We start from the raw sequence: 46,254 nt of genomic DNA on the forward strand, positions 1-46,254 counted from the left end.
GGCCGCGCCGTCACCGGGCTCACCACCGAGCAGGACCGGGTGACCGGGGTGCGCCTGGAGACCGACGAGGTGCTGCCCGCCGACGTGGTGCGCCGCCCCGCCCTGCGCGCCGGCCCGTCCTAGGCTGGCGGGGACCGTACGCAGACGAAAAGGGAGACCATGAGCCAGACACCGCCCCCGGTCCGCACCCTCCACGACGGCAGCACCATCCCCGCGGTGGGCCTCGGCACCTGGCCGCTCGACGACGAGGCGGCGGAGAAGGCCGTCTCCGACGCGCTGCGGCTCGGCTACCGGCTCGTGGACACCGCACTGAACTACGGGAACGAGACCGGAACGGGCCGCGGCATCGCCCGTTCCGGGGTACCGCGGCAGGATCTCTTCGTCACGACCAAGGTGCCCGGCCGCCACCAGGGGTACGAGGAGACGCTGGCCTCGTTCGAGGTGTCACGGAGCAACCTGGGCCTCGACTACGTCGACCTGTACCTCATCCACTGGCCGCTGCCCCGGGTGGACCGGTACGTCGACACCTGGAAGGCGATGATCAAGCTGCGTGAGGACGGCCTCGTGCGCGCCATCGGGGTCTCCAACTTCACCGCGGAGCACCTGGAGCGGCTGGAGCGGGAGACGGGGGTACTGCCCGTGGTGAACCAGATCGAGATGCACCCGCTGCTCCCCCAGGAGGAGCTGCGCGCGGTGCACCGCGCCAAGGGCATCGTCACGGAGAGCTGGAGTCCGCTGGCCAGGGGGCGTCAGGTCCTGGAGTCGCCGGACGTGATCGCGGCGGCCGGGGCCCACGACGTGACGCCGGGCCAGGTGGTCCTGCGCTGGCACACCCAGCTGGGTGCGGTGCCGATCCCGAAGTCCGCCGATCCGGAGCGGCAGCGGCAGAACCTGGACCTGTTCGGCTTCGAGCTGACGCAGCAGGAGCTGGACCGGATCGGCTCCAGGCCGCCGCACCGGTTCGGCGGGGACCCCGAGACGCACGAGGAGTTCTGAGCCGGACGGCCGCGCGGGGCGGCCCCGGGCACGGGGTGCGGACAGCCTGGCCGGGGCGTGCGCGGGCGGGCGGGCCGGGGGCACGGCCCGCGGCCCCCGGCGGCGGTCACCCGCCGCGCGAGGCCGGGATCAGCGGTTGCGCGAGGCGGGTCAGCGGTTGCGCGGGGTGACCTCGGACATCCGGGACCAGTCGTCCCCGGGCACCTCGACGTTGACGATCTCCGGGACCTCGCTGACGAGCTCCGACATGGTGTCGATCGCGGCCTTGAAGTGCTCGGAGTTCACGTGCGCCACACCCGCTTCCTGCGAGGCGAAGGCCTCCAGCAGGACGAACTGGTCGGGGTTCTCCACGCTGTAGGACCAGTCGAAGAAGAGGTTGCCCGGCTCCTGACGCGTGGCGAGGGTGAACTCCTCGACGGCCGGGAGCCAGTTGTCCCGCTCGGCGCTGCGCACGGTGAACTTGACGGCGATGAAGATCATGGCGACTCCTGGTCGGGACGACGACGTGCCGACCAGGGTCCCACACGCCTGCGGACCGGACGTGAACCGGCGCCACGCGAACCCGGCGGCACCCGAAGCCGACGCCACGTGAACCCGGCACCGCCCGGCCACGGCACAACCTGGACCGGGCACCCCAGGGGCCCGGCGCCACACGAACCCGGCGCGACGTGAACACGGCACCCCAGGGGCCCGAGGCCGCGCGGACGCGGCGCCACGGCGGCACCCGGCCGCGGCGCCGGGTGAACCGGTCGGACCCGCCGGACCGGGTGAACCGGAACCGAGGTTCCTATCCGCCGAGTTGCTCGTGGCGGGCGGCCAGCCGCGCCGCCCCCTGCGCGGTCAGGGAACCGAGGAGCCGCAGCCGGGAGATCCCGCCGTCCGGGAAGATGTCGATCCGGGCGTGGGTGCCGCGCACGGGCTCCGGCAGGACGAACCGGTGGTTCGTGTCGGGCTGGAGGCGGGTGCGTGGCAGGAGGTCCGTCCACGCACCGCCCTCACCGTCGCCGACGGACACCGCCGCCCATCCCGCCGCGTTGCCCTTGAGGCAGGCGGTGTCGATCTCGACCGCCCGGATCTCCGCCTGCCCGGCCAGCCGGTAGCTGATCCAGTCGTTGCCCCTGTCCCGTCGGCGCCGGGTCTCCCAGCCGTCGTCCATCTGGCGGGACCTGCCCGGTGCGATGGTGTTGGTCGCCGGTGAGTAGAAGCGGTCGGAGGCGTCCTCGACCCCGCCACCGTTCTCCAGGGCCACCAGGTCGAACGTGCCGAGGGCGGTCAGCCAGGCGGGGTCGGGTGCCACCTCGCCGTGGACGCGCAGCCGGGCGATGCCGCCGTCGGGGTGCTGGTTGACCCGGAGATGGGTGAAGCGCCGCTCCGCGTGGACGGTGAAACCGTTGGCCGCGTGGCCGCCGACGGCCGTACGGGGGACGAGGGTTGTCCACTGCACACCGGGAGCGAGGAGGTCCTCGGGGGACGGCGAACCCGGCAGCGAGGTCGCCTCGACGGAGACCGCCCGGGGGTGGTTGCCGCGGAAGTGCGCCGTGTCGACGATCAGCCCGCGCACCACTCCGGGAGCACCGAGGCGTACGAGGGCCCAGTCGTGGTCCTCGTCGGCGGGGTGCGGTTCGGCGGCACTCGTGCCGCGCCGGCGGCGGGTCTCCCAGCCGTCCATGATCTTGCCCTTGTGGCCGAAGCGCTCGGGGTCGAACGCGGCGGGCTCCGGCTTCAGCAGGTTCTCGCGCTCGGCGAAGAACTCGTCGTTGGCCGCGATGACGCCCGCGCCGAGACGCCGGTCGGCCAGGTCCACGAGGTGGGTGAAGGGGAAGTCGGCGCTGCGGTAGTCGGCGTACGGGTCGCCGCCCCCGTAGGGGTTCGCGTCGCCGGTGAAGTGCGGTGTCGCCGACATGGTCAGTGGTTCCTCTCCAGCAGGCGGCCGGTGGGTGGAGTGAGTACGCCGTCGGCCGCGATCCGCTTCCCGCGCAGCCAGGTGGACCTGACGACGCCGTACAGGGTCTTCCCGGCGTAGGCGGTGACCTGGTTGCGGTGGAAGAGCCCGGCCGGATCGACGGTGAAGGTCTCGTCGGGGGCGAGGACCGCGAAGTCGGCGTCCCTTCCGGCCTCGACGGCCCCCTTGCGGGTGAGTCCGGCGAGGCCGGCCGGGGCGGCGGACATCCAGCGGACCACGTCGTCGAGGGTGTGGCCGCGCCGCCGGGCCTCGGTCCAGATCGCGGGCAGGCCGAGCTGGAGGGAGGAGATGCCACCCCAGGCGGAGGCGAAGTCGGGGGTCTTGAGGTCCGTGGTGCAGGGCGAGTGGTCGGAGACGATGCAGTCGATCGTGCCGTCCGCGAGCCCCGCCCACAGGACGTCCTGGTTGACGGCCTCGCGGATCGGCGGACAGCACTTGAACTCCGTCGCGCCGTCCGGGACCTCCTCGGCGGTCAGGGTGAGGAAGTGCGGGCACGACTCGACGGTCACGCGCAGGCCCTCGCGCTTCGCGGCGGCGATCTGCGGCAGCGCGTCGCCGGAGGAGAGGTGCAGCACGTGGACGCGGGCGTCCAGACGCCTGGCCTGGGCGATGAGGCCCTCGATCGCGGCGTTCTCGGCGTCACGCGGACGGGACGCCAGGAAGTCGGCGTACTTCCCGCCGCTCCTCTGCGGGGCCTCGGCCAGCTGGTGCGGATCCTCGGCATGCACGATCAGCAGGCCGCCGAAGCCGGCGATCTCCGCCATGGAACGGGCCAGTTGCTCCTGGTCCAGCTCGGGGAACTCCTCGACGCCGGAGGGCGAGAGGAAGCACTTGAAGCCGAAGACCCCGGCCTCGTACAGCGGGTGCAGGTCCTTCGTGTTCGAGGGGATCGCGCCGCCCCAGAAGCCGGTGTCGATGTGCGCCTTGGGGCCGGCCACCTGCCGCTTGACGCCCAGGTTCTCGACGGTGGTGGTCGGCGGGAGCGAGTTGAGCGGCATGTCGAGGAGCGTGGTGATGCCGCCGGCCGCGGCCGCCCGGGTGGCGGTCCAGAAGCCCTCCCACTCGGTACGGCCGGGGTCGTTCACGTGGACATGGGTGTCGACGAGCCCCGGCATCAGGACGTCGTCGCCGAAGTCCTCGACGCGGGCGCCGGCCGGCACTCCGGCGTCGTACGGCAGTACCGCCTCGATCTCCTCACCGGCGACGAGGACCGCAGCGGCGCGGGTTCCCTCGGGGGTGACGACGCGCGTCGAGCGGAGTACCAGCTTCACGTCCACCTCGGGCACCTGTGCTCCTCACTCAAGTTCAACGATTTGTTGAAGGAGTCTTCACTCGACGAGACGGCCCGTCAAGACCCCTCCTCCCCCACCGGACGCTCCGTGGACCACGCGTCACACTCTTTGGCTATTTCCACAAAGTAAAAACTCATTTTCGACAGGCGGAACGTAGAATGGGCCAGCAGCGGCGTCACCGCGCCTCGGCCCGAACACGGGCCTGATCGCCGACACCAGGACAAAACAGGTGCTGACCGGCGAGGACGCCGCACCGGGAGCAGTGGGCCGATCGGGAGCAGCCCGGTAGGCTGCTGCCTTGCCTCCGCTTCGAAAGGACCGTTGACGTGCCGCCGTCCCACGCCAGCACTTCCGACTCCAAGCCCACCGGTCCCAGCGGCGGTGTGCAGTCCCTGGAGCGCGCCTTCGATCTGTTGGAGCGCATGGCGGACGCCGGGGGCGAGGTCGGGCTCAGCGAACTCTCCGCGAGCAGCGGACTCCCGCTCCCCACCATTCACCGGCTGATGCGCACCCTGGTGGTGTGCGGCTACGTCCGCCAGCAGCCCAACCGGCGTTACGCCCTCGGCCCCCGGCTGATCCGTCTCGGCGAGTCCGCGTCGCGTCTGCTGGGCACCTGGGCGCGCCCGTACCTCCAGCGCCTGGTGGAGGAGACCGGCGAGACGGCGAACATGGCGCTGCTCGACGGCGACGAGATCGTCTACGTCGCCCAGGTGCCGTCCAAGCACTCGATGCGGATGTTCACCGAGGTCGGCCGGCGGGTCCTCCCCCATTCGACCGGTGTCGGCAAGGCCCTCCTCGCGCACACCCCGGCGGACGAGGTGCGCGCGCTGCTGGCCCGCACGGGCATGCCGGCGGCCACCGAGAAGACGATCACCACCCCGGACGGCTTCCTCGACGCGCTGGAACAGGTGCGGAGGGCCGGGTACGCGGTGGACGACAACGAGCAGGAGATCGGGGTCCGCTGCCTGGCGGTCTCGGTGCCGGACTCCCCCACCTCCGCCGCCCTCTCCATCTCCGGGCCCGCGGGCCGGGTGACGGAGACGGCGACCGAGCGGATCGTACCGATCCTCCAGCAGGTCGCGAAGGAGCTCTCCGAGGCGCTGGCGAGCAGCGGCCCGGCCGCCTGACACCGCGCCCCGGAGCCCCACGGCGGCCCGGCTGGGCGGCCCGGCCCGGCGGCCCCGCGGAGGGGTCAGGCGGCCCGGGCCGGCGCCGGGGCGCAGGACTCGCACCGGACGGACGGGAAGGCACGGCCCGGGCGGTTCGGACAGGGACGGGACCTTCGGACGGCGACGGGGCGGTCAGGCCGTGGCGGGGGCGGTCAGGCGGCCGTCCTGCATGGTCACCGTCCGGTCCACCCGGTCCAGGTGCGCGCGGTCGTGGGTGACCAGGACCGTGGCCGTCGACCGTTCACGGGTCAGTCCGGCCAGCAGGTCCAGGACCGCGGCGCCCCGTTCGTGGTCGAGTGCGCTGGTCGGTTCGTCGACGAGCAGCACCGCGGGCTCGTTCATCAGGGCCCGTGCGAAGGTGATCCGCTGGCGCTGCCCGCCCGAGAGCTGGTGCGGCCTGCGGTCGGCCCGGTCGGCAAGACCGACCGCGTCCAGGAGCTCCCGGGCGCGGGCCCGGGCGGTGCGCACCGGTCTGCCGGACAGATGCGCCATCACCAGGAGCTGCTCCACCGCGGTCAGCGACGGCAGCAGATTCGGCTGCTGGAAGACGATGCCGACGTGCTCGCGGCGCAGGGCCGCCTTCTCCGCACGGCCGAGTCCGGCGGTGTCCGTCCCCGCGACGACGACCCGCCCGCGGTCCGGGGTGACCAGTGTCGCCGCGACGGCGAGCAGGCTGGACTTCCCGGAACCGGAGGGTCCGACGACGGCGGCGAGCGTGCCCGGGGCCACCTCCAGGGAGACCCGGTCCAGCGCGGTCAGTCGGGTGTCACCGTCGGGGTAGGTGAGGGTGACGTCGGTGAGGGTGAGGGTCATCGGACGCTCCCGAGTGCGGTGAGGGGGTCGACGGCGGTGATCCGCCGGATGGACAGGGCGGCGCCGAGCACACCGAGGGCGATCATGACGGCGGCGGGCAGCAGGACGGTCGACGGGTCGAGGACGAACGGCACGGCGCCGTCCCCGCCGCCGACCAGGGCCCCGACGCCCACGGCGAGCGCGGTGCCGACGCCGGTACCGGCCGTCAGCATCACGACGGCCTGGCCGAGCGCGTCCCTCAGCAGATACGGGGTGGAGGCGCCCAGGGCCTTGAGCACGGCGACGTCCGCGCTGCGCTGGATGGTCCAGACGGTGAAGAAGGCCCCGACGACCAGGGCGGAGAGGGCGAAGAGGAAACCCCGCATCAGCTGGAGCGAGCCGTTCTCGGCCCGATAGGAGCCGATGGCGGTGAGCGAGGCGTCGAGGGTGAGCGTGCGGGTGCCGGCGGCCTCGTCGCCGGCCGCGAGGTCGGCGCCGTGCGTGGTCAGCGCGATCACGGTGGCCCGGTCCGCGCCCGGACCGGCCCGACCGCCCTCCCGTCCCCCGCCGCCCTCACCGTCTCCGCCGCGCTCCGTGTTTCCGCCGCCGAGGCCCTGCCAGTCGTCGAGCGAGGTCCACACCACCGGGGTGTGGCTGTACGAGGCGTCGCCCGCGACCGCGTCGACGGTCAGCGCGGTGCCGCCCAGCCGGACGGTGTCCCCGGCGCCGGCGCCCAGGCCGTCGGCGGCCTGCCGGGAGAGCACCACCCGGCCCGCCGCCACGGTGCCGGGTGCGAGGCCGCCGTCCGGCCTGACCCCGAACGCCGAGACCGCGGCGGTGCGGCGCCCGTCGCCGGCGGCGGCGTCCAGCGTGCGGATGCCGAGGGGCTCGGCGGCGGTGACGCCGGGCCGCCCGGCCCAGGCACGCCACGCGCGCTCCTCGACGGCCGAGTCGGCGAACGACACCGCCCGGCCGTCCGGCGGAGCGGCGAAAGCGAGCCGGTCGGCGTCCAGTCCGGTGACGGCCGAGGTGTTCTCCCTGGCCAGCCCGGCCGTCAGACCGGACAGCAGGCCCACGAGCAGTGTGATCAGCACCACGACGGTGCCCATGAGTGCGAACCGGCCCCTGGCGAACCGGAGATCTCTCGATGCGACGAACATGACTCCAGGCTCCGGCCCCGGGCCCGGACGGACATCGCGCGCGGGACGGGCCGGACATCAATCTTTCGGTTGACCGGCGGCGCGCCCGGCGGCCCTACGCTGGACGAACCATGGATTCGCGTACGCACACCCCCGTCACCACCGCGCTGCGGCTCTGCCTGCACGCCCTGCTGGTGGGGCTGCTCGTCCTCACCGCGGCCCGTTCGACGAGCGGGACCGCGGTCGTCGTCGTGGCGGGGGTGATGGCCGCGCTCTACGGTGCGGGCGCGGTGGCCCCCTTCGTGCGGCCCCGCACCCGGGCCGCCGCGGTCTGGCTCGCCGCGCTGGGCGCGGTGTGGCTGGTCCTGCTGGTCCTGTCGCCCGACGCCGTCTGGGTGGCCTTCCCGCTGTACTTCCTCCAGCTGCACCTGCTCCCGGTGCGGTGGGGCCTGCCGGCCGTGGCGGTCACCGCGGCCGCAGCCGTCGCCTGCTTCGTGCTGCACCACCGTGCGGTGACCCCGGGCACGTTCATCGGTCCGCTGCTCGGGGCGGCGGTCGCCGTCGCGACCGTGCTCGGTTACGACGCCCTGTTCCGCGAGAGCGAGCGGCGCCGTGAGCTCATCGAGGAGCTGGTGTCCACCCGCGCGGAGCTGGCCGAGGCGGAACGTGCCGCGGGCACCCTGGCCGAGCGGGAGCGGCTGGCGCGCGAGATCCACGACACCCTCGCGCAAGGGCTGTCCAGCATCCAGCTGCTGCTGCGGGCCGCCGAGCACGCGCTGCCGCCGGACGCGCCCGCCGGCGCCCATGTGCGCCGGGCCCGGGAGGCCGCCCAGGACAACCTCGCCGAGGCCCGCCGCTTCGTACGGGCGCTGAGTCCGCCCGATCTGGAGCACGGTTCGCTGGCCGCGGCCCTGTCCCGGCTGGCGGCCCGCACCTCGACGCCGGACCTCGCCGTGCAGTGCGCGGTCAGCGGTCCGCCGGTGGCGCTGCCCACCCCGTACGAGGTGGCGCTGCTCCGCACCGCCCAGTCCGCGCTGTCCAACGCGGTGCGGCACTCGGGGGCCCGGCGGGCGGAGATCACCCTCAGCTTCATGGAGACCTCGGTGTCCCTGGACGTCGTGGACGACGGGTGCGGTTTCGACCCGGACGCCGCGCGGGAGGCGCGACGGGACGCGGGGAGCGGCGGCTTCGGCCTGCCCGCGATGCGCGCACGGGCCCGTGCGCTGGGCGGCACCCTCAGCGTGGAGACCGCGCCGGGGCAGGGCACGGCGCTGGCCGCCACCCTGCCGCTCCCGCTCACCCGGGAGGGGCGCTCCGGCGCCGCCGCCACCGGCGGGAAGGCCTTCGCGGGCGGGGAGGCCGCCGCATGACCGGCCCCGTCAGGCTGCTGCTCGCCGACGACCACCCGGTGGTACGGGCGGGACTGCGGGCGGTCCTGGACACCGAACCGGACTTCGAGATCGTCGCCGAGGCCGCCACCGCGGAGCGGGCCGTGGCCCTCGCGGCGACCGGCTCCTTCGACGTGGTGCTGATGGACCTCCAGTTCGGCGGGGGGATGCACGGGTCGGAGGCCACCGCCGCCATCACCGCGGCGGCGGACGCGCCCCGCGTCCTGATCCTGACCACGTACGAGTCGGACGCGGACATCCTGGCCGCGGTCGAGGCGGGGGCGGCCGGTTACCTGCTCAAGGACGCCCCTCCGGAGGAGCTCGCGGCGGCGGTGCGGACGGCGGCCGCGGGCCGGTCCGCGCTCGCCCCCGCGGTCGCCCACCGTCTGATGGACCGGATGCGCGCGCCCGCCCGGGCCCTGACCGGACGCGAGCTGGAGGTGCTCCGCCTGGTCGGTGAGGGCCTGTCGAACCAGCAGGTCAGCAAGCGGCTGTTCCTGAGCCAGGCCACGGTGAAGTCCCATCTGGTGCACATCTACGCCAAGCTGGGTGTCGACTCACGCACCTCCGCCGTCGCCGTCGCCACCGCCCGCCGGCTGATCCGCCGCTGATCCGGCGGGCGGCCCCGTCCCACCGGACGCCACCGGCCGTGCCGACGGGCGGCACCGGTCGATCCGACGGGCGGCGCCCGCCGTCCCACCGGACTCCACCGGCTCGCCCGCCGCCGGTCTCACCGGCGGCGCGTCGGCTCCGCGAACAGGTCCACGGCGATACGCACGTCCCGCAGGCCGGACGCGAGCGCGCTGACCGAGCCGATCGCCCCCGCCACCAGCAGCAGCGAACGGCGGAGCCGGGGGACCTCGGGCCGCCCGCCGGCCGCCATGGCGTCGAGTGCGGCCAGCTCGTCCTCGGCGATGCCTCGGTCCGGGAACTCGGCCGGGTGCACGGCGAGTTCGCGGCGCAGCCGGGACACGGCCGTGCGCAGCTCCGTGACCCTCGGGTCGTCGCCGTTTCCCGTCGACCGCTCCCGCCCCACGCTTCGCAACAAAGCACTCCCCTCGCACGCCGTCGTGCCGGTACCGGCCTCACCCCGGGCGGTGGTCACGCGCCCGGCGAGATCCGCAGGCCGGTGCTGTCGGAGGTGGCGTGCGCCACGGTGCGGACAAGGGGCGAGGCTACCCGTGAGGGAGCACGGTCAATCCGCCGTCGTGGTGGCGCAGTGGTATCCAGGGCACATGGCTCACACTCAACGGATCCCCGTGGTCGCCGGGGTACTGCTCGCCGCGGGCGGCGGCCGTCGCCTCGGCGGCCGGCCGAAGGCGCTCCTGGAACACCGCGGCCGTCCGCTCGTCGAACACGCGGTCCGGGTGCTGCGCAACGGCGGCTGCGGTCCCGTCCACGTCGTGCTGGGCGCGGCGGCCGAGGAGGTGCGCGACCTGGCGGACCTCTCGGGGTGCGTGGTGACGGTCAACCCGGCGTGGGAGGAGGGCATGGGTTCCTCGCTCCGGGCGGGGCTGGCCGCCCTCTCCGGTTCGGACGCGGACGCGGCGCTCGTGCTCCTGGTCGACCAGCCGGGCATCGGGGCGGAGGCGGTGGCCCGGGTGCGTTCCGCCTACCGGTCCCGGCAGAGCCTGGCGGCGGCCGCGTACGACGGGGAGCGCGGGCACCCCGTGCTGTTCGGTGCCGACCGGTGGGCGGACATCGCGGCGGGCGCGGTCGGGGACCAGGGGGCGCGGGCCTATCTGCGCGCGCATCGCGACGCGGTGACGCTCGTCGAGTGCGCGGACGTCGCCCGGGCACACGACATCGATAAGGCGGCGGACCTGCGGCACCTGGAGTGAACGGAACGTGTCGCCCCTGGCACGCCGCGCCACCGCGACACCGCGTCTGTCGACCCGGAGAATCTCGACATCAACAAACCATTGAACTTCCACCATGAGGAAACTAATATCCACTGATCAGAAGCCCATGGTTCCGCTTCCGGTCCTCGGCGGTACCCATGGCCGTATCTCGGAGCCCTGGCACGCCGTGCCGTGCCGGGCGACCCGGCGGCCGTGGGATGCCGCCGCACCACCCGCTGAAGGAGTGACAGCTCATGTCCGCACCAGCGCCGTCCCCGCTGGCCATCGTCGATGCCGAGCCCCTGCCGAGGCAGGACGAGGTCCTGACCGATGCCGCCCTCGCGTTCGTGGCCGAGCTGCACCGGCGGTTCACGCCCCGGCGTGACGAGCTGCTCGCCCGCCGCGCGGAGCGCCGCGACGGGATCGCCCGCACCTCCACCCTGGACTTCCTGCCGGAGACGGCGGCGATCCGCGCGGACGACACCTGGAAGGTCGCCCCGGCCCCGGCCGCGCTGGACGACCGCCGGGTGGAGATCACGGGCCCGACCGACCGGAAGATGACCATCAACGCCCTGAACTCGGGCGCGAAGGTCTGGCTCGCCGACTTCGAGGACGCGTCCGCCCCCACCTGGGAGAACGTCGTCACCGGTCAGCTCAACCTGATCGACGCCTACACCCGGAACATCGACTTCACCGACCCGAAGTCGGGCAAGTCGTACGCCCTGAAGCCCGCCGAGGAGCTCGCGACGGTCGTCACGCGCCCGCGTGGCTGGCACCTGGACGAGCGCCACCTCCAGCTCGACGGCACCCCGGTGCCGGGGGCGCTGGTCGACTTCGGCCTCTACTTCTTCCACAACGCGCAGCGCCTGATCGACCTCGGCAAGGGCCCGTACTTCTACCTGCCGAAGACCGAGTCGCACCTGGAGGCCCGCCTCTGGAACGACATCTTCGTCTTCGCCCAGGACCACGTCGGCATCCCGCAGGGCACGGTCCGCGCGACCGTCCTGATCGAGACGATCACCGCCGCCTACGAGATGGAGGAGATCCTCTACGAGCTCCGCGACCACGCCTCCGGGCTGAACGCGGGCCGCTGGGACTACCTCTTCTCCATCGTCAAGAACTTCCGTGACGGCGGCTCGAAGTTCGTCCTGCCGGACCGCAACCTGGTCACGATGACCGCCCCGTTCATGCGGGCGTACACCGAACTGCTGGTCCGCACCTGCCACAAGCGCGGCGCGCACGCCATCGGCGGGATGGCGGCCTTCATCCCCTCGCGCCGCGACGCCGAGGTCAACAAGGTCGCCTTCGAGAAGGTCAAGGCCGACAAGGACCGCGAGGCGGGCGACGGCTTCGACGGCTCGTGGGTGGCCCACCCGGACCTCGTCCCGATCGCGATGGCCTCCTTCGACGCGGTCCTCGGCGACCGGCCGAACCAGAAGGACCGGCTGCGCGAGGACGTCTCGGTGGCGGCGGGCGACCTGATCGCCATCGACACCCTGGACGCGAAGCCGTCGTACGACGGCCTGCGCAACGCCGTCGCGGTCGGCATCCGCTACATCGAGGCGTGGCTGCGGGGCATGGGCGCGGTCGCCATCTTCAACCTGATGGAGGACGCCGCCACCGCCGAGATCTCGCGCTCGCAGATCTGGCAGTGGATCAACGCGGACGTGGTCTTCGAGAACGGCGAGCACGCCACCGCCGACCTCGCCCGCAAGGTCGCGGCCGAGGAACTGGCCGCGATCCGTGCGGAGACCGGCGAGGAGGCCTTCGCGGCCGGCAAGTGGCAGCAGGCCCACGACCTGCTGCTCCAGGTCTCCCTGGACCAGGACTACGCCGACTTCCTGACGCTGCCGGCGTACGAGCAGCTGCGCTGACACCTCGCGCGTCCGCGCACGCCCCCGGTGCCACCGGCGCCGGGGGCGTGCGCGTGCCGCAGGGCGACCGGCTCCGGACCGGCTTCGTCCGGGAGGACGGCGGGCCGGCACCTCTCACCGGCTCCTCCGGGACGGCCCGGAACGCCGCTCCCACCGGGCGGGGTGCGGCGCTCCCCGCGTGCGGCGGCCCTTCCCTCCGGCCGGCCCTCGCCATGGTCGACCCGACCCGCACCACCCCCTCCGCCGTCGACGGGCCGCCGGACAGGGGAAGATGAGTGCGGCTACTCAGGCTCCGGGCGCTCCCCCGGCCGACGATGGGTACGTCATCCGATCGAGCTCAGGAGCCCGGACATGCTCAGCCGTCTCGCCGACGCCCTGGTACCCGCCTTCGGCCGCCTCACGGTCACGGCGGACGCGGGCGCCGTACTCGCCCCCGGCAGCATCGTCGCCGCGAACCACACCTCACTGGCCGATCCCGCCGTCGTCCTCGCCGCGCTGCACCGCCTCGGGGCCCGTCCGGTCGTGATGGCGGCGGCCGGGCTGTGGCGGGTGCCGGTGCTCGGCCGGGCGCTCGCCCGGGAGGGGCACATCGCCGTCCACCGCGGTGACCGCCGCGCGGCGAACGCCCTGGACGAGGCCGCCGAGGCCCTCGGGCGGGGCCGACTGGTCCTCATCTACGCCGAGGGCGGCATCCCGCGCCGGACGGACGCCGCGGAGGCGGCGCCCGAGGCCTTCCGCAGCGGCCTGTCCCGGCTCGCCCGGCTGACCGGGGCGCCGGTGGTCCCGGTAGGCCAGGCCGGTGCCCGCCGGGTGACCTCGGGAAGCGTGCCCAAGCAGCTCGCGGGCCTGTTCACCGCGCCGCTGCGCCGCCCGGACCTGCACGTGCACATCGGCGAACCGCTCGACCTCTCACCGCACGGAGCCGACCGGACCGAGCGGGCCCGCACCGCGGTGACGGCCGCCTGGCGGACGGCCGCCACCCGGCTCGGGGAGCCCGCCGCCCTCGCCGCCTGAGGAGCGTTGCCGAGGAGCTCCCCCGGGACAGCCTCCGCCGCGGGCGCCGCCGCCCGTCGAGCCCTCGCCCCTGCGGGAGCGCGCAGGGGAGCCGGGAGTGCTCAGGGCACCAGGAGCCCGACGGCGACGGTCAGCCGGTCGAGGTAGGCCTCCCGTGACGCGACCTGGTGCTTGAGGCCGATCGACGCGCTGATCATCGTCTGTGCGACGGGCACCGCCGCCTCGCGGCCCGAGTCGGCGGCGATCGCCTCGGTGATCAGCTCCTCGAAACGCCGCGGCGCGGTCACGACGATCTCGCCGAGCAGGGCGGGACCGTCCTCGGCGACGGCCGCGACATCGCGCGACAACGGGCCGATGGTGCGGCCCGCCCACCGGTCGAACGCCTCGACGAGCCGCTCCGGGAGGGGGCGCCCGCGGTCGGCCAGGGCCTGCTCGGCCGCGGCGAGGTCGCGCTCCAGGGTCTGGGTGACCGCGGCCCGGAACAGGGCCTCCTTCGACGAGAAGAGGAAGTAGAGCCCGGGCCGGGAGATGTGCGCCGCCCGCGCCACCTCCTCCATCGAGGTCTTCCGGTAACCGAAGCGGGTGAACACCGTCATGGCCGACTCCAGGACCATGGCCCGACGGTCGTTCCCGGCGGCTGCGGACGGCGGGTGGCCGGGGTCAGGACTGCTCATGGGGCGAGCATACGAGGCAGAACGCACTATACAACTTCCGTCTTGTGCGTATAGTCGGAGCATGGACACCCCCCCTTGTCACCACGCCCTTCACGTCCTCCAGCACCGCGGACGACGTGCTGCGGGGCGTCGACCTCACCGGCGTCCGCGCGATCGTGACCGGAGCCTCCTCCGGCCTCGGCAGGGAGACGGCCCGCGCACTGGCCTCCGCCGGGGCGGAGGTGACGCTCGCCGTCCGGAACACCACCGCGGGCGAGGCTGCCGCCGGGACGATCGAGGAGTCGGCCGGAGGGGTCCGACCCCGCGTCGTCCGGCTCGATCTCGCCGACAGGGCCTCCGTCGCGGGATTCGCCGACGCGTGGCACGGACCGCTCCACCTCCTGGTCAACAACGCGGGCGTGGTCACCGGTGGCCTCGAACGGACCGCCGAGGGCTGGGAGCTGCAGTTCGCGACGAACCATCTCGGCCACTTCGCGCTGGCCACCGGCCTTCACCACGCCCTGGCCCGGGGAGCGGCCGAGCGTGCGGGAGCACGGATCGTCGCGGTCAGCTCGACGGCGCACATGCGGTCCGGCGTCGATTTCGACGATCTCCATTTCGAGCGCCGCGCGTACGATCCGCAGATCGCCTACGCCCGGTCGAAGACGGCGAACTCGCTCTTCGCCGTCGAGGCGACCCGCCGGTGGGCGTCCGACGGCATCGTCGCCAACGCGGTGAATCCCGGCGGGGTCGCCACGGGTCTGCAGCGCCACTTCACTCCGGAGCAGCGGGCTTCGCTCGACGCGGCCGAGGCCGCCGGAGTCTTCACGTACAAGACGGTCCAGCAGGGGGCCGCCACCGGTGTCGTCGCGGCCGTCGCCCCCGAGTTCGCCCGCTCCGGGGGCCACTACCTGGACGACGCGCAGGAGGCCTGCACCGTGCCGGACGACGTCGACCTCGCGCAGCACCCGCACGGGGTGAAGGAATGGGCCCTCGACCCCGCGTCCGCCCGGCGCCTCTGGACCGTCTCGACCGGCCTGCTCAGCGGCTGACCCGTCGGCCCCGGCGGTGCCGGAGCCTCCCCCGCGACCCCGGCACCCGGGGGCCGTCAGTCGCCGAGCACCACCGTGCGCTGGGCCGAGAAGTCGCCCCAGGTCCCGTCGGGCAGCTTGGGCCGGATCTTCAGCGAGTAGCGGGTGCCGGGCGGGTCGGTCAGGGTGAGCCGGTACGTGGCGCGGCCCCGGGGCGGTGTGCCGCCCCAGACGATCGTGGTGGTCGGTTCGCCGTTCAGGAAGAGCTGGTACGCGGGGATCGTGCCACCGGTGTCCGGCTGGTCCCAGGAGAGGTCGAGCAGGTGCTCCCGGCCCTGCGCCGTCGTCTCCGTCCGGAGGCCGGTGGGCGCCGTGCTGTCGGGGTCGCCCGGTGCGGACGGCGTGGTGAGGTCGAGGGGGGCGCTGTCCGGCGAGGAGCGGTCGGCGGCGTCACGGGCGCGGACGGTGAAGGTGTAGACCGTGCCGGGCCGCAGCCCGGTGAGGCGGGCCGTGGTGCGCGTGCCGGGGACGCTGTGGATCCGGGAGTCCTCCTGGTAGACGTCGTACGAGGTGACGCCCACGTCGTCGGTCGAGCCGCCCCAGGACAGGGAGACCGTCCGGCCGCTGTCCGCCTTCCCCCGCAGCCGCGTCGGCGTGGTCGGCGGTTCGTCGTCGGCGGGGGCATCCGCGGGGGTGGTGACGGGGACGGCGGCACTCGGCGCGGACCGGTTCCCGGCGGCGTCGCGGGCGCGGACGGTGAAGGTGTACGCCGTGGACGCGGTGAGGCCGTCGACGTCGGTCATCAGCTTGCCCGCGTCCACCGATGCGGCTTTCTCGCCCGCGCGGTAGACGTCGTAGCCGGTGATGCCCTCGTTGTCCGAGGACCGCTCCCACATCACGTGGACGGAGGTGGCGCTGCCGGCCTGTGCCGTCACCCCCTCGGGGGCCGTGGGCTTCACGGTGTCCGCTTCGGCGGAGCCGCCGCAGGCGGTGAGCGTGGCGAGGAGCAGCGCGGCGGAGCAGGCCAACGCGGTGCGTGCGTGGGGGCGTTGCACGGTGATGCCTTCCATCCGACAGCAATGGTCCAGACCTATATCCCATGCGGGTGGGGTCGCCGACAAGAGGGCGGATCGGAACGTTCCGCAATGTCCGCGATGAGTTCCGGGCCCCGGAACGGTCTGAAGGGTATGGACACTCCTGACGGAACCGCGCCCGGTCTCGACCTGGAACCGGCGGCACGGCAGATCCGTGAACTCGTCCGCGCCGTCGACGACCGGCAGCTGACCGGTCCGACCCCCTGCCCGGACTACGCGGTGCGCGAACTGCTCGGGCACCTCCTGGGGCTGACCGTGGCCTTCCGGGACGCGGCGCACAAGAGATCCGGCCCGACGACCGACACCCCTCCGACGGCGGCCCTGCCGGTGCTGCCCGACGACTGGCGCACGGCGCTGCCGCCCCTGCTGGACGAGCTGGTCGAGGCCTGGCGCTCCCCGGAGGCACTGGAGGGCATGACCCGGGCCGGCGGGGTCGACCTGCCCGGAGCGGTCGCCGGTGCGGTCGCACGGAACGAACTGCTCGTGCACGGCTGGGACCTGGCCCGGTCCACGGGACAGGAGTTCCGGGCGGACGCGGCGAGCCTGCGCGCGTCGGAGGCGATGCTGGCGCCCGGGGACGACGACCGGTCCGGCCCCGGCGCGATCTTCGGTCCCCCGGTCGCCGTACCGGCCGGCGCACCACAGATCGACCGGGTGATCGCCCTCAGCGGCCGCCGCCCGGACTGGCGGCCGGGCGACTGACGGCGGGGCGGTAGACGGCCGGGCGGCTGACGGCGGGGCCGCGGACCTCCTCGGGCCGGCGCCCGCCCGCGCGGCCCGGACCGCACGGAAGGGAGGGCGGGCAGGGGATCGCGGCCGCCGCCGCCGACCGCCCCCGCCGGGTGCTCCGGGCCTCAGCTCGTGAAGAACTCGCTGATCTGCTGGGCCACCTGGTCCGCGTGCTTCGTGTGGACCTGGTGGCCGCCGCCCAGGGTGATCAGCCGGCAGTCGGGGATGAGCGAGGCCATGTCGGACAGCCTTCCCTGCGGCATGTCGCTCTCGGGGCCTCCCGCGATCATCAGCGTCGGGGCGACGATCTGCCCCAGCTCCTCGCGCCAGCGCGGGTCGGGACCGGCGATCTGCGCCCGGACCTCCTCCAGGGCGTTCTCGTCGTAGTCGACCGGGCCCGCGGGACGGCCGTCGGCGAACGGCTGTCCAGGGAAGGGCGGCGGGGTCTCGACCAGCACCAGCCGCTCCACGCGGTCCGCGTGCTCCTCGGCGAGCAGGTACGCGACCACTCCGCCCATCGCGTGCCCGACGACGCCGACCCGGTCGAGCTCGCAGGCGTCGAGGAACTCCAGGACGTCGTCGCGCATCTGCTCGAAGCCGTACTCGTCGGGCCAGTCGCTCCCGCCGTGCCCGCGCAGGTCGACGGCGTACACCCGCCACTCCTCGCCGAGCAGGCCGCCCACCGCCTCCCAGCTCAGGGACGAACCGCCGAGGCCGTGCAAGAGGACGACGGGCGAGCCGAAGGGGTCGCCCCAGGTCCGGTACGCCAGCCGCACGTCGCCGACGTCCACCACAGACTCATCTTCCATGCACCGAACGCTACAGGCGCCGGAACCGGGCGGGCCCCGGCCCCCGGGCTGGCAGGCTTGGCGCGTGAAGCCCAGACGTCTCGCCCTCGCCGCGGTCGCGCTCCTCCTGCTGACCGGCTGCTCCGGGTCCGGCCCGGGATCACCGGACGAGGGTCTCGACGACCCCGCGAAGAAGGACATCGCGATGCGGCTGGTGTCGAGCGCGGAGAACTCCTCGCTCGACTGGAAGGCCCAGTACGGCTACATCGAGGACATCGGCGACGGCCGCGGCTACACCGCCGGCATCATCGGATTCTGCTCCGGCACCGGCGACATGCTGGAGGTCGTCGAGCGCTACACCGCCCGGCGCCCGGGCAACGCGCTCGCGGGTTTCCTGCCGGCGCTGCGCGCGGTCGTCGGGAGCGACGCGCACGAGGGGCTCGGGGACGCCTTCACCGCGGCCTGGGCGAAAGCCGCGGACGACCCGGCGTTCCGGTCGGCGCAGGACGCGGAGCGCGACGCCTCGTACTTCGATCCGGCGGTCCGGCGGGCCGAGGCCGACGGGCTCGGCGCGCTCGGGCAGTACATCTACTACGACGCCTGGGTGATGCACGGGTACGCCGACGCCCCGGGCACGGTCGGTGTCCGGACGATGCGCGCGCGGGCCCTCGCCCAGGCCGAACCGCCGTCCGAGGGCGGTGACGAGGCGGCGTATCTCGACGCCTTCCTCGACGCCCGGGTGGCCGCGATCCGCGAGGAGCCCTCGCACAGCGACACCAGCCGTGTGGAGACCGCCCAGCGCGTCTTCGTGCGCGAGGGCAGGCTCCGGCTGGAGACCCCGCTGGTGTGGCGGGTCTACGGCGAGCGCTACCGCATCGACGGGAGCTGACACTCCGCGCGTCCGGTTCCGCGACGAACTCCGAGTGGGGGGCGCGCGGGGGGTTACCGCGCGCCCCCTTGCCTGGTAGGAAAGTTTCCTAACAGAGCACGGGCACGACGAACTCCTCCTGGAGGACCGGTGCATCACCCCCACATCAGCACCCCGCGTCGCACCGACCGGATCACCCGTACCGTAGGACTCGCCGCGCTGGCCCTCGGGCTGGCCTTCACGGCGATCCCCGCCACCGCCCACGCCGGCGACCCCGCACCGCCGGCCGCACACCTGGAGGCAGCCGCGACCGGTCTCGACGACCCCGCGAAGAAGGACATCGCGATGCAGCTGGTGTCGAGCGCGGAGAACTCCTCGCTCGACTGGAAGGCCCAGTACGGCTACATCGAGGACATCGGCGACGGCCGCGGCTACACCGCCGGCATCATCGGATTCTGCTCCGGCACCGGCGACATGCTGGACCTGGTGGAGCTCTACACGGAGCGGAACCCGGGCAACGCCCTGGCGTCGTACCTCCCCGCGCTGCGGCAGGTCGACGGGACCGACTCGCACGAGGGGCTCGACCCCGGATTCACCGCCGCCTGGGCCGAGGCGGCGTCGGACCCGGCCTTCGAGCAGGCCCAGAACGACGAGCGCGACCGGGTGTACTTCGACCCGGCGGTGCGTCAGGGCACGGCCGACGGCCTCGGCACACTCGGTCAGTTCGCGTACTACGACGCCATCGTGATGCACGGCGGCGGCAGCGACGCCACGAGCTTCGGCTCGATCCGGCAGCGGGCCCTGGCCGTGGCGTCACCGCCCGCACAGGGCGGCGACGAGACCGCGTACCTCGACGCGTTCCTGGACGCGCGGGTCTGGGCGATGGAGCAGGAGGAGGCCCACTCGGACACCAGCCGGGTCGACACCGCCCAGCGGGTGTTCCTGCGGAACGGGAATCTGAACCTGGACCCGCCGCTGGACTGGAAGGTCTACGGGGACAGCTTCCACATCGGCTGACGCCGCCCCCGCCCACGGTGCGCGTACGGGCCCCGGCGCGGGTGCCCGTACGCGCGCCGGCGGGTCAGCGGACGGCCGGCACGGCCACCGGGTCCTTCGGCTGCGCGCCGTCCGCGGTCTCCGGCCCCCGGCCCGGGTCCTCCGTGTGCGCGTCCGTGTCCGCCGTACGCCCCCAGTGGTTGAAGGCCAGGTTCAGCACGATCGCGACCACGCAGCCGGTGGAGATGCCGGAGTCCAGGACGACGAGCAGGTCCTCGGGGAACGCGTGGTAGAAGCCGGGCGCGGCGATCGGGATCAGGCCGACACCGACGGACGCCGCGACGATCAGCGCGTTCTCGCCCTTCTCCAGGGCGGCGGTGGCGAGCGTCTGGATGCCGCTCGCGGCGACCGACCCGAACAGGACGATGCCCGCGCCGCCGAGCACCGGGAGCGGCACGAGGGCGATGACGGACGCGGCCACGGGGACGAGACCCAGCAGGACGAGGATGACTCCGCCGGTCGCGACGACGAACCGGCTGCGGACCCGGGTCATCGCGACCAGTCCGATGTTCTGCGCGAACGCGCTGCACATGAAGCCGTTGAAGAGCGGGCTGAGCGCACTGCCCAGGGTGTCGGCGCGCAGTCCGCCCTCGATGGTCCGCTCGTCCGCCGGACGGCCGACGATCTTACCGAGGGCCAGCATGTCGGCGGTGGACTCGGTCATGCAGACCAGCATCACGATGCACATGGAGACGATGGCGGCGATCTCGAACTGCGGTGCGCCGAAGTGGAACGGCGTCGGGAAGCCGATCACGTCGGCGTCGCCCAGCGCCCCGAAGTCGGTGATTCCGGCGGGGATCGCGATCAGGGTGCCGACGACCAGGCCGAGCAGGATGGCGATCTGCTGGAGGAACCCGCGCAGCAGTTTGCGCAGCGCGAGCACGATCACGAGGGTGACGGCGGCCATGGTGATGTTCGTCGCCGAACCGTAGTCGCCGGCGGTGGCGTCACCGCCCTGGGACCAGTTGAACGCGACCGGCAGCAGCGAGACGCCGATCAGGGTGATGACGGTGCCGGTGACGACGGGCGGGAAGAACCGCACCAGCTTGCAGAAGTAGGGCGCGAGGACGAAGCCGAGGAGACCGGCGACGATGATCGCGCCGAAGATGACCGCGATCCCGTCGTGACCGCGGTCCTTGCCTATCGCGATCATCGGGGTGACCCCGGCGAACGAGACCCCGTTGACGAAGGGCAGCCGGGCGCCTATGCGCCAGAAGCCGAGTGTCTGGAGCAGGGTGGCCATCCCCGCGGTGAAGAGGCTCGCCCCCATGAGGAAGGCGGTCTCCTGGACGCCGAGACCGACCGCGGGTCCCACGATCATGGGCGGGGCCACCACGCCCGCGTACATCGCGGCCACGTGCTGCAGGCCGCTGGTGAACATCTTGAAGGGCGGGAGCGACTCGTCGACGGGGTGCTTCCCGTTTCTTCCGTCCGCCTCCTGCGCGCTCGTACGGGCCTCGTCCGTGGGGTCCGTGTTCGGGTCGACTGCGTTCTTGCGAAACCTGGGCTTGGCTGCCACGGCTTCCTCCGGTCGGGTACACGTCGGGCGACGTGGGTGTCAGGGAGGTGGTGCTGAGTGGTGCGTCGATGCAGGTGTGCAGCTGGTGCGGGCAGCTCGGAGCTCACCTGCGCGGGCGCGCGTACGGGACGTGCGCGCGCCCGCGCGGGCTGCCGTGGACCCGGGGGTCCGCGGCGGCCGGCCGAGGGCCGTCCCCCTCGGCCGGCCTGTCTGGGGGCGCGGAGTCAGGCTCCGGCGGCGATCTGCGCCAGCCGCCTGGCCTCGTCGCGGGTCTCGCGGGCGATGGCGTCCTCGTCGACCGTGGTGAGGTGGTTGTCCTCGACGACGGTCCTGCCGTTGACGAGGGAGAGGGTCACGGGGGCCGCGGCGCCGAACACCAGGGCGGTCACCGGATCGGCGATGGAGGCGTGGGCGAGGGTGTCCAGCTTCCACAGGACGAGGTCGGCGAGCTTCCCCGCCTCCAGCGAACCGATCTCGTCGGCCCGGCCGAGGACCCTGGCGCCGCCGTGCGTGCCCAGGCGCAGGGCCTGACGGGCGTTCAGCGCCTTCTCCCGGTGGGCGCCGAGGCGGTTGACGAGGAGGGCGTTGCGCAGTTCGGTGTGCAGCTCGCCGGACTCGTTGGACGCCGTGCCGTCGACGCCGAGCCCGACCGGGACGCCCGCGGCGAGCATGTCGGGGACGCGGGCGATGCCCGCGGCGAGACGGGCGTTGGAGGACGGGCAGTGCGCGACTCCGGTCCCGGTGCGGGCGAAGGCGGCGATGTCGGAGTCGTTCATGTGGACGCAGTGCGCCATCCACACGTCGTCGCCGAGCCAGCCGGTCGACTCGAAGTAGTCCGTCGGGCCCATCCCGAACAGCTCCTTGCAGAACTGCTCCTCCTCGACGGTCTCGGAGCCGTGGGTGTGCAGCCGGACCCCGCGGCGGCGGGCCAGCTCGGCTCCCTGGCGCAGGAGTTCGGTGGACACCGAGAACGGCGAGCAGGGGGCGACGGCAATCTGCGTCATGGCGCCGGGCGAGGCGTCGTGGTGTGCGTCGATGGTCGCCTCGGTGGCGGCGAGCGCCCCGTCGAGGGTCTCCACCGCGAAGTCCGGCGGCAGTCCGCCGTCCTTCTCGCTGCGGTCCATGGAACCGCGGGCGAGGGTGAAGCGGACGCCCGTGTCACGGGCGGCGCCGATGATCGCGCCGGACAGGTCGCCGGACCCCTGCGGATAGACGTAGTGGTGGTCCATGGCGGTGGTGACCCCGCCACGGGCCATCATGGCGAGCGAGCCCCGGGCCGCCGCGCGGACCATCGGCTCGTCGACGCGCGCCCAGGTCGGGTAGAGCGCGACCAGCCAGTCGAACAGGTTGTGGTCGGTCGCGAGCCCCCGGGTGATCCACTGGTAGAAGTGGTGGTGGGTGTTGACGAGACCGGGTGTGGCCAGGTGTCCGGTGCCGTCGACCCGCCGTACGACCCCGGTGAGGCCCTCCGGGGCGCTGCCCGCGCCGATGGACTCGATGCGCTGGTCCGCCACGACGATGTAGCCCGAGGCGTACTCGGTGTCGTGGGCGTCGACGGTCGCGATCGAGCAGTTCTCGATGACGGTGCGCCGGGTGGTCCTGGGATCCGCCGAAGCTGCCATGGTGCTTCCCTCTTCTGTCTCTGGCGATGTGGGCACGGCAGGACCCTAGGAGGATTTGAGTGCCACGGCGTTGCGGCCGTGGGTGCCGAGATGGTGGAAGAACAGGTTGAGCAGGACCGCGACGAGCGCTCCCGCACTGATCCCGGAGCCGAGCACGGTCTGTGCCCAGGAAGGGAATCCGGCGTAGAAGGCGGGTGCCGCGAGCGGGATGATGCCCGCGCCGAGCGCCACCGCCACGAGGATGATGTTGGAGCTGTCGTCGAGCCCGGCCTCGGCCAGGGTCCGGATGCCGCTCACCGCGATCGAGCCGAACAGGACGATGCCGGCGCCGCCGAGCACGGGCATCGGGACCAGCGACACGACGGCGCCGAGCACGGGGAAGACCCCGAGGACCAGCAGCGCGCCGCCCGCCGCGGCGACCACGTAGCGGCTGCGCACCCGGGTCAGCGAGACGACACCGACGTTCTGGGCGAACGCGCTGGTCGGGAAGCCCCCGAAGACCGGGCCCAGCAGGGTGGCGATGCCGTCGGTGCGCAGGCCGCGGGTGAGGGTGGGGCCGTCGGTGCGCCGCTCGCAGATCTCGCCGAGGGCCAGCATCCCGGCGGACGACTCCGTCATCAGCACCAGCATCACGATGCACAGGGAGAGGATCGCGGCGGGCTGGAACTCGGGGGTGCCGAAGGCGAAGGGTGTGGGCAGGGCGGCGACGGGTGCCGAGCCGAGCGCGGAGAAGTCGGCGAGGCCGAACGGCACGGCGGCCAGCGTGCCGACGAACATGCCCGCGAGCAGGGCGGTCTGCTTGACGAAGCCGCGTCCGAAGCGCTGGATCAGCAGGATGACGGCGAGGGTGAACGCGGCGAGCGCCAGGTACTTCATGGACCCGAAGTCGTCGGCGGTGGCGTCGCCCCCCTGGGCCCAGCCGACCGGGACGGGCATCAGGGTGACGCCGATGAGGGTGATGACCACCCCGGTGACCAGCGGCGGGAAGAACCGCAGCAGCCGTCCGAAGAACGGTCCGACGACCAGGCAGAAGAGCCCGGCGACGATCACGGCACCGTAGATCGCGGGGAGTTGGCGGCCGGGTGCGCTGGTCTCGGCGATGGCGAGCATCGGCGCGATGCCCGCGGAGGAGGCCGCGTTGACGAAGGGCAGCCGGTTGCCGGCGAAACGGCGGACGCCGATGGTCTGGAGCAGGGTGGCGAGTCCCGCGATCAGGAGGCTCGCGGCGATCAGCCGGGTCATGCCCGCCGTGCCGAGGCCGACGGCCTGCCCGATGATGAGCGGAGGGGTGACGACGCCCGCGTACATGGCGGCGATGTGCTGGAGTGCGGCGGGGACGAGCCGCGCGAGGGGGAGCTTCTCGTCCACCGGGTGAACTGCCGTGACGGCAGGGGCCGGTGGGGTGGTGCTCGGGCCTGTCTCCGGCCCCGTTGCAGGCTGTGCCATGGGATTTCCCTCCGGAATGACCGGCCCCCGCGCCGCTGGGGGCGGGGGCCGGCTCAACTCCGCGTCAGAGGTTGGTCAGGTCGACCGGGATCTTCGGCTCGACGCCGTCGCGGAGCACGGTCGCCTCGATGAGGCCGTACGGGCGGTCGGCCGCGAAGTACACCTCGTTGTCGTTCTCCAGGCCGAAGGGCTCCAGGTCGACCAGGAAGTGGTGGTTGTTCGGCAGCGAGAAGCGGATCTCGTCGATCTCGCTGCGGTGGTTGATGATGCGCGAACCCATCTGGTAGAGGGTCTGCTGGAGCGAGAGGGAGTAGGTCTCCGCGAAGGCCTGGAGCATGTGCGTGCGCGCCTGCTCGTAGGACCTCTCCCAGTTCGGCATGCGCTGCGCGTCGTCGTTCCAGCCGTAGCGCCACCGGGCGGAGACGTCCGTCGCGAGGATGCGGTCGTACGCCTCCTTCAGCGTCGTGTACTTGTCCTTGACGTAGCCCCAGAACTCCGAGTTGGTGGAGTTCATCACCGTGAGGTCCTTGAGCCCGGAGACGACCTCCCACTTCTCACCGTCGAAGGTGATCTGGGTGGTGCGCGTCTCCTGGCCCTTGCGGACGAAGGAGTGCTTGACCTCGTCGGCGCCGATGAACTTGGAGTGGGCGTCGGAGGTGGCGATGCGCTCCCAGCCGTACTCCTCGATCCTGATGCGGGCCACCCGGATCGGCTCCTGCGAGGAGACGAAGTGGCGGGCCAGGTGTATCCCGAACTGCTCGGCGGACTCGATGCCGTGTTCCTTGGCGAAGGCGAACACGGTGTTCTTGGTGGTGTCGGTCGGCAGGACGTGGGCGTTGGAGCCGGAGTAGTGGACGTCGTCCATGTCGCCGGAGAGGGCGACGGAGACGTTCAGGTCCTTGATGTGGTGGGTGTCGCCGTCCCGCGTGATCCTGACGACGCGGTTCTCTGCTTTGCCGTACTGGTTCTGGCCGAGAATCGTGGGCATGGTCTGCTAGCTCCCTCGGTAAACGGAGTAGCCGAACGGGTTGAGCAGCAGCGGTACGTGGAAGTGCTCCCCCGGGGTGACGGCGAAGGCGATCGCCACCTCCGGGAAGAACGCACCGCTGTCCCTTGCGCGGGGGGCGTCCTGCTGCGCCTCGGCTTGCTTCTTCGCGGTGAAGTACGACTCGGTGTCGAAGACGAGCCGTACGTGGGTGGTTCCTTCCGGCAGGGCCGGCAGGTCTGTGCAGCGCCCGTCCGTGTCGGTCGCGGATCCGCCGAGCGTCGCGTACGGCGCGTCGCCGCCGCTGCGGGCGGCGAGGGAGACGGTGACGGCCCGGGCGGGGCGGCCGGTGCTGGTGTCCAGGACGTGGGTGGACACCGATGCGGTGGTGTCGGTGCTCAAGACCGTCACGCTCCTTGTTCTCGGAAGTGCTGTACGGGTCCCGGGGGCCCGGGGCTGCTGTACGGGTCCTCAGGGGTCCTGTACGAGGCGGGTCAGCCGGATGCGGTTGATCTTGCCCAGCTCGGTGCGGACGATCTCGCGTTCCCGTTCGGGCGCGTTGCCGATCCGGGCCTTCACCGCGTCGCGCATCTGCTCACCGGTGGCTCCGGTGGCGCAGATCAGGAAGACGTGTCCGAACCGCTCCTGGTAGGCCAGGTTCAGTGCGAGCATCTCCGCCCTGAGCTCATCGGACGCACCGGCCATCCCCCGCTGCTCGCGGGCGGACACCGGGTCCCCCGGTGCGGGGCGGCCGATCTGCGGGTGGCCGGCCATCGCCTCGGCCAGGTCCACCGCGGAGAGCTCGGCCGTGGCGGCGTCGCTCGCGGAGAACAGGGCTTCGGTCCCGGGATAGGGCCGGTGGGCGAGGAGGCGGTCTCCCCACGCCGTACTGGCACACACCTCGTGCAGTGCGGCTGCGGCCTCTCCGGCCGGCAGGGTGTTGAACCGGGCGAGGCCCGGCGTGGAGCTGGTAGTCACGGGAGCCTCCGTGGCTTTTTCCGCTGTGCGTTGTCGGGCTGCGGACAGCTAACGCCCTTCACCACACCACGTCAACAGTTTGTTGAAATCTCGCGAACAGAAGATGCCGCCGCCCGGAATTCCCGGACGACGGCATCGGACCGCGTGCGGCTCGGCTACTCGCTCCGGGCGGCGCTGTCGCGGTTCAGGTAGTTGTAGACGGTGAAACGGCTGACGCCGAGCGCCCCGGCCACGGTCTCCACCCCGTGCCGCACCGCGAAGGCACCGCGGGCCTCCAGGGTGCGCACGACGCCCTGCTTGGCCTTGCGGTCCAGCTCGGCCAGCGGCATCCCGTACCGCCGCTCCATCGCGGTGAGGATGTGGTCGAGCGATTCGGAGAGCTGCGGGAGCCGCACCGCGACGACGTCCGCCCCCTCCCAGGCGAGCACCACGTCCTCGGAGGTGGCCTGCCCGGGGTCGAGCAGCTCGGCCCCCATGGCGTCGACGAGCGGCTTCACGGCGGTGACCAGGGGGTGGTCGGCGGGTGCGGTCACGGGGCGTCCTCCCCGATCACGTTGAGCTGGAGGGAGACCCGGGTGGCGCCCGACGCGAGGGCCTTGCGCAGCAGGGAGTCCACCGCGGTGAGGACCTGGCCGGCATCCCCCTCGGCGGTGTTCCCGAAGGGGCCCACGTCCACCGCGTCCAGGTCGGCGCCCTGGACCACCTCGCGGGCCACCACCGCGTGGGCGGGTGCCTCGTCGAGATCGAAGGGCTCGGTGGTGAATTCCACCCTCAAGCGCACGGTGCCTCCCTCATGTCCCGCCGCGTCGGTCGGCTCGCACGGCTCGCCCCGACCCTAAGCCACAGGTCCCGCGGCACGGCGGCGCCCGACGGGCCGAAAGGCGGGCCCCGCGCCGCGCGCACAGGACGCCGGGGCGGGCCGCCGCTCCCCCGGGGTCCGCCCGGAAATCACGGGAGCCTCTTGACAGCCCCACCGCCCGCCGGGCAATCTTCCGTTAGGCAGAAACAAACTTCCGCAATACGGAAGGAGCGCATGATGGGTTTCTCGGACCAGCGCTTCGATGTGAACCTCTCGATCCTCTTCACCGAACTCCCGCTCCTGGAACGCCCCGCGGCGGCAGCCGCCGCGGGCTTCACCGCGGTCGAGCTCTGGTGGCCCTGGACCGAGACCCCCACCCCGGCGCAGGCCGAGCTCGACGCCCTGAAGAAGGCGCTCGACGACGCGGGGACCCGTCTGGTGGGGCTGAACTTCTACGCGGGCCGCCTCCCCGGCCCCGACCGCGGGGCGCTCTCGCTGCCCGGCGAGGAGTCGGACCGCTTCCGCGCCAACATCGACGTGGCCGCGGACTTCGCGGCCTCGGTCGGCTGCACGGCGCTCAACGCGCTGTACGGCAACCGCGTGGAGGGGGTCGACCCGGCCGCCCAGGACGAACTCGCCCTGGAGAACCTCGTCCTGGCCGCCCGCGCCGCCGACCGGATCGGGGCGACCCTGCTGATCGAGACCCTCAACAGCACGGAGTCGCCGCTCTACCCGCTGGTCAGCGCTCCGGCCGGGATCGAGGTCGTCGACCGCGTCAACGAGGCGACGGGCCTGGGCAACGCCGCGTTCCTGCTGGACCTGTACCACCTGTCGATGAACGGCGAGGACCTCAGCCGGGTGATCAGGACGTACGCCGCGAAGACCGGCCACGTCCAGATCGCCGACAATCCGGGGCGCGGCGCACCCGGCACCGGTTCGCTCCCGCTGGAGAAGCTCCTGGACGAGCTGACCGAGGCCGGTTACGACGGCTGGGTCGGCCTGGAGTACAAGCCGGGCGACCGCACGGACGCCGAGGCGTTCGCCTGGCTCCCCGCCGGGCACCGGCCGGCCCGCTGAGGCCCCCGCCCCCGTACACACGCTCACCGGAAGGCACCTCATGAGCAGCAACCTCCCCACGATCGCCTGGATCGGCCTCGGCATCATGGGTTCCCCCATGTCGGAGAACCTGGTCAAGGCCGGCTACCGGGTGACCGGTCACACCCTGGAGCAGGACAAGGTCGACCGCCTCGTCGCGGCCGGCGGCCGGGGCGCCGCGTCGATCGCCGAGGCGGTGCGGGACGCCGACGTGATCATCACCATGGTCCCGGCGTCCCCGCAGGTCGAGGCCGTCGCCTACGGCCCCGACGGCATCCTGGAGAACGCCCGGCGGGGCTCCCTGCTGATCGACATGTCCTCGATCACCCCGCAGACCTCCGTGGACCTGGCGGCGAAGGCCGGGGAGAAGGGGATCCGCGTGCTGGACGCCCCGGTGTCCGGCGGCGAGGCGGGCGCCGTCGAGGCCGTCCTGTCCATCATGGTCGGCGGCGAGCAGTCCGACTTCGACGCCGCCCTGCCGCTGTTCGAGGCCCTGGGAAAGACGATCGTCCGGTGCGGGCCGCACGGTGCGGGCCAGACGGTGAAGGCCGCCAACCAGCTGATCGTCGCGGTCAACATCCAGGCCTGCGCGGAAGCGGTCGTCTTCCTGGAGAAGTCCGGCGTCGACCTGGGCGCCGCGCTCGACGTCCTGAACGGCGGACTCGCCGGCTCGACGGTCCTGACCCGCAAGAAGGACAACTTCCTCCGGCGGGACTTCGCCCCGGGCTTCCGCATCGACCTGCACCACAAGGACATGGGCATCGTCACGGACGCCGCCCGCAACGTCGGCGCCGCCCTGCCCGTGGGCGGGGTCGTGGCCCAGCTGGTCGCCTCGCTGCGCGCCCAGGGCGACGGCGGACTCGACCACTCGGCCCTGCTGCGCTCGGTCGAGCGGCTCTCCGGCTCCCAGGTCTGACACCCCGGCCCTCCCGTCAGGGCCCCCTGAACTCCGGATCGCGGCGGCGCTGACACCTGTCCTGTCGCGCCCAGGCGCCGCCGCGATCCGGAACCCTCTCCTCCAATTTCAACAAAGTGTTGACGCGCCGATCTCGGTTTATCTACGCTCCTGAGGCCGTCAGCAGCCCCGTACGGAAGGCCTCCATGTCCCAGCGTGTGCTCACGACCGAGTCAGGCGCCCCGGTCGCCGACAACCAGAACTCCGCCACGGCCGGCGCCGGCGGGCCCCTCCTCGTCGAGGACCAGCACCTGCTGGAGAAGCTCGCCCGCTTCAACCGTGAGCGCATCCCGGAGCGTGTGGTCCACGCCCGTGGTTCCGGGGCCTACGGCTACTTCGAGGTGACCGACGACGTCACCGGCTTCACCCGCGCCGACTTCCTCTCCGAGGTGGGCCGCCGCACCGAGACGTTCATCCGCTTCTCGACGGTCGCCGACTCGCTGGGCGGCGCGGACGCCGTCCGTGACCCCCGCGGCTTCGCCCTGAAGTTCTACACCGCCGAGGGCAACTACGACCTGGTCGGCAACAACACCCCGGTGTTCTTCATCAAGGACCCGCTGAAGTTCCCCGACTTCATCCACTCCCAGAAGCGCGACCCGTTCACGGGCCGTCAGGAGCCGGACAACGTGTGGGACTTCTGGGCGCACGCGCCCGAGGCGACCCACCAGGTCACCTGGCTCATGGGTGACCGGGGCGTCCCCGCGTCCTACCGCCACATGAACGGCTACGGCTCGCACACGTACCGCTGGACGAACGCGGCGGGCGAGAACTTCTTCGTGAAGTACCACTTCAAGACGAACCAGGGGGTGCGCTCGCTCTCCGCCGAACAGGCCGCCGAGCAGGCCGGCAGGGACGCGGCCTCGCACCAGACGGACCTGCTCCAGTCCATCGAGCGGGGCGTCAACCCCTCCTGGACGCTGTACGTGCAGCTGATGCCGGCCGCGGACGCGGCTCACTACCGCTTCGACCCGTTCGACGTCACCAAGGTCTGGCCGCACGCCGACCACCCGTTGCAGCGGGTCGGCCGTCTGGTGCTGGACCGCAACCCGGACAACGTCTTCGCCGAGGTGGAGCAGGCCGCGTTCTCGCCGAACAACTTCGTGCCCGGCATCGGCCCGTCCCCGGACCGGATGCTCCAGGGCCGGCTGTTCGCCTACGCCGACGCGCAGCGCTACCGGCTGGGCGTCAACCACACCCAGCTCCCGGTCAACGCACCGAAGGCCGCCCGCGTCGACAACTACGGCCGCGACGGGCTGCACGCGACCCGGTACGGCTCGCGGGGGGACCGGAACTACGAGCCCAACTCGTACGCCGGACCGGCGCAGACCGGGCAGCCACTGGCCGCCCCGCTCACCGTGGAGGGCCGTACGGGCACCCACGAGGCGCCCTCCCGCAGCAAGGACGACGACTTCTTCCAGGCGGGCGAGCTCTACCGGCTGATGTCGGCGGACGAGAAGGACCGCCTGGTCGCCAACATCGCCGGAGGCCTCGCACAGGTCACCCGCGACGACGTCGTCGAGAAGAACCTCGCCCACTTCCACGCCGCCGACGCCGACTACGGCAAGCGCGTGGAGGAGGCGGTCCGCGCCCTGCGCGAGGACTGAGCCTCCTGACCGGACCCTGCCCGTGCCGCGCACCCGGATGAGGGGTGACGCGCGGCGCCGGCAGGACGGGACCGCGGCGGCGGACGACGCCAGTGCGGTGGCGCAGGGCCGGGGGGCCCGGCACCAGACCTGAGGGTCCGGGCCGCCCGCCGCCCGCGTCCGCCGTCGCGGTCGCCGTGACGGACGACGGCAGGGGTGCGGTGTACGCCGGTACGGCGTGCGCCGCACCCCTGCCGTCGTGGTGCGCCGCCGCTCCTCCGGTCCGCGGGACGGGCGTCCGGATCACCCCGTGTCCGGGAGCCCTTCGCCCGGCAGCCCTTCGCCCGGGAGCCCTTCGTCCGGGAGCCCTTCGTCCGGCAGCTCGAAAAGGCGGCCGGCACGCCCGGCGTTGCGGCGCCGCAGGGCCCTCACCTCCGGCCAGTGGTCCTCGGGCTCCCGCCACGGGCACACCAGGTGGTGCGGGACACGGCACCTGGCGCCGGGCAGCGGCTCGGCGTCCCACAGGTTCAGTGCGGTGCCGGTCGAGGTGATGATCCACCGCCGCCGCGGCGGGACGGTGTGGGCGGGGACGAGGACGCGGGGCTCCAGGAGGATCCAGTGCCCGGGGTACTCGGTCGGGTACCGGTCCTGCGGGAGTCCGCAGGACGGGCACGCGGGCGGCGCCGGCGGGGACGGTCCGGTGGCGCCCTCCCGATGCGCTTGGCAGGCTGCCGCCGGCCGTCCGGAGCCGTCGCCGGACCGGTCCGGGCGGGCCGCTTCGCTCTCGGGGTCCCCCATGGGCCAAGGATCCGGGCGGTGACCGGGGTCCGGGTAGGACGCGATCCGGCCACCACCCCGGGCGGGGCGCGCAGCGGGCGCGGCCGGTCCTCACCGGTGCCCGCCCCGGGGTGCACGCAGGACACCGGGGCCCGGCCCGCCGCGGCTCCCGGGTGGGAGCGGGCGGGCCGGGCCCCGGAGGTCCGGCGGTGTGCCGCCGGGTCAGGACACGGTCAGCGGGCGGATCGCGGTCGGCGCGTGGCCGGGCTCGGTCGCCAGGTCCTCGAACTCGTTGACGGACGCGATGTCCGTCCCGCTCATCGCGATGTTCGTGACCCGCTCCAGGATCGCCTCGACGACGACCGGGACCCGGTGCTCGGCGGCGAGTTTCTTCGCCTCCTCGAAGGCCGGCAGCAGCTGATCGGGCTCGGTGACCCGGATGGCCCTGCACCCCAGCCCCTCGACGACCTTGACGTGGTCCACGCCGTAGGCACCGAGCTCCGGGGAGTTCTGGTTCTCGAACTCCAGGTTGACCTGGAAGTCGATGTCGAAGGCGCGCTGCGCCTGCCGGATGAGCCCCAGGTAGGAGTTGTTCACCAGCACGTGGACGTACGGGATCCGGTGCTGGGCCCCGACGGCGAGCTCCTCCAGCATGAACTGGAAGTCGTAGTCGCCGGACAGGGCGACCACCGAGCCCTCCGGGTCGGCGGTGGCGACGCCCAGGGCGGCCGGGATGGTCCAGCCGAGCGGGCCGGCCTGGCCGCAGTTGATCCAGTGGCGCGGCCGGTAGACGTGCAGCATCTGCGCGCCCGCGATCTGCGAGAGGCCGATGGTGGTGACGTACCGGGTCTCGGGGCCGAACGCGCGGTTCATCTCCTCGTACACCCGCTGGGGCTTCAGCGGCACGTCGTCGAAGTGCGTACGGCGCTGGAGCGCGGCGCGGCGCTCCTGCGTGGACGCGGCCCAGGCCGAGCGGTCCTTCAGCCGGCCGGCCTCCTTCCGCTCCCGTGCGACCTCGACGAGCAGCACCAGCGCGGCCCCGGCGTCGGAGGTGATGCCGAGGTCCGGTGCGAAGATCCGGCCGAGCTGGGTGGGTTCGATGTCGACGTGGACGAAGGTGCGGCCCTGCCGGTAGACGTCCAGCTTGCCGGTGTGGCGGTTGGCCCACCGGTTGCCGATGCCGAGGACGAAGTCGGACTCCAGGAAGGTCGCGTTGCCGTAGCGGTGCGAGGTCTGCAGGCCGACCATGCCCGCGTTCAGGGCGTGGTCGTCGGGGAGGGCTCCCCAGCCCATCAGGGTGGGGACGACCGGGACGCCGGTCAGCTCGGCGAACTCCACCAGGAGGGCGCAGGCGTCGGCGTTGACGACGCCGCCGCCGGCGACGAGCAGGGGCCGCTCGGACGCGTCGAGCATCTCGACGGCCCGCTCGATCTGCCTGCGGGTCGCGGCGGGCTTGTGGACGGGCAGCGGCTCGTACAGCTCGGGGTCGAAGTCGATCTCGGTGAGCTGCACGTCGATCGGGAGGTCGACGAGGACCGGCCCGGGGCGGCCCGTGCGCATCAGGTGGAAGGCCTGCTGGAACACGCCCGGGACCTGCGCGGCCTCCAGGACGGTGGTGGCGGCCTTGGTCACCGGCGCGGCGATCGAGGCGATGTCGACGGCCTGGAAGTCCTCCTTGTGCAGGACGGCGGTCGGCGCCTGGCCGGTGATGCAGAGGATCGGGATCGAGTCGGCGACGGCGGAGTAGAGGCCGGTGATCATGTCGGTGCCGGCCGGCCCCGACGTGCCGATGCAGACGCCGATGTTCCCGGCGCGGGCGCGGGTGTAGCCCTCCGCCATGTGGGAGGCGCCCTCGACGTGCCGGGCGAGGGTGTGCCGCACCCCTCCGGAGGCCTTGAGGGCCGCGTAGAACGGGTTGATCGCCGCACCCGGCACGCCGAAGGCGTCGCTGACGCCTTCGCGCTTGAGGATCTCAACTGCCGCTCGGGCAGCGGTCATACGAGGCATGAGTACTCCTGCTCGGACCTGGTGGAGTCGGGCTCTGTCGCGCCACCTGAGAGCTCCAATTCCGCATTACGGAAATTTAGTTCTGCTATACGGAATCAATTTAGGGCGGCTCCGCACGGCCGTCAAGGGAGGGGCGCCGAAGCGGCCGGGACGGCGGCCGAAACACCGGAATCCCCGCCCCGGACCTCGCCGCTGGTGGACCATGGGGGCACGGAGCACGGTCATCGCCGCGGGGCGGAGGGAAGGGGCAGCACGTGGAGTCCGTACCGGTGCGCTGCCCGGTGTGCAGGCGGGACCACGCCTACGTCACGCCGGTCTACCCCTGTCCCTGCGGCTCGCCGACCGCCCCTCCGCTGCTGCGCGGGGCGGAGGCGGAGGTCCTCACCCACCGCACCTGGGACGACGACTGGGTCAGCGTGCGGTGCCACTCCTGCGGGCGCCGGGACCAGTGGCCGCACCCCGAACTCTGCTGCCCCTGCGGCACCGTGCTGCGGGTCCCCGTGCGACCGGTGGCCACGCGCGGCACCCCGCCGCCGGGCGCCGCGGCCGGCCCGTCCCCCGCGCCGGGACCCCGGGCGGCCGCCGTGCGCCCGTCGTTCCGACCCCTGGTGATACGGACGGCCCGCGACGCGGTCGACACCGCGGCGCTCTATCTGCGATGGCTGGGCTTCCACGACGTCGTCCAGCCCGGGACGCGTCCCGGCTCCAGGATCGACCTCAGGGCCGCCGGGATCATCGCCCAGGTCGACGCGACCACCCGGCCGACCGGCCTGCGCGACGTCGAGTGCCTCTGGCTGAACGCCCTGAACACCTCGGTGTCGGGCGTGCTGTTCTCGCTGGCCGGCTACACGGAGGAGGCCCGCTCACGCGCGGACGGCCTGGCCATCCCCTTGTTCGTCCTCGACCTCACGGGCACACCCCGGCCGCTGAACGGTCCCGCGGACGACCTGGTCGGCGCGGGGCCCTGAACACGGAGCGCCGTCGCATGATTTCGGTCACCTGTGCTCCCGCAGGCCGCATATGTTCGATCTGTTGTCAGTATGAGGACGTACAGTGAAGGCATGGTTTTAACTCCACGGATTCCCACCCACTCCACCGGGGTCTTCCTGACCCAGCCGGCCCACCCGTCAGCCGTCGAGGCCAACGAGTCGATCCGCGCTCTCGTCGACTCGCGCGCGGGCCAGGACTGGACGTCCGTGGAGGCCGCGGAGTACGAGGTCCTGCTCATCGAATGGGCCGCCGCGACCCAGGGTATAGGCTCCGGCATCATCGAGGCGGCCTGACCCCGCGGCGCTACGCCCCGTACCCCTCCCGCAGTTCGACCTTCCGGACCTTGCCGCTGACGGTCATCGGGAACTCCTGAAGCACCCTCAGCCCGCGCGGGACCTTGTAGTGGGCCAGCCGTTCACGGCAGTAGGCCGTCAGCTCGTCGAGCGTGGGCGGATCGGCCAGGTCCCGCGGGATGACGCAGGCCAGGATCTCCTCGCCGTACGTCGCGTCCGGCACCCCGACGACCTGGACGTCCGCGATCTTCGGGTGACCGTGGAGGAACTCCTCGATCTCGCGCGGATAGACGTTCTCGCCGCCACGGATGATCATGTCCTTGATCCGGCCGGCGATCTGGACGTACCCGTCCTCCCGCATCACCGCGAGGTCCCCGGTGTGCATCCAGCGTCCCGCGTCGACGGCCTCGGCGGTCCGCTCGGGCTGGTCCCAGTAACCGAGCATCACGCTGTACCCGCGCGTGCAGAGTTCACCGGACTCACCGCGCGGCAGCGTCACCCCGGTCAGCGGGTCGATCACCTTGACCTCGATGTGCGGCATGACGCGGCCGACGGTGCCCGTGCGGCGTTCCAGGTCGTCGTCCCGGCGGGTCTGGAGGGAGACGGGCGAGGTCTCCGTCATCCCGTAGCAGATGGACACCTCCTCCATGTGCATCTCGGCGACGACCCTCTTCATCACCTCGGCGGGACAGGGCGAGCCCGCCATGATCCCGGTGCGCAGCGAGGAGAGGTCGTACGAGGCGAAGCCGGGGAGGCCGAGCTCGGCGATGAACATCGTCGGCACGCCGTAGAGCGAGGTGCAGCGCTCCTGTTCGACCGCGGCCAGCACGGCGGCGGGTTCGAAGGCCGGTGCGGGGATCACGATGCAGGCGCCGTGCGAGGTGATGCCGAGGTTGCCCATGACCATGCCGAAGCAGTGGTAGAACGGCACGGGCAGGCAGACCCGGTCCTCCTCGGTGTAGGCGATCATCTCCCCCACGGAGTAGCCGTTGTTGAGGATGCTGTGGTGGGAGAGCGTCGCCCCCTTGGGGAAGCCGGTGGTCCCCGAGGTGTACTGGATGTTGATCGGGTCGTCGCAGGACAACGCGGCCTCGCGCTCGGCGAGCTGACCGGCCGTGACGGACCGCGAGGCGGCCGTCAGCTCGTCCCAGGACGGGTCGCCGATGAAGTGCACGGACCGCAGGGCGGGGCAGTCCGCTCGGACCTGGCCGACGAGCGCGCGGTAGTCGCTGGTGCGGTGGGAGAGCGAGGCGACGAGGACGGAGATCCCGGCCTGGTCGAGCACGTACCGCAGTTCGTGCGCGCGGTAGGCCGGATTGATGGTGACCAGCACGGCGCCGATGCGGGCCGTGGCGTACTGGACGAGGACCCACTCCGGGCAGTTGACCGCCCAGATGCCGACCCGGTCGCCCTTGGCCACGCCCGAGGCCATCAGTCCGCGCGCCAGCTCCCCGACGGCCGCGCCGAACTCGGCGTACGTCCAGCGGCGCCCGGACGCGACGTCGACCAGTGCCTCCCGCTCCCCGAACGCCTCGATCGCCCGGTCCAGGTTGCGTCCGACGGTGTCGCCGAGCAGGGGTGTGCCGCCGGCGCCGTGGGCGTAGGACAGGCCGCTCATCGCAGGTCCCCCTCGTCGAACTCGGTGACGGTCCCCCGCGCCGTGCGCTCCCGCAGCTCGATCCTGCGGATCTTCCCCGAGACGGTCTTGGGCAGCTCGGCGAACTCCAGCCGCCGGATGCGCTTGTACGGGGCGAGGACGGCTCTGGAGTGCTCGAACAGCACCTTCGCGGTGTCCGGCCCCGGCTCCCAGCCCTCGGCGAGCACGACGTACGCCTTCGGGACGGAGAGCCGTACCGGGTCGGGGGCCGGCACGACCGCGGCCTCCGCGACGGCCTCGTGCTCCAGGAGGGCGCTCTCCAGCTCGAACGGCGAGATCTTGTAGTCGGACGCCTTGAACACGTCGTCGGCCCGGCCGACGTAGGTGATGTAGCCGTCCTCGTCCCGCGCGCCGATGTCCCCCGTGCGGTAGTAGCCGCCCGCCATGGCCTCGGCCGTGCGGTCGGGGTCCCCGTGGTAGCCCGTCATCAGGCCGACCGGGGCCGTGGCCAGGTCGAGGGAGATCTCGCCCTCGGCCGCACCGGGTTCACCGGTGACCGGGTCCAGGAGCTCGACCTTGAAGCCGGGGCTGGGCCGTCCCATGGATCCGGCCTTGAGCAGCTGCCCCGGCGTGTTGGCCACCTGCACGGCCGTCTCCGTCTGTCCGAACCCGTCCCGGACGGTGACGCCCCAGGCGCGCCGGACGCTCTCGATGACCTCGGGGTTGAGGGGTTCGCCGGCCGCGACGACCTCGCGCGGCGGCGTCCTGAGCTGGGTCAGGTCGGCCTGGATGAGCATCCGCCAGACGGTCGGCGGGGCGCAGAAGCTGGTGACGCCGGAGCGGTCCATCTCCGCCATCAGCCGGGCGGCGTCGAACCGGGTGTAGTTGAAGATGAAGACGGTGGCCTCGGCGCTCCACGGCGCGAAGAGGTTCGACCAGGCGTGCTTCGCCCAGCCGGGTGAGGAGATGTTCAGGTGGACGTCGCCGGGCTTGAGGCCGATCCAGTACATCGTCGACAAGTGGCCGACCGGATACGAGACATGGGTGTGCTCGACGAGCTTCGGGCTCGCGGTGGTGCCGGAGGTGAAGTAGAGCATCAGCGGTTCGCCGGCGTCCGTCTCCCGCTGCGGGGTGAAGGTCTCGGACGCCTCGTCGGCCCCGCTGTAGGAGAGCCAGCCCTCGACCTCGGCGCCGACGGAGATCCGGGTGTAGTCGCCGGGCACCTCGTCGAACTTGGCGGTGTCGGCCGCCCGTACGAGGACGTGGCGGACCCGGCCGCGTGCGACGCGGTCGCGCAGGTCGACCGGTCCCAGCAGCGGGGTGGCGGGGATGACGACGGCGCGCAGCTTCATCGCGGCCAGCGCCGTCTCCCACAGCTCGACCTGGTTGCCGAGCATCACCAGGATCCGGTCGCCGGCGGCCACGCCCTGTTCGCGCAGCCAGTTCGCCGCGCGGTCCGAGCGGGCCGCCATCCGGGCGAAGGACACCTCGGTGCGGCCCCCGTCCTCCTCGACGATGTGCAGGGCGGTGCGGTCGTTGCCCTCGGCGATGACGTCGAACCAGTCGAGCGCCCAGTTGAAGTAGTCGGGCCGGGGCCAGCGGAAGCCCTCGAACGCCGTGGTGTAGTCCTCACGGTGCTCGATCAGGAAGTCCCGGGCCGCCCGGAACGTCTCCGTCGCACTCGTTGCCGGCATGTGCCCTCCTCGTCGCGAACCCGTCCTTTAACATCATGTGAACAGTGACCTGGATCTCACCACCCCCGGACAGGGGTGGAGCGGACGGAGACGGAGAGTCATCGGCGTGCCGGAACCTGGCGAGGCGACCGAGCTGCGGACGGCCCTGCTCGGGCTGCGCCGGACGAGCGGGCTGCCGGTCGTCTTCGGCGGGCTGCTGTCCGACACCCGGCACGCGCTGATCACGGAGCTGAGCGGGGCGCAGACCCCGGCACTGCGCGGGCTGGTCATCTCCTCCGGGAGCGGGCTCGGCGGCAAGGCGATCGCCCTGTCCCGGCCGTGCGCGGTCTCGGACTACCCCTCCTCGCGCCACATCAGCCACGAGTACGACACGGCCGTCGCGGCGGAGGGACTGCGCTCGGTCGTCGCGGTGCCCGTCGTCGTGCGCCGGACGGTGCGCGGGGTGCTGTACGGGGCGCTGCGCGAGCCGCTCACCCTCGGGGACCGCACGTTCGACGTGGCGGCCTCGGCCGCCCGGGACGTGGAACAGGCGCTGGCCGTCCGGGACGAGGTGCAGCGGCTGCTGGCGGCCACCCGGGAGCGGATCAGCGATCCGGGCACGGCCGACGGCACCTGGGAGGACGTCCGCGAGGCCCACCGTGAGCTGCGCGCGCTGGCGCCGCGGGTCGCGGACCCGACGCTGCGCGACGAACTGCTGGCGGTGTGCGGGCGGCTCGCGTCGGCGACGGGCGCGGACCGGGGCCCGGACGCCGGGCGGGTACGGCTGGCGCCCCGTGAGGTGGACGTGGTCGCCTGTGTCGCCTCGGGCGCGACGAACGCCGCGGCGGCCGAACGGCTGGGGCTGCGGCCGGAGACCGTGAAGAGCTATCTGCGGTCCGCGATGCGGAAGCTGGGGGCGCACACCCGGCTGGAGGCGGTGGTGGCGGCACGCCGCGCGGGCCTGCTGCCGTAGCCGCCTCGCGGCCGGACCGTGCCCGGGGCGGACAGAGGGCGGCAGTGCTCGGCATCCGCCACCGTGCCCGGCGTGAGCGTCCCGCGGGGCGCGGTCGCGGCGGGGGCGACACTCGCGCGGTCGGCGGGACCACGGGCCGGGCGGGCCGGGCCCGCATGATGGGGCGGTGATCAGCGTCCTGTTCGCCGTCCTGACCGCGCTCAGCAACGGCATCGCCTCGGTGCTGCAGCGCCGTGCCGCCCTGACCGTGCCCGCCGGCCGGGCGATGCGGCTGTCCCTGATCGGGTACCTGCTGCGGCAGCGGGTGTGGCTCGCCGGGATCGCCCTGGTGATCGTCGCCGCGGTCTGCCAGGCCGTGGCGCTGGCGACGGGGCCCATCGCCGTGGTCCAGCCGATCTTCGTGATCGAGCTGCCGGCCGCCCTGCTCGTCGCCGGGTTCGCGCTGCGGGTCGGGGTGACGCGCACGGTCTGGTACGGGGTGGCCGCGGTGACCCTGGGCCTGGCCCTCGGCATGGCCGCCGCGTCCCCGTCCGGCGGCAGCGAGGACGTCCGCGGGGCGGCCTGGGTCCAGGCGCTGGTGGCGACGGGCGCCTTCGAGGCCGCGCTGATCGCCCTGGCACGGAGCACCTCGGGCAACGCCCGGGCCGCGCTGCTCGGGCTGGCCGCGGCGTGCGGGTACGCGCTGACCGCCGCCCTGATGAAGGACGCCATGTCGCACCTGGGCTCCGGCGCCGCCGCCCTGCTGACATCGTGGCAGCTGTACGCCACCGCGGCGGCCGGCGTGGGCGCGCTGTTCCTGCTCCAGAACGCGCTGCAGGCAGGGTCGCTGGTGGCGGTGCAGCCGATGCTGACGCTCGGGGACGCGCTGATCAGCATCGCCTACGGGGTGACGCTGTTCGGTGAGGAGCTGCGGACGGGGTGGTGGCTGCTGCCGCAGCTGATCGCGGTGGCGCTGATCAGCTGCGGCTGCGTCGTCCTCGCCCGCTCTCCGCTGGCCACCGCGAAGGCGGCGCCGTCACGGGTGGACTGAGCGGTCCCCCGGACGGACCGGACGGCCCCAGGCGGACCGAACGGTCAGAGGCGGACCGAACGGTCAGGGACGCCCGCGTGCCGGGACCTCCTCGCCCGGCGGGACCGGACCGGGCGGCGTGCCGTCGCCGAAGGGCCGCCCGCCCAGCTGCTCCCGGTGGTGCGGGGTGAGCCAGCCCGCCGTGCCGGGACCGAGGGGCACGATGCCCGTCGGGTTGATCCCGGTGTGCACCTGGTAGTAGTGCCGCTTGATGTGGTCGAAGTCGACGGTGTCGCCGAAGCCGGGGGTCTGGTAGAGGTCGCGGACGTACGCCCACAGGACGGGGTCCTCGGCGATCTTCGCGCGGTTGCACTTGAAGTGTCCGTGGTAGACGGCGTCGAAGCGCACCAGGGTGGTGAACAGCCGGATGTCCGCCTCGGTGATCGTGTCCCCGACCAGGTAGCGCTGTCCGGCGAGGCGGTCGGAGAGCAGGTCGAGACGGCGGAACACCCCGGCGTACGCGGCCTCGTAGGCGTCCTGCGCGGAGGCGAATCCCGCACGGTAGACCCCGCTGTTGAGGTCCTGGTAGACGTCGTCCATCACGCTGTCGATCTCGTCGCGCAGCCGCTCCGGGTAGAGGTCGGGTGCGCCCGGCCGGTGCAGTGCGGTCCACTCGGTGGCCAGGTCGAGCGTGATCTGCTGGTAGTCGTTGGTGACCAGGACCCGGGTCGGTGTGTCGACGACGGCGGGCACGCTGACCCCGCCGGGGTGGCCGGGCTCCCGTGCCTCGTAGGCCTCGCTGAGGTGGCTGATGCCGAGCACCGGGTCCCTGCCGCCCTCGTCGAGGGTGAAGCGCCAGCTGCGGTCGTCCTGGAGGGGATCGGTGACGGCCAGCGAGAGGGCCGGTTCGAGTCCGAGCAGCCGTCGGGAGACCAGGGCCCTGCCCGCCCAGGGGCAGGCCCGGCTGACGACCAGCCGGTAGCGCCCCGCCTCGACGGGCCAGCCGTCCCGGCCGTCGGCGGTGATGCGGTCGGTGAAGTGGCTGCGGGAGCGCTTGAAGGGCTTGCGGCCGTACGCGCGGTTGCCGTCCTGCGGCTGGTCCTCGGTGTCGGTCATGGGGTCCTCCTCGGGGCGTCGGTGGCTTCGGACGTCTCGGGACGACTCCTTCCCCGCCTGCCCGCCACGACGTCCGTGAGCGCCACGATCAGGCCGGCGAGGACGAACGCGACGGAGACCAGGAGCCCGTGGTCGTAGGCCGACGCCCAGTCACCCGGGCCCAGCCGGGCGAAGAAGACCGAGCCGACGGCGGCGATCCCGACGGCGGAGCCGACGCGCTGGCCGGTCTGGAGGGTGCCGCCGGCGCTGCCCGCGTTGTCGACCGGGACCTCGGACAGGGTGAGGGTCTGGTTGGGCGCGATGACGAGACCGCTGCCCAGGCCCGCCAGCAGCAGGGGGGCTGCCATGGCGAACCCGGCGCCCCGGCCCGGGACGAGGTGCGCGGCCAGGGCGGTGAGGCCCAGTCCGACGGTCACCATGGTCAGTCCCACGACGATCAGGGGCCGGCCGAAGCGGCCGACCAGCCGGCCGCCGACGGTCGCCGAGGCGCCCGCGCCCAGGGCGAACGGGGTGATGGCGAGTCCGGCCTCCAGGGCGCTGTAGTGCAGACCGGACTGGAGGTAGAGGGTGCTGATGAAGAAGATCGACGTGAAGCCGGCGAAGTACAGCAGGATCATCAGGCAGCCCAGCCAGAAGGACCGGAGCCGGAACAGCGCGAGGTTCAGCACCGGCTGGACGCCCCTGCGCGCGCAGCGGGACTCCCAGGCGACGAACACCCCGAGCAGGACCGCCGCCACCGCCACCAGCAGCCATTTCGCGTCGCCCGGCCACTGCTGGGCCTGGACGAACGGCAGCAGCAGGGTGAGCACCCCCGCCCCGAGCAGCAGGACGCCGACGGGGTCCAGGTCGCGCGGGCGCACCCGGCTCGCCGAGGGGGTGTCCGGCAGCAGCCGCCGGGCGAGCAGGACGCAGACGATCCCGATCGGCAGATTGACGTAGAACACCCAGCGCCAGCCCTCCTGGGCCCCCGCGACCTGGATCAGGAGTCCGCCCAGGAGCGGGCCGACGGCGGTGGAGATGCCGACGACGGTGCCGAACATGCCGAAGGCCCGGCCGCGTTCGCGTCCGGAGAACATCTGCTGGATCAGTGCGGAGATCTGCGGCGAGAGCAGTCCTCCGGCCGCCCCCTGGAGCAGGCGCGCGACGACCAGCCAGAGGCTGGACCGGGCGGCCCCGCAGGCCGCGGAGGCCAGGGTGAAGAGGATCAGCCCCGTCATGAACACCGCGCGTCTGCCCCGGGCGTCGCCCAGGCGCCCGCCGGGGATCAGGAAGAGGCCGAAGGCGAGGGCGTAGCCGGACAGCACCCACTGGAGGTCGGACGAGGGGGTGTCGAGGCCCTCCTTGATGGACGGGAGCGCCACATTGACGATGGAGACGTCGAGCAGCGTCATGAAGCCCGCGACCAGGCAGACGGCGAGAGCGCGCCAGCGACGGGGGTCGGAGGGGCCGGTGCCGGGTGCGCCCGTGGCCCGGTGCTCCGTGCTGTCTGCCATGGTCCGCACCCTAAGGGCTGTCCCGTCGTCCCCGGTGGATCAGCGCGCGGCTTCGCACGCGGTGCCCCGCGGGACGGCCCTTGCGGTGCGCCGGGAGGCGTCGTGTGCGGTGCAGCGCGAGACGGCGGGGCGTACGCGTCCCGCACGGGGAGGGACGGCCACGGGACCGCGCCGGTCCGGTCCCGCTCCGGGCAGCGGCGTGCGCCGTGCGGCAGGGCCGCGGGACCGGCCGTAGGCGGACGGATTCGTTCCGGCGTGCCGGGCCCCATCGGGGGTAGCGATGGGGCATGACTGTGGGGAAGACGAGTGTTCTGGTCCTTGACTGCGCCGAGCCGCTCGAGCTCGCGGACTTCTATGCGAACCTCCTCGACGCGGAGACGCGGATCGGCAGCGATCCCGACTTCGTCGAGATAGTCGGCAACGCGGGCGTGCATCTGGCCGTCCGCCGCGACCACGGGTACGCGCCACCGAGCTGGCCGCGACCGGAGGATTCGCTCCAGGCGCATCTGCGCGTCCTGGTCGACGCCGGGGACATGGACGAGGCCGAGCGCGAGGCGATCAGCCTGGGCGCCCGTCCCGTGGACACCGGCAACGTCAACGGCGGCCCCCGCGACGTCCGCGTCTACAACGACCCGGCGGGCCACTCGTTCTCCCTGGCGGCCGCGCCCGGACTCGGCTCCTCGTGACGGACGGTCAGGGGCGCACGGCACGGCCGGACCCGCTGCGCCGCGGGCTTCCCGCGGGGGCCCGGACGGCCTGACCCGCGCGGCCGCGGCCGGAGAGCACAGGCCGCGGTGGCGGCGCGCGGCGGAAGCGGCCCGGGGCGGCGCACGGCGGGCGGCGCGCGCGGGCGCGCGGAAAGTGCGAGGGCACACGGCGCCCGCGAGGGCGCGCGGCGCGCCGGACCGCACCGCCCGCCCGGCCCGGCGGATGCCCGGCGACGGCGCTCGGTGCGGGGCGACCGTGCCTGGGTTCGGCGACGCGACGCCCGGATGCGCCACTGCGGCGCCCGGATGCACGGTAACGACGCCCGGAATTAACCTCCGGTCTCTTGCCACCATCGGTCTACGCGCATAGTTTTTGGCCCCTCACTACACAGTTGGGGGCAGTTCCCGTGCACATAGCCAGACCCGGCTCGGCCCTGCTGGCCGCCGCCGTCGCCGTGACCCTCTCGGTGACCGCGCTGCCCGCCGCCTTCGCGGCACCCTCGTCGTCGGCCGTCATCTCCGAGGTGTACGGCGGCGGGGGCAACTCCGGCGCGACGCTCACCCGTGACTACATCGAGCTGGCCAACGCCGGCCCGGCCGCCTTCGGCCTGTCCGGATTCAGCGTCCAGTACCTGCCGGGCACTCCTTCCGCCGGATCCCTGTGGCAGGTCTCCGAGCTGTCCGGCTCCGTCGCGCCGGGCGGCCGCTACCTCGTGGCCCAGGCCGCGGGCACCGGGGGCACGGTGGCCCTTCCCGCCGCCGACGCGACCGGGACGGTGGCGATGTCCGCGGCGAGCGGCACCGTCGCCCTCGTCTCCGGCACCACCCCGCTGACCTGCAGGACCGCGGCGGACTGCGCCGCCGACACCCGGATCGTGGACCTCGTCGGCTACGGCTCCGCGGTCGTCCGCGAGGGCAGTGGCCCCGCCACGGGCGCCTCGGCCACGGCTTCCGTGGCACGCGGCGCGACGCTCGCGGACACCGACGACAACGCCGCCGACCTCAGCGCGGGCACCCCGACCCCCGTCAACTCGGCGGGCGAGACCGCCGGCGGGACGGGACCGGGCGAGCCCGGCGGACCGACCAAGCCCGGCACCGTGCGCGTGCACGACATCCAGGGCACCACCCGCCTGTCCCCGCTCGCCGGTCAGCAGGTGACCGGGGTCCCGGGCGTCGTCACCGGCGTACGCGCCACCGGATCGCGCGGCTTCTGGATCCAGGACACCGTGCCGGACGCCGACCCCCGCACCAGCGAAGGCGTGTTCGTGTACACCGGCTCCGCCGCCCCCACGGTCGCCGTCGGGGACTCGGTGCTGGTCAGCGGCAAGGTCGCCGAGTACTACCCGGCCACCGGCGCCCAGTCGCTCACCCAGATCACCGGTCCGCAGACCACGGTGCTGTCCTCGGGCAACGCACTGCCGCCGGCGGTCGTCCTCGACTCCTCCTCGGTACCGGACGCCTACGTCCCGACGGCCGGCGGCGGCTCGATCGAGGCCCTCACCCTCGACCCGTCGACGTACGCCCTCGATCTGTACGAGTCCCTCGAAGGCACCCGCGTCACGATGGCCGACACCCGGGTGACGGGTGCGACGACCGCGTACGACGAGGTCTGGGTCACCGTCAAGCCGCGGGAGAACCCGACCCGGCGCGGCGGCACCCTGTACGCGTCCTACGCGGACCAGAACACCGGCCGCCTCAAGGTGATGTCGCTGGACGCCGCGCAGCCCGTCCCGGAGGCGAACGTCGGCGACGTGCTGTCCGGCTCCACCACGGGCGTCGTCGACTACGCCTCGTACGGCGGCTACACCGTGCAGGCCACCGAGCTGGGCACGCTGAAGGACAACGGCCTGAAGCGCGAGGTCACCCGGAAGCAGAAGCGCGGGGAACTCGCCGTCGCCACCTACAACGTCGAGAACCTCGACGCCCTCGACGAGCAGGCGAAGTTCGACACGCTCGCCCGCGGCGTGGCCGTCAGCCTGTCGTCCCCGGACGTGGTGTCCCTGGAGGAGATCCAGGACGACAACGGTGCGGTGAACGACGGCACGGTGGGCTCCGAGGCGACCCTGAAGCGCTTCACCGACGCGATCGTCGCGGCGGGCGGGCCCCGCTACAGCTGGCGCTACGTGGCCCCCGAGGACGGCCGGGACGGCGGCGAGCCCGGTGGCAACATCCGCAACGTCTTCCTCTTCAACCCCGACCGGGTGGACTTCGTGGACCGCCCGGGCGGTGACGCGACGACCGCCGTGCAGGCGGTGAAGGCCAAGAAGGGCGCCACGCTCTCCGTGTCGCCCGGCCGGATCAACCCCACGAGCGCGGCCTGGGACAACAGCCGCAAGCCGCTGGTGGGCGAGTTCCGCTTCCGCGGCGAGCCTGTCTTCGTCATCGCCAACCACTTCGCGTCCAAGGGCGGCGACCAGTCCCTGCACGGCCGCTACCAGGAGCCGGCGCGCAGCTCGGAGACACAGCGGGTGAAGCAGGCGGCGGAGGTCAACACCTTCGTCACCTCGCTGCTGAAGGCGGACAGGTCGGCCCGGGTCGTCGCGCTCGGCGACCTGAACGACTTCGCCTTCTCCCCCACCGTCAGGACGCTGACCGACGGCAGGGTCCTGCGCCCGCTGATCACCACGCTGCCCGTGGGTGAGCAGTACAGCTACGTCTACGACGGCAACGCGCAGACGCTGGACCACATCCTGACCAGCCCCGCCGTCAGCCGCTTCGACTACGACGTGGTGCACATCAACGCCGAGTTCGCCGAGCAGGCGAGCGACCACGACCCGCAGATCGTGCGGATCGACGTCAAGGGGAAGGGCCCCCGGCACTGATCCCGCCGGGTGGCGGCCCCGGCCGGGGCCGCCCCCCCCGCCCCGCGCGGCCCCTAAGCACCGCTCGCGGGGGGGAAACCCAGCGGGCCCCCCGCCCCGCGCGCGGGGCCCCGGCCGGGCGGGGGCCC

The 46,254-nt window shown here is 73.0% G+C and carries 43 protein-coding genes; 20 read left to right on the forward strand and 23 right to left on the reverse strand.

The genetic code is table 11. The features are described 5' to 3' along the window. Positions 1-159 precede the first annotated feature (159 nt). Positions 160-996, forward strand: coding sequence for an aldo/keto reductase (locus tag ABZ172_RS26300; protein ID WP_356887136.1), 837 nt, complete (start codon positions 160-162; stop codon positions 994-996). Positions 997-1,146: 150 nt separating this feature from the next. On the opposite strand, the gene ABZ172_RS26305 is transcribed toward ABZ172_RS26300, so the two are convergent. From ABZ172_RS26305 to allB, 3 genes are all read right to left on the reverse strand, one after another. Continuing rightward, entirely contained in the window at positions 1,147-1,476 is a 330-nt protein-coding gene (locus ABZ172_RS26305) for a putative quinol monooxygenase (protein ID WP_356887138.1), read from the reverse strand. Between the two features lie 307 nt (positions 1,477-1,783). Further along, on the reverse strand, positions 1,784-2,899 hold the full coding sequence (alc, locus tag ABZ172_RS26310; RefSeq protein WP_356887140.1) for an allantoicase: 1,116 nt from the start codon (positions 2,897-2,899) through the stop codon (positions 1,784-1,786). Positions 2,900-2,901: 2 nt separating this feature from the next. Next, positions 2,902-4,245, reverse strand: coding sequence for an allantoinase AllB (allB, locus tag ABZ172_RS26315; protein WP_356887142.1), 1,344 nt, complete (start codon positions 4,243-4,245; stop codon positions 2,902-2,904). Between the two features lie 332 nt (positions 4,246-4,577). On the opposite strand from allB, the gene ABZ172_RS26320 reads away from it, so the two are divergent. Beyond that, complete coding sequence (locus ABZ172_RS26320) at positions 4,578-5,378, forward strand: IclR family transcriptional regulator (protein ID WP_356887144.1); 801 nt, start codon at positions 4,578-4,580, stop codon at positions 5,376-5,378. 174 nt (positions 5,379-5,552) lie between these two features. Here the strand turns inward: ABZ172_RS26320 and ABZ172_RS26325 are convergent, their stop codons facing one another. Continuing rightward, a complete protein-coding gene (locus tag ABZ172_RS26325) occupies positions 5,553-6,233 on the reverse strand; it encodes an ABC transporter ATP-binding protein (RefSeq protein ID WP_356887146.1) in 681 nt (226 codons plus the stop codon). After that, on the reverse strand, positions 6,230-7,372 hold the full coding sequence (locus ABZ172_RS26330) for an ABC transporter permease (protein ID WP_356887148.1): 1,143 nt from the start codon (positions 7,370-7,372) through the stop codon (positions 6,230-6,232). The genes ABZ172_RS26325 and ABZ172_RS26330 overlap by 4 nt, the downstream gene beginning before the upstream one ends. Positions 7,373-7,482: 110 nt before the next feature. Here ABZ172_RS26330 and ABZ172_RS26335 point away from each other — a divergent pair, with 110 nt between their 5' ends. Then, a complete protein-coding gene (locus ABZ172_RS26335) occupies positions 7,483-8,721 on the forward strand; it encodes a sensor histidine kinase (protein WP_356887150.1) in 1,239 nt (412 codons plus the stop codon). Beyond that, entirely contained in the window at positions 8,718-9,350 is a 633-nt protein-coding gene (locus ABZ172_RS26340) for a response regulator transcription factor (protein ID WP_356887152.1), read from the forward strand. The genes ABZ172_RS26335 and ABZ172_RS26340 overlap by 4 nt, the downstream gene beginning before the upstream one ends. A gap of 119 nt (positions 9,351-9,469) precedes the next feature. Here ABZ172_RS26340 and ABZ172_RS26345 read toward each other — a convergent pair whose 3' ends face one another. Beyond that, positions 9,470-9,787 carry a DUF5955 family protein gene (locus ABZ172_RS26345; protein WP_356887154.1) on the reverse strand — a complete coding sequence of 106 codons (318 nt, stop codon included), beginning with the start codon at positions 9,785-9,787 and terminating at the stop codon, positions 9,470-9,472. Between the two features lie 187 nt (positions 9,788-9,974). Between ABZ172_RS26345 and ABZ172_RS26350 the strand changes: the two genes are divergently transcribed. From ABZ172_RS26350 to ABZ172_RS26360, 3 genes are all read left to right on the forward strand, one after another. Then, complete coding sequence (locus ABZ172_RS26350; RefSeq protein WP_356887156.1) at positions 9,975-10,580, forward strand: nucleotidyltransferase family protein; 606 nt, start codon at positions 9,975-9,977, stop codon at positions 10,578-10,580. Between the two features lie 254 nt (positions 10,581-10,834). Then, positions 10,835-12,454, forward strand: a complete 1,620-nt coding sequence (gene aceB, locus ABZ172_RS26355) for a malate synthase A (RefSeq protein WP_356887158.1) — start codon at positions 10,835-10,837, stop codon at positions 12,452-12,454. A gap of 351 nt (positions 12,455-12,805) precedes the next feature. After that, the gene (locus ABZ172_RS26360; protein WP_356887160.1) at positions 12,806-13,468 is read left to right on the forward strand and encodes a lysophospholipid acyltransferase family protein; all 663 of its coding nucleotides are present in this window, start codon (positions 12,806-12,808) and stop codon (positions 13,466-13,468) included. 101 nt (positions 13,469-13,569) lie between these two features. Here ABZ172_RS26360 and ABZ172_RS26365 read toward each other — a convergent pair whose 3' ends face one another. Further along, positions 13,570-14,064, reverse strand: coding sequence for a TetR/AcrR family transcriptional regulator (locus ABZ172_RS26365; protein WP_356887218.1), 495 nt, complete (start codon positions 14,062-14,064; stop codon positions 13,570-13,572). A gap of 122 nt (positions 14,065-14,186) precedes the next feature. Here ABZ172_RS26365 and ABZ172_RS26370 point away from each other — a divergent pair, with 122 nt between their 5' ends. Beyond that, complete coding sequence (locus tag ABZ172_RS26370; protein ID WP_356887162.1) at positions 14,187-15,173, forward strand: SDR family NAD(P)-dependent oxidoreductase; 987 nt, start codon at positions 14,187-14,189, stop codon at positions 15,171-15,173. Positions 15,174-15,229: 56 nt separating this feature from the next. On the opposite strand, the gene ABZ172_RS26375 is transcribed toward ABZ172_RS26370, so the two are convergent. Then, a complete protein-coding gene (locus ABZ172_RS26375; RefSeq protein WP_356887164.1) occupies positions 15,230-16,222 on the reverse strand; it encodes a fibronectin type III domain-containing protein in 993 nt (330 codons plus the stop codon). A 117-nt stretch (positions 16,223-16,339) separates the two neighbouring features. Between ABZ172_RS26375 and ABZ172_RS26380 the strand changes: the two genes are divergently transcribed. Continuing rightward, positions 16,340-16,948: a TIGR03086 family metal-binding protein gene (locus ABZ172_RS26380; protein WP_356887166.1), complete on the forward strand. Its 609-nt coding sequence runs from the start codon at positions 16,340-16,342 to the stop codon at positions 16,946-16,948. A 152-nt stretch (positions 16,949-17,100) separates the two neighbouring features. Here ABZ172_RS26380 and ABZ172_RS26385 read toward each other — a convergent pair whose 3' ends face one another. Further along, the gene (locus tag ABZ172_RS26385) at positions 17,101-17,784 is read right to left on the reverse strand and encodes an alpha/beta hydrolase (protein ID WP_356887168.1); all 684 of its coding nucleotides are present in this window, start codon (positions 17,782-17,784) and stop codon (positions 17,101-17,103) included. A gap of 64 nt (positions 17,785-17,848) precedes the next feature. Between ABZ172_RS26385 and ABZ172_RS26390 the strand changes: the two genes are divergently transcribed. Together ABZ172_RS26390 and ABZ172_RS26395 are read left to right on the forward strand one after the other, a co-directional pair. After that, a complete protein-coding gene (locus ABZ172_RS26390; protein WP_356887170.1) occupies positions 17,849-18,652 on the forward strand; it encodes a chitosanase in 804 nt (267 codons plus the stop codon). Between the two features lie 129 nt (positions 18,653-18,781). Then, positions 18,782-19,648, forward strand: coding sequence for a chitosanase (locus ABZ172_RS26395; protein ID WP_356887172.1), 867 nt, complete (start codon positions 18,782-18,784; stop codon positions 19,646-19,648). Positions 19,649-19,712: 64 nt separating this feature from the next. Here the strand turns inward: ABZ172_RS26395 and ABZ172_RS26400 are convergent, their stop codons facing one another. The 8 genes from ABZ172_RS26400 to ABZ172_RS26435 form a co-directional block, all read right to left on the reverse strand. Next, positions 19,713-21,206, reverse strand: coding sequence for a nucleobase:cation symporter-2 family protein (locus ABZ172_RS26400; protein WP_356887174.1), 1,494 nt, complete (start codon positions 21,204-21,206; stop codon positions 19,713-19,715). 224 nt (positions 21,207-21,430) lie between these two features. After that, positions 21,431-22,828 carry an 8-oxoguanine deaminase gene (locus tag ABZ172_RS26405; protein WP_356887176.1) on the reverse strand — a complete coding sequence of 466 codons (1,398 nt, stop codon included), beginning with the start codon at positions 22,826-22,828 and terminating at the stop codon, positions 21,431-21,433. Between the two features lie 45 nt (positions 22,829-22,873). After that, positions 22,874-24,274, reverse strand: a complete 1,401-nt coding sequence (locus ABZ172_RS26410; RefSeq protein WP_356887178.1) for a nucleobase:cation symporter-2 family protein — start codon at positions 24,272-24,274, stop codon at positions 22,874-22,876. Positions 24,275-24,338: 64 nt separating this feature from the next. Beyond that, positions 24,339-25,262: a factor-independent urate hydroxylase gene (pucL, locus tag ABZ172_RS26415; protein WP_356887180.1), complete on the reverse strand. Its 924-nt coding sequence runs from the start codon at positions 25,260-25,262 to the stop codon at positions 24,339-24,341. Between the two features lie 6 nt (positions 25,263-25,268). Beyond that, complete coding sequence (gene uraH, locus ABZ172_RS26420; protein WP_356887182.1) at positions 25,269-25,661, reverse strand: hydroxyisourate hydrolase; 393 nt, start codon at positions 25,659-25,661, stop codon at positions 25,269-25,271. Positions 25,662-25,730: 69 nt separating this feature from the next. Beyond that, the gene (gene uraD, locus ABZ172_RS26425) at positions 25,731-26,237 is read right to left on the reverse strand and encodes a 2-oxo-4-hydroxy-4-carboxy-5-ureidoimidazoline decarboxylase (RefSeq protein WP_356887184.1); all 507 of its coding nucleotides are present in this window, start codon (positions 26,235-26,237) and stop codon (positions 25,731-25,733) included. 155 nt (positions 26,238-26,392) lie between these two features. Next, a complete protein-coding gene (locus ABZ172_RS26430) occupies positions 26,393-26,770 on the reverse strand; it encodes a helix-turn-helix domain-containing protein (RefSeq protein WP_356887186.1) in 378 nt (125 codons plus the stop codon). Continuing rightward, positions 26,767-27,018 carry a hypothetical protein gene (locus ABZ172_RS26435; RefSeq protein WP_356887188.1) on the reverse strand — a complete coding sequence of 84 codons (252 nt, stop codon included), beginning with the start codon at positions 27,016-27,018 and terminating at the stop codon, positions 26,767-26,769. The genes ABZ172_RS26430 and ABZ172_RS26435 overlap by 4 nt, the downstream gene beginning before the upstream one ends. Before the next feature lie 255 nt (positions 27,019-27,273). On the opposite strand from ABZ172_RS26435, the gene ABZ172_RS26440 reads away from it, so the two are divergent. The 3 genes from ABZ172_RS26440 to ABZ172_RS26450 all read left to right on the forward strand — a co-directional run bounded on the left by ABZ172_RS26440 (position 27,274) and on the right by ABZ172_RS26450 (position 30,690). After that, positions 27,274-28,113, forward strand: coding sequence for a TIM barrel protein (locus tag ABZ172_RS26440; RefSeq protein WP_356887220.1), 840 nt, complete (start codon positions 27,274-27,276; stop codon positions 28,111-28,113). Between the two features lie 40 nt (positions 28,114-28,153). Continuing rightward, positions 28,154-29,047 carry a 2-hydroxy-3-oxopropionate reductase gene (locus tag ABZ172_RS26445; RefSeq protein WP_356887190.1) on the forward strand — a complete coding sequence of 298 codons (894 nt, stop codon included), beginning with the start codon at positions 28,154-28,156 and terminating at the stop codon, positions 29,045-29,047. A 185-nt stretch (positions 29,048-29,232) separates the two neighbouring features. Further along, the gene (locus ABZ172_RS26450) at positions 29,233-30,690 is read left to right on the forward strand and encodes a catalase (RefSeq protein WP_356887192.1); all 1,458 of its coding nucleotides are present in this window, start codon (positions 29,233-29,235) and stop codon (positions 30,688-30,690) included. 282 nt (positions 30,691-30,972) lie between these two features. Here the strand turns inward: ABZ172_RS26450 and ABZ172_RS26455 are convergent, their stop codons facing one another. Beyond that, positions 30,973-31,467 (reverse strand): DUF6083 domain-containing protein, encoded by a 495-nt coding sequence (locus ABZ172_RS26455; RefSeq protein ID WP_356887194.1) that lies wholly within the window; start codon positions 31,465-31,467, stop codon positions 30,973-30,975. Between the two features lie 201 nt (positions 31,468-31,668). Beyond that, positions 31,669-33,453, reverse strand: coding sequence for a glyoxylate carboligase (gene gcl / locus ABZ172_RS26460; protein WP_356887196.1), 1,785 nt, complete (start codon positions 33,451-33,453; stop codon positions 31,669-31,671). A gap of 254 nt (positions 33,454-33,707) precedes the next feature. On the opposite strand from gcl, the gene ABZ172_RS26465 reads away from it, so the two are divergent. Both ABZ172_RS26465 and ABZ172_RS26470 read left to right on the forward strand, forming a co-directional pair. Continuing rightward, the gene (locus tag ABZ172_RS26465; protein WP_356887198.1) at positions 33,708-34,421 is read left to right on the forward strand and encodes a hypothetical protein; all 714 of its coding nucleotides are present in this window, start codon (positions 33,708-33,710) and stop codon (positions 34,419-34,421) included. Between the two features lie 93 nt (positions 34,422-34,514). Next, positions 34,515-34,736, forward strand: coding sequence for a hypothetical protein (locus tag ABZ172_RS26470; RefSeq protein WP_356887200.1), 222 nt, complete (start codon positions 34,515-34,517; stop codon positions 34,734-34,736). Positions 34,737-34,746: 10 nt separating this feature from the next. Here ABZ172_RS26470 and ABZ172_RS26475 read toward each other — a convergent pair whose 3' ends face one another. Together ABZ172_RS26475 and ABZ172_RS26480 are read right to left on the reverse strand one after the other, a co-directional pair. Continuing rightward, positions 34,747-36,354: an AMP-binding protein gene (locus tag ABZ172_RS26475; protein ID WP_356887202.1), complete on the reverse strand. Its 1,608-nt coding sequence runs from the start codon at positions 36,352-36,354 to the stop codon at positions 34,747-34,749. Further along, positions 36,351-38,027 (reverse strand): AMP-binding protein, encoded by a 1,677-nt coding sequence (locus ABZ172_RS26480; RefSeq protein WP_356887204.1) that lies wholly within the window; start codon positions 38,025-38,027, stop codon positions 36,351-36,353. The genes ABZ172_RS26475 and ABZ172_RS26480 overlap by 4 nt, the downstream gene beginning before the upstream one ends. 106 nt (positions 38,028-38,133) lie before the next feature. On the opposite strand from ABZ172_RS26480, the gene ABZ172_RS26485 reads away from it, so the two are divergent. Together ABZ172_RS26485 and ABZ172_RS26490 are read left to right on the forward strand one after the other, a co-directional pair. Further along, the gene (locus tag ABZ172_RS26485) at positions 38,134-38,979 is read left to right on the forward strand and encodes a helix-turn-helix transcriptional regulator (protein WP_356887206.1); all 846 of its coding nucleotides are present in this window, start codon (positions 38,134-38,136) and stop codon (positions 38,977-38,979) included. Positions 38,980-39,145: 166 nt separating this feature from the next. Then, entirely contained in the window at positions 39,146-40,009 is an 864-nt protein-coding gene (locus ABZ172_RS26490) for a DMT family transporter (RefSeq protein ID WP_356887208.1), read from the forward strand. Between the two features lie 63 nt (positions 40,010-40,072). On the opposite strand, the gene ABZ172_RS26495 is transcribed toward ABZ172_RS26490, so the two are convergent. Together ABZ172_RS26495 and ABZ172_RS26500 are read right to left on the reverse strand one after the other, a co-directional pair. Next, on the reverse strand, positions 40,073-41,104 hold the full coding sequence (locus ABZ172_RS26495) for a glutathione S-transferase C-terminal domain-containing protein (protein ID WP_356887210.1): 1,032 nt from the start codon (positions 41,102-41,104) through the stop codon (positions 40,073-40,075). After that, positions 41,101-42,597 carry an MFS transporter gene (locus ABZ172_RS26500; RefSeq protein WP_356887212.1) on the reverse strand — a complete coding sequence of 499 codons (1,497 nt, stop codon included), beginning with the start codon at positions 42,595-42,597 and terminating at the stop codon, positions 41,101-41,103. The genes ABZ172_RS26495 and ABZ172_RS26500 overlap by 4 nt, the downstream gene beginning before the upstream one ends. A gap of 287 nt (positions 42,598-42,884) precedes the next feature. On the opposite strand from ABZ172_RS26500, the gene ABZ172_RS26505 reads away from it, so the two are divergent. Together ABZ172_RS26505 and ABZ172_RS26510 are read left to right on the forward strand one after the other, a co-directional pair. Next, the gene (locus ABZ172_RS26505; protein WP_356887214.1) at positions 42,885-43,283 is read left to right on the forward strand and encodes a VOC family protein; all 399 of its coding nucleotides are present in this window, start codon (positions 42,885-42,887) and stop codon (positions 43,281-43,283) included. Between the two features lie 428 nt (positions 43,284-43,711). Next, complete coding sequence (locus ABZ172_RS26510) at positions 43,712-46,126, forward strand: endonuclease/exonuclease/phosphatase family protein (protein ID WP_356887216.1); 2,415 nt, start codon at positions 43,712-43,714, stop codon at positions 46,124-46,126. Positions 46,127-46,254 lie beyond the last annotated feature (128 nt).

The sequence above is a fragment of the Streptomyces sp. NPDC006296 genome (assembly GCF_040613235.1).
Taxonomy (GTDB): Bacteria; Actinomycetota; Actinomycetes; order Streptomycetales; family Streptomycetaceae; genus Streptomyces.

Coding starts and splice junctions, on each gene's coding strand:
- gcl (WP_356887196.1), bottom strand. CDS start 33,453: ATGCCTCGTATGACCGCTGCCCGAGCGGCAGTTGAGATCCTCAAGCGC.
- ABZ172_RS26385 (WP_356887168.1), bottom strand. CDS start 17,784: ATGGAAGATGAGTCTGTGGTGGACGTCGGCGACGTGCGGCTGGCGTAC.
- ABZ172_RS26495 (WP_356887210.1), bottom strand. CDS start 41,104: ATGACCGACACCGAGGACCAGCCGCAGGACGGCAACCGCGCGTACGGC.
- ABZ172_RS26340 (WP_356887152.1), top strand. CDS start 8,718: ATGACCGGCCCCGTCAGGCTGCTGCTCGCCGACGACCACCCGGTGGTA.
- ABZ172_RS26475 (WP_356887202.1), bottom strand. CDS start 36,354: ATGAGCGGCCTGTCCTACGCCCACGGCGCCGGCGGCACACCCCTGCTC.
- ABZ172_RS26300 (WP_356887136.1), top strand. CDS start 160: ATGAGCCAGACACCGCCCCCGGTCCGCACCCTCCACGACGGCAGCACC.
- ABZ172_RS26445 (WP_356887190.1), top strand. CDS start 28,154: ATGAGCAGCAACCTCCCCACGATCGCCTGGATCGGCCTCGGCATCATG.
- ABZ172_RS26330 (WP_356887148.1), bottom strand. CDS start 7,372: ATGTTCGTCGCATCGAGAGATCTCCGGTTCGCCAGGGGCCGGTTCGCA.
- ABZ172_RS26470 (WP_356887200.1), top strand. CDS start 34,515: ATGGTTTTAACTCCACGGATTCCCACCCACTCCACCGGGGTCTTCCTG.
- ABZ172_RS26405 (WP_356887176.1), bottom strand. CDS start 22,828: ATGGCAGCTTCGGCGGATCCCAGGACCACCCGGCGCACCGTCATCGAG.
- aceB (WP_356887158.1), top strand. CDS start 10,835: ATGTCCGCACCAGCGCCGTCCCCGCTGGCCATCGTCGATGCCGAGCCC.
- ABZ172_RS26450 (WP_356887192.1), top strand. CDS start 29,233: ATGTCCCAGCGTGTGCTCACGACCGAGTCAGGCGCCCCGGTCGCCGAC.
- pucL (WP_356887180.1), bottom strand. CDS start 25,262: ATGCCCACGATTCTCGGCCAGAACCAGTACGGCAAAGCAGAGAACCGC.
- ABZ172_RS26440 (WP_356887220.1), top strand. CDS start 27,274: ATGGGTTTCTCGGACCAGCGCTTCGATGTGAACCTCTCGATCCTCTTC.
- ABZ172_RS26350 (WP_356887156.1), top strand. CDS start 9,975: ATGGCTCACACTCAACGGATCCCCGTGGTCGCCGGGGTACTGCTCGCC.
- ABZ172_RS26365 (WP_356887218.1), bottom strand. CDS start 14,064: ATGACGGTGTTCACCCGCTTCGGTTACCGGAAGACCTCGATGGAGGAG.
- ABZ172_RS26335 (WP_356887150.1), top strand. CDS start 7,483: ATGGATTCGCGTACGCACACCCCCGTCACCACCGCGCTGCGGCTCTGC.
- ABZ172_RS26360 (WP_356887160.1), top strand. CDS start 12,806: ATGCTCAGCCGTCTCGCCGACGCCCTGGTACCCGCCTTCGGCCGCCTC.
- ABZ172_RS26505 (WP_356887214.1), top strand. CDS start 42,885: ATGACTGTGGGGAAGACGAGTGTTCTGGTCCTTGACTGCGCCGAGCCG.
- ABZ172_RS26455 (WP_356887194.1), bottom strand. CDS start 31,467: ATGGGGGACCCCGAGAGCGAAGCGGCCCGCCCGGACCGGTCCGGCGAC.
- ABZ172_RS26375 (WP_356887164.1), bottom strand. CDS start 16,222: ATGGAAGGCATCACCGTGCAACGCCCCCACGCACGCACCGCGTTGGCC.
- ABZ172_RS26325 (WP_356887146.1), bottom strand. CDS start 6,233: ATGACCCTCACCCTCACCGACGTCACCCTCACCTACCCCGACGGTGAC.
- ABZ172_RS26500 (WP_356887212.1), bottom strand. CDS start 42,597: ATGGCAGACAGCACGGAGCACCGGGCCACGGGCGCACCCGGCACCGGC.
- ABZ172_RS26480 (WP_356887204.1), bottom strand. CDS start 38,027: ATGCCGGCAACGAGTGCGACGGAGACGTTCCGGGCGGCCCGGGACTTC.
- alc (WP_356887140.1), bottom strand. CDS start 2,899: ATGTCGGCGACACCGCACTTCACCGGCGACGCGAACCCCTACGGGGGC.
- ABZ172_RS26380 (WP_356887166.1), top strand. CDS start 16,340: ATGGACACTCCTGACGGAACCGCGCCCGGTCTCGACCTGGAACCGGCG.
- ABZ172_RS26305 (WP_356887138.1), bottom strand. CDS start 1,476: ATGATCTTCATCGCCGTCAAGTTCACCGTGCGCAGCGCCGAGCGGGAC.
- ABZ172_RS26410 (WP_356887178.1), bottom strand. CDS start 24,274: ATGGCACAGCCTGCAACGGGGCCGGAGACAGGCCCGAGCACCACCCCA.